Origin of the sequence: Rhodopseudomonas sp. WA056 (assembly GCF_010906995.1) — a bacterium.
Taxonomy (GTDB): domain Bacteria; phylum Pseudomonadota; class Alphaproteobacteria; order Rhizobiales; family Xanthobacteraceae; genus Rhodopseudomonas; species Rhodopseudomonas palustris_G.
Genome location: NZ_QPFS01000030.1, coordinates 1 through 41,042, shown reverse-complemented (window position 1 = coordinate 41,042; position 41,042 = coordinate 1). Strand labels below are relative to the sequence as shown.

General features: G+C 65.3%; 32 protein-coding genes and 1 pseudogene. 19 read left to right on the top strand and 14 right to left on the bottom strand.

The features are described 5' to 3' along the window. Positions 1 to 120: 120 nt before the first annotated feature. The 3 genes from DU475_RS08660 to DU475_RS08650 form a co-directional block, all read right to left on the bottom strand. Positions 121 to 1,974 (bottom strand): extracellular solute-binding protein, encoded by a 1,854-nt coding sequence (locus DU475_RS08660; protein ID WP_013501425.1) that lies wholly within the window; start codon positions 1,972 to 1,974, stop codon positions 121 to 123. A gap of 14 nt (positions 1,975 to 1,988) precedes the next feature. Next, positions 1,989 to 3,884 carry an extracellular solute-binding protein gene (locus DU475_RS08655; RefSeq protein WP_164631736.1) on the bottom strand — a complete coding sequence of 632 codons (1,896 nt, stop codon included), beginning with the start codon at positions 3,882 to 3,884 and terminating at the stop codon, positions 1,989 to 1,991. Positions 3,885 to 4,095: 211 nt separating this feature from the next. Beyond that, complete coding sequence (locus DU475_RS08650) at positions 4,096 to 4,650, bottom strand: c-type cytochrome (protein ID WP_013501423.1); 555 nt, start codon at positions 4,648 to 4,650, stop codon at positions 4,096 to 4,098. A 227-nt stretch (positions 4,651 to 4,877) separates the two neighbouring features. Here DU475_RS08650 and DU475_RS08645 point away from each other — a divergent pair, with 227 nt between their 5' ends. Together DU475_RS08645 and DU475_RS08640 are read left to right on the top strand one after the other, a co-directional pair. After that, the gene (locus DU475_RS08645) at positions 4,878 to 5,615 is read left to right on the top strand and encodes a 3-deoxy-manno-octulosonate cytidylyltransferase (RefSeq protein ID WP_164631735.1); all 738 of its coding nucleotides are present in this window, start codon (positions 4,878 to 4,880) and stop codon (positions 5,613 to 5,615) included. Positions 5,616 to 5,674: 59 nt separating this feature from the next. Next, on the top strand, positions 5,675 to 6,526 hold the full coding sequence (locus DU475_RS08640) for a prephenate dehydratase (RefSeq protein WP_164631733.1): 852 nt from the start codon (positions 5,675 to 5,677) through the stop codon (positions 6,524 to 6,526). Between the two features lie 113 nt (positions 6,527 to 6,639). Here DU475_RS08640 and DU475_RS08635 read toward each other — a convergent pair whose 3' ends face one another. Continuing rightward, a complete protein-coding gene (locus DU475_RS08635; protein ID WP_164631731.1) occupies positions 6,640 to 7,656 on the bottom strand; it encodes an LLM class flavin-dependent oxidoreductase in 1,017 nt (338 codons plus the stop codon). A gap of 409 nt (positions 7,657 to 8,065) precedes the next feature. Between DU475_RS08635 and metF the strand changes: the two genes are divergently transcribed. The 3 genes from metF (at position 8,066) to metH (ending at position 13,331) form a co-directional block, all read left to right on the top strand. Continuing rightward, positions 8,066 to 8,953 carry a methylenetetrahydrofolate reductase [NAD(P)H] gene (gene metF / locus DU475_RS08630; protein ID WP_013501419.1) on the top strand — a complete coding sequence of 296 codons (888 nt, stop codon included), beginning with the start codon at positions 8,066 to 8,068 and terminating at the stop codon, positions 8,951 to 8,953. Between the two features lie 83 nt (positions 8,954 to 9,036). Further along, positions 9,037 to 9,438, top strand: a complete 402-nt coding sequence (locus DU475_RS08625) for an endonuclease domain-containing protein (RefSeq protein WP_164631729.1) — start codon at positions 9,037 to 9,039, stop codon at positions 9,436 to 9,438. A gap of 11 nt (positions 9,439 to 9,449) precedes the next feature. After that, positions 9,450 to 13,331, top strand: a complete 3,882-nt coding sequence (gene metH, locus DU475_RS08620) for a methionine synthase (RefSeq protein WP_164631727.1) — start codon at positions 9,450 to 9,452, stop codon at positions 13,329 to 13,331. A gap of 865 nt (positions 13,332 to 14,196) precedes the next feature. On the opposite strand, the gene DU475_RS08615 is transcribed toward metH, so the two are convergent. From DU475_RS08615 to glpK, 4 genes are all read right to left on the bottom strand, one after another. Then, complete coding sequence (locus tag DU475_RS08615; RefSeq protein ID WP_142883188.1) at positions 14,197 to 14,829, bottom strand: glutathione S-transferase family protein; 633 nt, start codon at positions 14,827 to 14,829, stop codon at positions 14,197 to 14,199. A 141-nt stretch (positions 14,830 to 14,970) separates the two neighbouring features. Then, positions 14,971 to 15,234 (bottom strand): DUF2442 domain-containing protein, encoded by a 264-nt coding sequence (locus DU475_RS08610; protein ID WP_047310091.1) that lies wholly within the window; start codon positions 15,232 to 15,234, stop codon positions 14,971 to 14,973. Then, positions 15,215 to 15,451: a DUF4160 domain-containing protein gene (locus tag DU475_RS08605; RefSeq protein WP_047310092.1), complete on the bottom strand. Its 237-nt coding sequence runs from the start codon at positions 15,449 to 15,451 to the stop codon at positions 15,215 to 15,217. Before DU475_RS08605 ends, DU475_RS08610 begins: the two co-directional genes overlap by 20 nt. A gap of 17 nt (positions 15,452 to 15,468) precedes the next feature. Next, positions 15,469 to 16,971, bottom strand: coding sequence for a glycerol kinase GlpK (glpK, locus tag DU475_RS08600; protein ID WP_164631726.1), 1,503 nt, complete (start codon positions 16,969 to 16,971; stop codon positions 15,469 to 15,471). Positions 16,972 to 17,171: 200 nt separating this feature from the next. Between glpK and DU475_RS08595 the strand changes: the two genes are divergently transcribed. The 6 genes from DU475_RS08595 to DU475_RS08570 all read left to right on the top strand — a co-directional run bounded on the left by DU475_RS08595 (position 17,172) and on the right by DU475_RS08570 (position 23,733). After that, the gene (locus DU475_RS08595; protein ID WP_114361050.1) at positions 17,172 to 17,756 is read left to right on the top strand and encodes an ANTAR domain-containing response regulator; all 585 of its coding nucleotides are present in this window, start codon (positions 17,172 to 17,174) and stop codon (positions 17,754 to 17,756) included. Between the two features lie 145 nt (positions 17,757 to 17,901). Further along, entirely contained in the window at positions 17,902 to 19,062 is a 1,161-nt protein-coding gene (locus tag DU475_RS08590; protein ID WP_164631725.1) for a CmpA/NrtA family ABC transporter substrate-binding protein, read from the top strand. Between the two features lie 20 nt (positions 19,063 to 19,082). Continuing rightward, the gene (locus DU475_RS08585; protein ID WP_013501409.1) at positions 19,083 to 19,523 is read left to right on the top strand and encodes a globin domain-containing protein; all 441 of its coding nucleotides are present in this window, start codon (positions 19,083 to 19,085) and stop codon (positions 19,521 to 19,523) included. A gap of 356 nt (positions 19,524 to 19,879) precedes the next feature. Further along, entirely contained in the window at positions 19,880 to 20,302 is a 423-nt protein-coding gene (locus tag DU475_RS08580) for a globin family protein (protein WP_164631723.1), read from the top strand. 42 nt (positions 20,303 to 20,344) lie between these two features. Continuing rightward, a complete protein-coding gene (locus DU475_RS08575; protein WP_164631721.1) occupies positions 20,345 to 22,117 on the top strand; it encodes a NirA family protein in 1,773 nt (590 codons plus the stop codon). Further along, on the top strand, positions 22,114 to 23,733 hold the full coding sequence (locus DU475_RS08570) for a sulfite reductase subunit alpha (protein ID WP_164631720.1): 1,620 nt from the start codon (positions 22,114 to 22,116) through the stop codon (positions 23,731 to 23,733). Before DU475_RS08575 ends, DU475_RS08570 begins: the two co-directional genes overlap by 4 nt. Before the next feature lie 129 nt (positions 23,734 to 23,862). Here the strand turns inward: DU475_RS08570 and DU475_RS08565 are convergent, their stop codons facing one another. The 6 genes and pseudogenes from DU475_RS08565 to DU475_RS08540 form a co-directional block, all read right to left on the bottom strand. Beyond that, complete coding sequence (locus DU475_RS08565; protein ID WP_013501405.1) at positions 23,863 to 24,636, bottom strand: SDR family NAD(P)-dependent oxidoreductase; 774 nt, start codon at positions 24,634 to 24,636, stop codon at positions 23,863 to 23,865. Between the two features lie 133 nt (positions 24,637 to 24,769). After that, the gene (gene pimD / locus DU475_RS08560) at positions 24,770 to 25,912 is read right to left on the bottom strand and encodes a pimeloyl-CoA dehydrogenase small subunit (RefSeq protein WP_164631718.1); all 1,143 of its coding nucleotides are present in this window, start codon (positions 25,910 to 25,912) and stop codon (positions 24,770 to 24,772) included. Positions 25,913 to 25,971: 59 nt separating this feature from the next. Next, positions 25,972 to 27,123, bottom strand: a pseudogene (gene pimC / locus DU475_RS08555) (pimeloyl-CoA dehydrogenase large subunit); the annotation flags it as partial. A gap of 162 nt (positions 27,124 to 27,285) precedes the next feature. Next, on the bottom strand, positions 27,286 to 28,473 hold the full coding sequence (locus DU475_RS08550) for an acetyl-CoA C-acyltransferase (RefSeq protein ID WP_164631715.1): 1,188 nt from the start codon (positions 28,471 to 28,473) through the stop codon (positions 27,286 to 27,288). A 31-nt stretch (positions 28,474 to 28,504) separates the two neighbouring features. Continuing rightward, a complete protein-coding gene (pimA, locus tag DU475_RS08545) occupies positions 28,505 to 30,163 on the bottom strand; it encodes a dicarboxylate--CoA ligase PimA (protein ID WP_013501401.1) in 1,659 nt (552 codons plus the stop codon). A gap of 166 nt (positions 30,164 to 30,329) precedes the next feature. Then, positions 30,330 to 32,429: a 3-hydroxyacyl-CoA dehydrogenase NAD-binding domain-containing protein gene (locus tag DU475_RS08540; RefSeq protein ID WP_164631713.1), complete on the bottom strand. Its 2,100-nt coding sequence runs from the start codon at positions 32,427 to 32,429 to the stop codon at positions 30,330 to 30,332. A gap of 131 nt (positions 32,430 to 32,560) precedes the next feature. Between DU475_RS08540 and DU475_RS08535 the strand changes: the two genes are divergently transcribed. The 8 genes from DU475_RS08535 to DU475_RS08500 form a co-directional block, all read left to right on the top strand. Continuing rightward, entirely contained in the window at positions 32,561 to 33,427 is an 867-nt protein-coding gene (locus DU475_RS08535) for an IclR family transcriptional regulator (protein WP_164631712.1), read from the top strand. A 30-nt stretch (positions 33,428 to 33,457) separates the two neighbouring features. After that, entirely contained in the window at positions 33,458 to 34,258 is an 801-nt protein-coding gene (locus DU475_RS08530; RefSeq protein ID WP_013501398.1) for an ABC transporter ATP-binding protein, read from the top strand. After that, positions 34,255 to 34,968, top strand: coding sequence for an ABC transporter ATP-binding protein (locus DU475_RS08525; protein ID WP_013501397.1), 714 nt, complete (start codon positions 34,255 to 34,257; stop codon positions 34,966 to 34,968). Before DU475_RS08530 ends, DU475_RS08525 begins: the two co-directional genes overlap by 4 nt. 11 nt (positions 34,969 to 34,979) lie before the next feature. Then, complete coding sequence (locus DU475_RS08520) at positions 34,980 to 35,858, top strand: branched-chain amino acid ABC transporter permease (protein WP_013501396.1); 879 nt, start codon at positions 34,980 to 34,982, stop codon at positions 35,856 to 35,858. Between the two features lie 2 nt (positions 35,859 to 35,860). Then, positions 35,861 to 36,880, top strand: coding sequence for a branched-chain amino acid ABC transporter permease (locus DU475_RS08515; RefSeq protein ID WP_142883198.1), 1,020 nt, complete (start codon positions 35,861 to 35,863; stop codon positions 36,878 to 36,880). Positions 36,881 to 37,116: 236 nt separating this feature from the next. Next, positions 37,117 to 38,340 carry an ABC transporter substrate-binding protein gene (locus DU475_RS08510; RefSeq protein WP_164631738.1) on the top strand — a complete coding sequence of 408 codons (1,224 nt, stop codon included), beginning with the start codon at positions 37,117 to 37,119 and terminating at the stop codon, positions 38,338 to 38,340. A gap of 181 nt (positions 38,341 to 38,521) precedes the next feature. Next, the gene (locus tag DU475_RS08505) at positions 38,522 to 39,757 is read left to right on the top strand and encodes an ABC transporter substrate-binding protein (protein WP_013501393.1); all 1,236 of its coding nucleotides are present in this window, start codon (positions 38,522 to 38,524) and stop codon (positions 39,755 to 39,757) included. 349 nt (positions 39,758 to 40,106) lie between these two features. Beyond that, positions 40,107 to 41,042, top strand: a 936-nt coding sequence (locus DU475_RS08500; RefSeq protein ID WP_164631710.1) for an ABC transporter substrate-binding protein, incomplete at its 3' end; no start/stop codon positions are given.

The window sequence follows — 41,042 nt, the reverse complement described above, 5'->3', positions numbered from 1 at the left end:
TGAAGCGTAAGATGTGGATAAGAGCCAGGCGCGAACTGCACCACGACGAACGACACGAAGAGAATCCCGAGCAGCGTCGGAAACATCAGAAGGATGCGGCGGGTAATATAGGCGGCCATGCTATTTCCCTCGGCCAGCGGCCGCCGTATCGGTCGCCCACCACAATTCCGGCACGCCGACGCCGGCATATTTCGGCAGCTTGGACGGATGGCCGAACACATCCCAATACGCCAGCCGGTGCGAAGCAGAGTACCATTGCGGCACCCAATAGCGGCCGGCGCGGATCAACCGGTCGAGCGCCCGGGCGGCGACCACCAGCTTGGCACGGCTGTCGGCGGCGATCACAACGTCGATCATCGCGTCGATCGCCGGATCGGCGATGCCGGCGAGATTGTTGGAGCCCTTGGTCGCGGCTGCCTGCGACGAGAAGAAGTTGCGGAGGGCGTCGCCCGGCACGGTCGAAAAGCTGTAGCGCTCGATCGCCAGATCGAAATCGAAATCGTCACGTCTGGCTCGAAGCTGCACCGGATCGACCTGCCGCAAACTGGCATCGATCCCCAGCGTGCCGAGATTCTTGATGAACGGCATGTGGTGCGGCTGAAATGCCGGCTCGTCCAGGAGAAACTCGACACGGAACGGTTCGCCCGATGGTGTCAGCCGCTTGCCGCTCTTGATCTCGAATCCCGCCTCGTTGAGAAGCTGCGCCCCCCGGCGCAACAACGAACGGTCCTGACCGGAGCCGTCGGACGCCGGCGGCGAGAACGGGACAGCGAACACTTCGTCCGGCACCTTGCCGCGGAACGGTTCGAGCAGCGCCAGCTCCCCCTGCGAGGGTGGGCCCTCCGCCATCATGTCGGAGTTCTGGAACGGCGACACCGTGCGGGCATAGGCGCCGTACATGATCGTCTTGTTGGTCCACTCGAAATCGAACGCGCAGCCGAGCGCTTCGCGCACGCGTGGGTCCTTGAACTTGTCGCGGCGAGTGTTGATGAACCAACCCTGCGCGCCCGACGGGGTTTCGTCCGGCAGTATATCGCGCTTGACGCGGCCGTCACGGACCGCCGGGAAGTCGTAGCGGGTGTTCCAGATCCGCGAGGTGAACTCTTCGCGAAAGAGATAGCTCCGCCCGGTGAAGCCTTCGAAGGCGACGTCGCGATCGCGATAGAATTCGAACCGCACGGTGTCGAAATTGTAAGTCCCGATGTTGACCGGGAGCTTGGCGCCCCACCAATCAGGCACCCGATCGAATTCGATGTAACGGCCCGATTCCAGCCGGCCGACCTTGTAGGGCCCGCTGCCGAGCGGCACGTCCATGGTGGATTCATCGAACCGCTGCTTGGAATAGTAGGCTTCCGAGAACAACGGCAAGCCGGCGACGAACAGCGGCACGTCCCGTCCACGCTTCGGCTTGAAGGTCGCCACGAGCGTGGTGTCGTCCTCGGCCTTCGCTTCGATGAAGTCACGCAGTTGTTGCGTGATCACTGGATGGCCTTTGGCTTTGAGGATGTTGAGCGAGAACGCGGCATCGCGCGCGGTCAACCTACTGCCATCGTGAAACCGCGCTTCGGGTCGCATCGTGAAGCGATAGCTCAGACCGTCGGCGGAGATCGCCACCCTGGAGGCGGCGAGACCGTACATCGCGTCCGGCTCGTCACCGGCCCGCGCCATCAGGGTCGTGAAGGTCAGGCCCATGCCCTGGGCTCCGTCCCCCTTCAGGATATAGGCATTGAGCGAATTGAAGGTCAGAAACGACTGATTGAACGCGCGGACCGACGGGATGGTCGAGAACACACCGCCCTTCGGCGCATCGGGATTGACGTAGTCGAAATGGGGGAAATCCGCGGGGTACTTCAGATCCCCGAACGCCGACATGCCGTGAGCGAGAGTCTCGGCGGCGGCGGCGGCGCGAAACTGGGCCGCCGCAAGTGCGCCGACGCCAAGAGCGAGCACGTTGCGGCGATTGAGCGGCGCCATACCCGGAGCGATCCTCAAGAGCGCTTGCCAAGCTTGGCGGCCCTGTCGGCGTCGTACCACCACAGCGACGGCAATCCCGAGCGCGCATATTTAGGCAGCGGCGCGTGGCCGAAGCGGTCCCACCGCGCGTAGCGCATGAATCCGTAGGTGAATTGCGGCACGACGTAGAAGTTCCACAGCAGGACGCGGTCGAGCGCCCGCGTCGCCGCGACCAGCGAGGGACGATCCTTGGCGAAGATAACCTTGTCGATCAGCGCATCCACCGCCGGGTTCTTGATACCGATCGTGTTCTGCGAGCCCTGCTGATCCGCCGACTGCGATCCCCAATAGTCGCGCTGCTCGTTGCCGGGAGACAGCGACTGGCCCCACAGGTCGGTGATGATGTCGAAATCGAACGCACGAGTCCGGTTCTGATACTGCGCATCATCGACCACCCGGATCGAGACGGTGACGCCGAGCCGCTCCAGCGAAGGCCGGTAGAACAGCGCGATGCGCTCGGAGGACGGATCCCGTACCAGCATCTCGACCACGACCGGCTTGCCGGACGGATCGACCAGCTTGCGATTCTGGATGTCGAAGCCGGCCTCTTTCACCAGCCTGATGGCTTCGCGCAAATTGGCGCGAACCGCCTCCGGACTGCCGCCGACCGGGTTGGTGTAGGGTTGCGTGAACAGCTCGGCCGGCACCTTGTCGCGCACGGTTTCCAGCAGCGCCAGCTCCTGCCCCTCCGGCAGGCCGCTGGAGGCGAGCTCGGTGCCCTCGAAGAAGCTCGCGATCCGCGTATACTGGCCGTAGAAGAGCTGCTTGTTCATCTCCTCGAAATCGAACGCATAATTGAAGGCTCGCCGCACCCGGGCGTCCTTGAACATATCGCGGCGGGTGTTGAGCACGAAGGCCTGCATCCGCCCCGAATCGTTGATCGGAAACTCCTCCTTGACGACGCGCTTGTCGGTGATCGCCGGAAAATCGTAGGCAGTGGCCCACTGCTTGGCGGAGTTCTCCATGATCCAGTCGGCCTGGTCGGCCTTGAAGGCTTCGAGCGCCACGGTGTTGTCGCGGAAATACTCGAAGCGCAGTTCGTCGAAATTGTACTGGCCGATCCGCGCCGGCAGCTTCTCGCCCCAGTAGTCCTTGACTCGCTCCAGCGCGATCGAGCGGCCGGCGACGAAGTCCTTGATCCTGTAAGGCGCCGAGCCGAGCGGCGGCTCCAGCATGGTCGCCGAGACGTCGCGCTTGCGCCCCTGGGCGTCGGTGCCTTCCCACCAATGCTTCGGCAGGATCATCAATTCGCCGACGATGGTCGGCAGTTCGCGATTGCCCGGAGCATCGAATGTGAATCGGATGTCCCGCTCCCCGATCTTCTCCGCCTTGACGACGTGACGGTAGTACGAGGCGTAGCGCGGGCTGTATTTCTTCAGCGTCTCGAACGAAAATACCACGTCGTCGGCCGTCACCGGCTTGCCGTCGTGCCAGCGAGGCTCGGTGCGCAATCGGTAGACGACCCACGAAAAATCGTCGGGATGCGCGGCGGACTCGGCGAGCAGACCATAGACGGTGCCGACCTCGTCCAGCGACGAGGTCATCAGCGTCTCGTAGAGATACCCGACCGGGGCGGCGATGTTACCCTTCACGCCCGCGACCGCCAGATTGAAATTGTCGAAGGTGCCGAGCGCGATCTGCCGCGCCGCGCCTCCCTTGGGCGCGTTCGGATCGACATAGTCGAACCGGGCGAACCCAGCCGGATATTTCAGGTCGCCGAACAGCGACAGGCCGTGCCGCCACTTCGCCCCCTCCAGCGCAGCCTCGGCATGCGCCGCGCCGACCGCGAACAGGCCGGGGCTGAGGTTGAGAGCCGGGGTCGCAGCGACCAGCAGGCCGCCCTGGAGAAGATGTCGTCGGGTCAACGTCACGATACGGAAATCCCTGTTCGCTGCGGTGATCGGCCAGACCGGACCTGCCTGAGGATTCGTCCGATTATGGCGATTTTGGCGGAGGATAACACCCCGCACACGGCCGACTTGCGGCGAAAGGTCCCGGTTACCGATGTTTAATCCGCACCGGCGCGCAAACAAAACGGCCGGGCAGAACCCGGCCGCTCAAACGCCAACGTTGGGAAAATCGTTACTTCTCTGCCGTCGCCGGCAGCGGCTCGGGCTTGTCGGAATTCTTGTTGAGATAGGCGATCAGGTCCGCCCGCTCCTTGTCGTTCGGGATGCCGGCGAAGCTCATCGCGGTCCCGGGGATGTACCCCTTCGGGTTCGCGAGGAACTTGTTCAGTTCGTCGAACGTCCAGGCGCCGCCCTTGGCCTTCATGGCCGCCGAGAAATTGAAGCCGCCGCGACCTTCGCCGCGGTGGTCGCCGACGATCCCGTAAAGATTGGGGCCGACGCGGTTCGGACCGTCCTTCTCGAAGGTGTGGCAGGCCGCACACTTCCTCGCAGCTTTGGAGCCCTGGTCGACCGATGCGGTTTGCAGCAGCTTCTCGATCGGCTCGTCGGCCTTCGGTGCGGCATCCTTGCTGGGAGCAGGCTCCGCCTCCTTCACCGCGATTGCATAGCCCTGCTTCTCGGGTTTGGTCGGGGAAAAGATCGCCTGGGCGGCGAAGTTCGACAACAACAGGATCAGGCAGGTGCCGAAGATCGCCCCGACGATTTTGTTGAGTTCGAAAGTATCCATTTTCGCTCGCGTTTCAGAACCGGCCCGTGAGCGGGCATTGTTCATCGGAGGCATTCTCAACGCTACTTTAGTCGAGATGAGATATCGGTTTGCCCCCGCGCTGGCAACCCGTATAAACGCCTCATGCGCGCCGCATCGGGCAGCCTGATACCAGTTCCGGGCTGTCGTTGCGTTGCACCATTCGCGACATGCGATCCTCGCTTTCGCGGCAATGCGATTCCCCGACGATGACAGCTCCCGAGACCTTGGTCCTGATTCCTGCCCGGATGGCCGCGACGCGCCTGCCCGGCAAACCGCTGCTCGACATCGCCGGTTTGCCGATGGTGGTGCAGGTGCTGCGCCGTGCTCAGACGGCGGAAATCGGTCGGGTGGCGGTGGCCACCGACACCCCGGAGATCGCCGCTGCCGTGACCGCCCATGGTGGCGAGGTGGTGATGACCCGCGCAGATCATCCTTCCGGATCGGACCGCATCTTCGAGGCGCTGCAGACGCTGGATCCGGAGGGCCGGATCCAGACCGTGATCAACCTGCAGGGCGATTTCCCGACCATCCGGCCCGAGCAGATCGGGGCCGTGCTGTCGCCGCTCGCCGATCCCGCCGTCGACATCGCCACGCTGGCGGCCGAGATCCATACCGACGAAGAGGCCACCAATCCCAACGTGGTCAAGGTGGTCGGCTCGCCGCTGGCTGCGGACCGGTTGCGGGCGCTGTACTTTACCCGCGCCACCGCTCCCTGGGGCGACGGGCCGCGCTACCACCACATCGGCCTGTACGGCTACCGCCGCGCCGCCCTGGAGCGCTTCGTGGCGCTGCCCCCTTCTCCGCTGGAACGTCGCGAAAAGCTCGAACAGCTCCGTGCGCTGGAGGCCGGCATGCGGATCGACGTCGGCATCGTCGACAGCGTGCCGCGCGGGGTCGATACGCCGGCCGATCTCGAGACCGCGCGGCGCGTGCTGGTCGGCTGAGCCGCCCCTCTGGCGAAAACCGCTGCGGCTGCTAGAACGCTCGCCAGACACAGGACGCTATGACCCAGACCATGAAAATCGCATTCCAGGGCGAACCCGGCGCCAATTCTCACATCGCGATCAGCGACGCCTACCCGGCCGAGGCGATGCCTTGCGCCACTTTCGAGGACGCGCTGAGCGCGATCGCCTCGGGCGAAGCCGATCTCGGCATGATCCCGATCGAGAACTCGGTCGCCGGCCGCGTCGCCGACATCCATCACCTGCTGCCGACCTCGAAACTGTTCATCGTCGGCGAATGGTTTCTGCCGATCCGGCATCAGCTCGTGGCGGTGCGCGGCGCCAAGCTCGAAGACATCAAGACGGTCGAAAGCCACGTCCACGCGCTCGGCCAGTGCCGGCGGATCATCCGCAAATTCGGCCTGAAGCCGATCGTCGCCGGCGACACCGCGGGCTCGGCCCGCGTCGTCGCCCAGCGCGGCGACAAGAGCTGCGCGGCGATCGCCTCGCGGCTGGCGGCGCAGATCTACGGCCTCGACATCCTCGCCGAGGACATCGAAGACGAGACTCACAACACCACCCGCTTCGTGGTCCTGGCCCGCGAGCCGCGCTGGGCGCAGCAGGGCTCTGGCCAGCTCGTCACCACTTTCGTCTTCCGTGTCCGCAACCTGCCGGCAGCGCTGTACAAGGCGCTCGGCGGCTTCGCCACCAACGGCGTCAACATGACCAAGCTGGAAAGCTACATGGTCGACGGCAATTTCTTCGCCACGCAGTTCTACGCCGACGTCGAAGGCCACCCTGAGGATCGCAACCTCGCTTTCGCGCTCGACGAACTGAAGTTCTTCTCCCGCGAATTCCGCATCGTCGGCGTCTATCCAGGACACCCGTTCCGAGCGACGTTCAGCGAGCGCTGACTTAGGGTAGCGCCATTGCGAGAAGCGTAGCGACGAAGCAATCCAGCTCCGTGCACGGAGCCTCTGGATTACGTCGCTGCGCTCGCAATGACGAACTTTGCGACAGCACCGAACTATGCCGCCACGCGCGGCAGCTGGAAGGCGTCGGCCAGCAAGCTATAGCTCCGCTTGCGCGCTTCGTGGTCGTAGGTCGCGGTGATCACCATCAGCTCGTCGGCGCGGCTGGCGGTGATCAGCGGCTGCAACGCCTGCCGCACCGTCGCCGGACTGCCGACGAACAGACGCGAGCGATTGCGCGTGATCGAGGCACGGTCGGCTTCGGTGTACGAATAGGACAGCGCTTCCTCGACGCTCGGCAGCGGCACGTAGCGGCCGCGGTCGCGCAGCAGGCGGCTGAGATCCATCGAGCTCGCCAGCCGCTCCGCCTCTTCGTCGGTGTCGGCCACCACGGCGGCAACGGCGAGAATGCCGTGCGGCGTCGAGCGCCAGCGGGTCGGACGGAAGTTGCTGCGGTAGTGCGTCAGCGCCTCGACCGCGTCGTGCGAGGCGAAGTGATGCGCGAACGCGAAGCCCATGCCGACCTGGGCGGCGAGTTCGGAGCTGTAGTCGCTGGAACCCAGCAGCCAGATCGGCGGCAACGGTGTGTCGTCGGGCATCGCCACGACGCTGTTGTAGGGATGACGCGGCGGAAAGCCGCGCGTTTCCCACAGGGTCAGCTCCTGCAGCCGCTCCAGAAAATCGTCGCCCTCGCGGCCGTCGAGTCGGCGGCGGAGCGCGTGCATCGTTGCCTGATCGGTGCCCGGCGCGCGGCCGATGCCGAGATCGATCCGGCCGGGGAACAGCGCTTCCAGCATCTTGAATCGCTCGGCCACCATCAACGGTGCATGGTTGGGAAGCATCACGCCGCCGGAACCGACGCGGATGCGTTCGGTCACCGCCGCGATCTGTCCGATCATGATCTCGGGCGCCGGACTGGCGACCGATGGCAGATTGTGATGCTCGGCCAGCCAGTAACGCACATAGCCCAGCGAATCCGCGTGGCGCGCCAAGTCGATCGAGTTGCGTAGGGCGACCGCCGGTGGTGTGCCGGTGGTGACGACAGACAGGTCGAGGATCGAGAGCGGCAACATGTCCATAACCTAGTGCTCAACCGAGGCCTGCGCAAAGGTAATGGGCTAGGCAATTCGGTGATGCCTTGCCTCCTATTCTCGGAGTGGGCAGAACGACCGCAAGCTTGGAGGAGTCTGATGGACCCCGCTCTGCGCGGATCGCTGCACTGCACATAAACATCTGTCGTATCGCAGATTTTTAAGGCATGCGCGCCGCATATCCTGCCCACTATCACACAGCTCACGCCCCCATAGAGCGGACTAAATTGACTATTTTGGGCAACTTCCCAAGCCACCACCTCCCAAAGTGGGCTGGCCGCCGAAAGCAGTTCGGCCTAATTTAACGCGGTTCGTGGAGGTTCCTGATCGTTGAGCAGCCGCACGTGCCTGTGGACACCCGAACCGCCCTTTCAAACTGGATGACCATCAGATGAGCGACCTGCCGCAACAGCTTCCGGCAATTTCTTTCGAGTTCTTCCCGCCGAAGACCGAAGAGATGGAACGCAATTTGTGGCAGGCGATCAGCCGGCTGGCGCCGCTGCATCCGAGCTTCGTCTCGGTCACCTATGGGGCAGGCGGCTCCACCCGGGAGCGTACCCACGCCACCATCGCGCGCATTCTGAAAGAAACCGATCTGACCCCGGCGGCGCATCTAACCTGCGTCGACGCTCCGTGTGGCGATGTCGACGAGGTGGTGACGCGGTATCACGACATCGGCGTCCGACATATCGTGGCGCTGCGCGGCGATCCGACCACCGGCCTCGGCGGCACCTACACGCCGCATCCGCAGGGCTATCGCAGCTCGGCCGACCTCGTCGCCTCGATCAAGCGCCGCTATCCGGACATCGACGTCACGGTGTCGGCCTATCCGGAGAAGCATCCGGAGAGCACCGGCTTCGATGCCGACCTCGATATCCTGAAAGCCAAGGTCGATGCCGGCGCGACGCGCGCCATCACTCAGTTCTTCTTCGATAACGACCTGTACTTCCGCTACCTCGACCGCGTCCGCGCCCGCGGCATCGATATCCCGATCGTGCCGGGCATCCTGCCGGTGCAGAACTTCAAGCAGGCCGCCGGCTTTGCGGCCCGCGCGGGCGCCAGCGTACCGGACTGGCTGGCCAAGCAATTCGAAGGGCTCGACGACGATCCCGACACCCGCAAGCTGGTGGCTGCCACCGTCGCGGCCGGCCAGGTGCACAAGCTCGCCAAGCACGGCGTCAACAACTTCCACTTCTACACCATGAACCGCGCGGACCTGGTGTTCGCCATCAGCCATCTGCTGGGCTTCCGGCCGCAGGCGGCAAGGCAAGCCGCGTGAGTTTGCAACTGAACTCTCCAAGCGCACCGCCCGCCCCCTCTCCCCTTTGGGGAGAGGGTTGGGGTGAGGGGGCACAGGCGCCAATGATCGTCCGCACCACGCGTACACCGATCGCCAGACGCCTGCGGGCTCAGCCGACGCAGGCTGAAACGTTGCTGTGGCGGCGTCTGCGCAATCGCCAGCTCGATGGCTGGAAATTCAAACGCCAATTCCCGATCGACCGATTTGTCGTCGACTTCTGCTGCACCGAAGCGCGGCTCGTCGTCGAACTCGACGGCGGACAACATGGACAACAGACCGAGCAAGATGCGGCGCGGACGGAAGTACTCTCCGCGATGGGCTATCTGGTCATTCGGTTCTGGAACAACGACGTGCTGTCGAACATCGACGGCGTACTCGAAACGAATGCTCGAACGATCAGACCGCATGCGTTCGATCCCCCTCACCCCAGCCCTCTCCCCGACGGGGAGAGGGAGCCGCGCTGAGTAATTTGCAAATGTCGATTTCCAAAAGCCCGATCGCCGATCGTCTTCGTGCCCTCGCCGCGCAGCGCATCCTTGTGCTCGACGGCGCGATGGGGACGATGATTCAGCAGTTGCAGCTCGACGAAGCTGCGTTCCGAGGCGAGCGGTTCAAGGATTTCCACCGCGACCTGCGCGGCAACAACGACCTCTTGATCCTGACCCAGCCGCAGGCGATCGAGGACATCCATGCGCAGTATTTGCGCGCCGGTGCCGACATCGTCGCGACCAACACCTTCTCCTCGACCTCGATCGCCCAGGCCGACTACGACATGTCGGACCTTGCCTACGAGATGAGCCGCGACGGCGCCCGCCTCGCCCGCAATGCCGCCGTCAAGGTCGAAGCCGAGGATGGCAAGCCGCGCTTCGTCGCCGGCGCGATCGGCCCGACCAACCGCACCGCCTCGATCTCGCCGGACGTCGCCAATCCCGGCTATCGCGCGGTAACGTTCGATGATCTGCGCATCGCCTATGCCGAGCAGATCAACGGCCTGCTCGACGGCGGCGCCGATATCCTGCTGCTCGAGACCATCTTCGACACGCTCAACGCCAAGGCGGCGTTGTACGCCATCGCCGAGATCACCGAAGCCCGCGGCATCGACGTGCCGGTGATGATCTCCGGCACCATCACCGACAAATCCGGCCGCCTGCTGTCGGGCCAGATGCCCGAGGCGTTCTGGAATTCGGTGCGGCACGCGGCGCCGCTGACCATCGGCTTCAACTGCGCGCTCGGCGCCAAGGATCTGCGCGCCCACATCGCCGACATCGGCCGCGTCGCCGATACGCTGGTGTGCGCCTATCCCAATGCCGGCCTACCCAACGAATTCGGCCAATACGACGAGAGCCCGGAATACATGGCCTCGCTGGTCGGCGAGTTCGCCGAAGCCGGCCTCGTCAACATCGTCGGCGGCTGCTGCGGCACCACGCCGGCCCACATCAAGGCGATTGCGGACGCCGTCGCGCCGCACAAGCCGCGCGTGATCCCGACGATCGAACCGCGGCTGCGGCTGAGCGGGCTCGAGCCGTTCGACCTCACCAAGGATATCCCGTTCGTCAATGTCGGCGAGCGCACCAACGTCACCGGCTCGGCGAAATTCCGCAAACTGATCACCGCCGGCGACTACGCCGCCGCGCTGCAGGTGGCGCGCGATCAGGTCGAGAACGGCGCCCAGATCATCGACGTCAACATGGACGAAGGGCTTCTCGATTCTGAAGCCGCGATGGTCACCTTCCTCAACCTCGTCGCCGCCGAGCCGGACATCGCCAAGGTGCCGGTGATGGTGGACTCCTCGAAGTTCAACGTGATCGAGGCCGGGCTGAAGTGCCTGCAGGGCAAGCCGGTGGTGAACTCGATCTCGCTCAAAGAGGGCGAGGACAAGTTCATCCACGAGGCGGGCATCGCCAAGCGTCACGGCGCCGCCGTGGTGGTGATGGCGTTCGACGAGACCGGCCAGGCCGACACCTACGCGCGCAAGACCGAGATCTGCGCCCGTGCTTACGACATTCTCGTCAACCGCATCGGCTTCCCGCCGGAAGACATCATCTTCGATCCCAACATCTTCGCGATCGCCACCGGCCTGGAAGAGCATAACAACTACGGCGTCGATTTCATCGAGGCGACGCGCTGGATCCGTTCGAACCTGCCGCACGCGCACATCTCCGGCGGCGTGTCCAATCTCTCCTTCTCGTTCCGCGGCAACGAGCCGGTGCGCGAGGCGATGCACTCGGTGTTCCTGTATCACGCCATCAAGGCCGGCATGGACATGGGCATCGTCAATGCCGGGCAGATGATCGTCTACGACGACATCGACCCCGAGCTACGCCAGGTGTGCGAGGACGTCATCCTCAACCGCGATCCCGGCGCCTCCGAGCGGCTGCTGGCGCTCGCCGAGAAATATCGCGGCCAGGGCAAGCAGGTGAAGGAGCAGGACCTCGCCTGGCGGAGCTGGCCGGTCGAGCAGCGGCTCAGCCACGCGCTGGTGCACGGCATCACCGAATATATCGAGCTGGATACCGAGGAAGCGCGCGCGAAAGCGGAACGTCCTCTGCACGTGATCGAAGGCCCGCTGATGGCCGGCATGAACGTGGTCGGCGACCTGTTCGGCGACGGCAAGATGTTCCTGCCGCAAGTGGTGAAATCCGCCCGCGTGATGAAGCAGGCGGTCGCCTATCTGATGCCGTTCATGGAAGAGGAGAAGGCGCGCAATCTCGCCGCCGGCACCGATACCGGCGAACGTGCCACCGCCGGCAAGATCGTGCTCGCCACCGTCAAGGGCGACGTCCACGACATCGGCAAGAACATCGTCGGCATCGTGCTCCAGTGCAACAATTTCGAGGTGATAGACCTCGGCGTGATGGTGCCGGCCACCAAGATCATCGAGACCGCGAAGTCCGAGAACGCCGATATCATCGGCCTGTCCGGGCTGATCACGCCGTCGCTCGATGAGATGAGCTTCCTCGCCGGCGAGCTGCAGCGCAACGGCTTTGACGTTCCGCTGCTGATCGGCGGCGCGACGACGAGCCGCGTCCACACCGCGGTGAAGATCGACCCGGCCTATCCCGCCGGCAGCGTGGTGCACGTCAACGACGCTAGCCGTGCGGTCGGCGTCGCTTCTTCGCTGCTGTCGAAGGACAAGGGCGCCGCCTATGCGGCGGAGGTGCGTGCCGACTACGCCAAGATCTCGGCCGCGCATCACCGCGCCCAGGCCGACAAGAAGCGGCTGACGCTGGCCTCAGCCCGCGCCAACGCCACCAAGATCGACTGGGCCGCGACCAAGCCGGTGAAGCCGTCCTTCATCGGCACCCGGAGCTTCAGCAGCTATTCGCTGGCCGAGCTCGCCGACTACATCGACTGGACGCCATTCTTCCAGGCCTGGGAGCTCGCCGGACGCTTCCCCGCGATCCTCGAGGACAGCGTGGTCGGCGAAGCGGCGCGGTCGCTGTATGCCGATGCCCGCAAGATGCTGGACCGCATTGTCACCGAGAACTGGTTCACCGCCAAGGCGACGATCGGCTTCTGGCCGGCGAACGCGCAAGGCGACGACATCCTGGTCTATGCGAACGAGGCCCGCACCTCGCCGATCGCCACGCTGCACACGCTGCGCCAGCAGCTCGACAAGCGCGAAGGCCGCGCCAACGCCGCGCTCAGCGACTTCATCGCGCCGGTTGCGAGCGGCGTCGCCGACTATATCGGCGGCTTCGTCGTCACCGCCGGCATCGGCGAGGACGTGATCGCCGACAAGTTCAAGGCCGAGCGCGACGACTACTCGTCGATCATGGTCAAGGCGCTGGCCGATCGCCTCGCCGAAGCCTTCGCCGAGCGGATGCACGCCCGCGTCCGCCGCGAGTTCTGGGGCTATGCGCCGGACGAGACGCTGTCGGCCGACGATCTGATCCTGGAGAAGTATCAGGGCATCCGCCCCGCGCCCGGCTATCCGGCGCAGCCCGACCACACCGAGAAGGCGACGCTGTTCGAGCTGCTCGACGCCGAAGCCTCCGCCGGCGTGACGCTGACCGAGAGCTTTGCGATGTGGCCGGGCTCGTCGGTGTCGGGACTGTATTTCAGCCATCCGCAGAGCGCCTATTTCGGCGTCGGCAAGATCGAACGCGACCAGGTCGAAGACTACGCCGCCCGCAAGGGCTGGGACGTCGCCACCGCCGAACGCTGGCTGGCTCCGGTGCTGAACTACATTCCGGCGCGCAGCACGGTTGCCACCGACGAAACCGGCATGCCGCCACTGGCGCCGCAAGCCGATGCTGCGTTGTCGGCCGACGACGCCGCTCTGGCCTCGCATCCGCAGGGTTGCACCTGCGCGCTGCACCTCGCCTGGCGCAAGCAGAAAGTCGCGGCGAAATAACAGCGGGGCGGCCTTCTTGCAGGCGTGATCGCCTGCGCAAGCCGCCGTCACCGCATCAGCCGCCTCCGCCGTCGTCCCCCGCGCAGGCGGGGGACCCAGTATGGCAGAGAGCGCGTAGTGAGCCTCGAGCGATGCAGCGGGCGCTCTGGGATACTGGGTCGCCCGGCTCGTTGTATGGCCCGGGCGATGACGGTGGAAAGTCGGGCGAGCGCGTGCGTGATCGCGAGGCTTGTCGCGAGCTTCGGCTCGAACTGCGTTGTTCCGATTCAGCCTGTCAAACAGCCACGGCGTCGCGATCTCGCGGCTCGAACGAGCCCGAGCTATGCGCCCGTCGTCATCACGACGAGGGGCGGGGGCGCGCCGCGCGGCGCAAAGTTGGTGGTTGGTCGCGATGGCTTGCGAACCATCGCGCGACGCCGTCACGGCGCGCCCACCAGCGGCGATCTTTTGGCGTCGGGACCGTTCTTCCGGGCGCGGGGAGCACGGGGATTTCTCCCGCCTCGTTCCGTCCCGTCCAGCCTCGCGATGGGCAGCCGCTCATAGTAGCGGCGGACGGCGACCTTCTGCCTCCCGGACGATCGGCTTGCGAGGCCGCTCGCGCAGGACGCCGCGTCAGGCTCGGCGCCGCTGCACCATGCAGCTTCGCCAAACCCTCACCGGCCGGTCTCCCGGCCGACGATCTGTCCCGCTTCCAAGCGCCCTCGAGAAGCGCCCCTCACGGACAGGACGACACGGACTATAGTCCTTGTAGGAATATTGTCAATATGCGGCGCAACTTCGCATGGCCGAGGCTGATCCGACGATCAGCCTCATGGACCCCGCGCGCGATCAGGCAACCGGACGTGCTGTCGCCCTCCTCCCCCGCCTATGCCGGCGTCGGCGGGATCAGCGGCTGTACGATCTCGCGAAACGCCGGCAGGGCTTCGCAGCGCGCCGCATGGGCCGCGAGCGCGGGATGGCGCGCGGCATCGAACAGATGCGGATGCGCCTCGCCGGTGAAGCGCAGCACGCAGGCGACCGCGATATCGGCGTGGCCGATGGTGTCGCCGAACCAGAACGGCGTCGCGATCGCGGCGCGTTGCGCCTCCAGCACGTCGAGCACACTGCCGATCTGCGCCTCGCAGCGCGCGACCCAGACGTCGGATTGCTGCTGGCGCAGCACCCGCTCGTAGACCAGGCTGACCGCCTTGTCGCCAAGCCCGGTCGCCAGCGCGCAGACTTTCAGCACCTGCCGCCGCGCCGATCCGCTCTCCGCGATCATGGCCATGGCAGGCCCGACCAGTTCGTCGAGATAATCCAGGATCGCGGTGCTCTCGATCAGCGCCTCGCCATCGTCCAGCACCAGCGTCGGCACCCGGCGCAGCGGATTGTATGGCGCAATCTTGTCGGCATCGCCGAAGGTCGACCACGGCCGGTGCTCGAACGGCAACTCATACAGCCGCAGCGCGAGCGCGACGCGGCGCACGAAGGGGGAGTCGTATTGGCCGATCAGGATCATCGCGGGCACCGTGGGGTTAATACAGCATAATCGTCGTCCGGCTGCCGGTGCGGCTCAAGCGCGAAATAGCCGACGGTGCTCGGCGAGGACGTCATGACGTGGCGTGCTTGGGCAATGACGCGCCAGTCGTCCGCCCCTGCGCTAAGCTTGTGAAGCGCGTGTCGCAGATCGACCGCGTAGCATACCTGCAATGCCGAGGTCTTCGTCGAGCTCCGGCCAGTGAATGCCCATCGGCATCAACTCGAAATTGGTGCGCGCCGTCGCAGACGCGTGTAGCAGGCTGGGGTACCAATCGAGCGGCGTTGCGATCCGCCGGCCATCGGCGAGCGTCACGACGAGTTCGTCCGCGGTGAACTCCACCGCAACCGGTCTGATGTCACCGACATCAATTTCCAAAGTGCTCATGCCACTTGCCTTCCAGCAACTCACGATGCGCGCGGAGGTGACGAAGAATAGCGCCGATCTCGTGAGCGGGAAATCCCGCATTCACCGCAATCGAGAGATCGTGCAACCAGAACTTGGCTTCGCTGTTGCCGGCGCGGACATGCACGTGAGCAGGTTCCCCGGATTCATTCGAGTAGAAGAACGCCCGGTAGGGTCCCCAGCGCAACACGGTCGGCATCGCGACGAAGCTCCCACTTACTCCCCCTCGTCCGTCGCCAGCAGTCCCTTCACCGCCCTCGCCCAGCCCGCCAATTTGCGCTCGCGCGTCGCTGCGCTCATGGCGGGGCGGAAGCGGTGGTCGAGGCGCCAGTTGTCGGCGAATTTTTGTGGCTCGGGGAAGACGCCTGCACTGAGGCCGGCGAGGTAGGCGGCGCCGAGCGCGGTGGTTTCCTGGATCACCGGGCGGTCGACCGGGGCGTCGAGCAGATCGGCGAGGCGCTGCATGGTCCAGTCGGAGGCGGTCATGCCGCCATCGACGCGCAGCACGGTGGTGGCCGCGTCGGCGTCCGGCCAATCGGCGCGCATCGCCGCCCACAGGTCGAAGGTCTGGTAGCACACGCTCTCCAGCGCGGCGTGGGCGAGCTCGGCCGGGCCGGTGTTGCGCGTCAGGCCGAACAGCGCGCCGCGGACGCGCGGATTCCAATACGGCGCGCCCATGCCGACGAACGCCGGGACCAGATACACGCTCTGCGCTGAATCCGATTTGTCGGCGAGAGGCCCGGTCTCGGAGGCATGCTTGATCACGCCGAGGCCGTCGCGCAGCCACTGCACCGCGCTGCCGGCGACGAAGATCGAGCCTTCCAGCGCGTAGGTGCGCTTGCCGTCGAGCTGATAGGCGACGGTGGTGAGCAGCTTGTTGTTCGACTTCACCGGTGTCGCACCGGTGTTGAGCAGCGCGAAGCAGCCGGTGCCGTAGGTCGACTTGATCATGCCCGGGGTAAAGCAAGCCTGGCCGATGGTCGCCGCCTGCTGGTCGCCGGCGATGCCGCGGATGGTGATCGAGCCGCCGAACAGTTCCGGCACGCTGTCGCCGAAATGCGCCGAGGAATCCTTGACCTCCGGCAGCATCGAGCGCGGCACGCCGAGCAGCTTGAGCAGCTCGTCGTCCCAGGCGCCGTCGTGGATGTTGAACAGCAGCGTGCGCGAGGCGTTGGTGGCGTCGGTGGCGTGCACCTTGCCGCCGGTCAGCCGCCACAGCAGATAGCAATCGACGGTGCCGAATTTCAGCTCGCCGCGCTCGGCGCGGGCCCGCGCGCCGGGCACGTTGTCGAGCAGCCAAGCGACCTTGGTGCCGGAGAAATACGGATCGATGATCAGCCCGGTCTTGGCGGTGATCATCGGCTCCAGCCCTTCGGCCTTCAGCCGGGTGCAGAACTCCGCGGTGCGGCGGTCCTGCCAGACGATGGCGCGGTGGATCGCCTGGCCGGAGACGGCATCCCACACCACCACGGTCTCGCGCTGGTTGGTGATGCCGATCGCGGCGATATCGGCGGCGGCGGCGCCGGCCTTGTCCATTGCGGCGCGGCAGGTGGCGATGGTCGTCGCCCAGATGTCCTCGGGCTCGTGCTCGACCCAGCCGGAGGCCGGGAAGTGCTGCGGGAATTCCTGCTGCGCGGAAGCCGCGATCGAGATGTCGGCGCGAAACAGAATCGCCCGCGACGAGGTGGTGCCCTGATCGATGGCCATGACGAAAGGCATCAGCGTTCTTCCCCGGAAGATGGATGACGACAGCGGTTTTGCCCCACCCCACCCGATCGCGGTTTCGCCGTCAATATCGCCGGGGTCCGGCGTCCGGTTTGAACCTCGGGCGGCCCGCGCCGCACAATCAATCTGCTTCAATTGCCGACCGGGATATGGTTTGTGCTGCTATCCACCTTCCGCAGGTACCGCCGCCCGTGATGGACCACTCGCTCAGCATCGTCATCGTCGATGAGAACCCGGTTCGCGCCGCGATTCTCACCGAGGGCCTGCGCGAGGCCGGAATGACAGACATCACCCATCTCGAAGGCACCACCAACCTGTTGGCCAGGATCTACCAGATCGATCCGGACGTGATCCTGATCGACCTCGAGAACCCCAGCCGCGACATGCTGGAGCAGATGTTCCAGGTCAGCCGGATCGTGAAGCGGCCGATCGCGATGTTCGTCGACCAGAGCGACACCGCCTCGATCCAGGCCTCGGTCGATGCCGGCGTCTCCGCCTACATCGTCGACGGGCTGAAGAAGGAGCGGATGAAGCACATCCTCGATCTGTGCATCTCGCGCTTCAACGCCTTCGCCAAGCTGGAAACCGAGCTGAGCAACGCCCGCTCGGCGCTGGAGGACCGCAAGGTGATCGACCGCGCCAAGGGCATCCTGATGAAGGCCAAGGGCCTGACCGAGGAGCAGGCCTATGTGCTGCTGCGCTCCACCGCGATGAACGAGAAGAAGAAGATCGCCGAGATCGCCCAGTCGGTGATCACGGCTTCGGAGATGCTGAAATGATGCGTCGCGCCATCAACACCATCCTCTCCGCGCGTCATGGCCGGGCTCGTCCCGGCCATCCACGCCTTTCTCGCGTTGCCGTCAGCAAGGCGTGGATGCCCGGCACAAGGCCGGGCATGACGAGTGGAAAGCTGGAGCGCCTGAAATGAGCGAGCGGCTGCGCATCGGATTCATCCCGCTGGTCGACGCTGCTGCGCTGATCATCGCCGCCGACAAAGGCTTCTGCGCCGCCGAAGGGCTCGACGTCGAGCTGGTCCGCGAAATCTCCTGGGCCAACGTTCGCGACAAGTTCAATATCGGGATGTTCGACGCCGCGCATCTGCTCGCCCCGTTGGCGGTCGCCTCCAGCCTCGGCATCGGCCACGTCAAGGTGCCGGTGATTTCCGGCTTCGGCCTCGGCGTCAACGGCAACGCCATCACGGTGTCGCCGGACCTGCACGCCGCAATCGTCGCGATGGCCGACGGCGACGTTGCCGATCCGGTGGTGTCGGCGAAGGCTCTGGCGCGGGTCGTCGCCGAGCGCCGCGCCAAGGGCCAGGAGCCGCTGACCTTCGGCATGACCTTCCCGTTCTCCAGCCACAACTACGATCTGCGGTTCTGGATGGGCACCGGCGGCGTCGATCCGGACGAGGATGTGCGGCTGGTGGTGCTGCCGCCGCCGTTCATGGTCGAGAGTCTGGCCAGCAAGCATCTCGACGGCTTCTGCGTCGGCGCGCCATGGAATTCGGTGGCGATCGATCTCGGCATCGGCACCATCCTGCATTTCACCAGCGAGCTGTTCCAGCGCGCCGCCGAGAAGATGCTGACGGTGCGGGCGAACTGGGCCGCGCAACACCCCGAGGTGCTGCAAGCCTTGATCCGCGCCCATGCCCGCGCCGCCGACTACATCGAGGACGTCGCCAACCGCGACGAGGTCTGCGGCCTGCTCACCGCGCCGGGCCGGATCGAGGTGACGCCGGAGCTGATCCGCCGCACGCTGGACGGGCGACTCAAGGTCGCGGCGGACGGCACGATCTGCGCGACCGACCGCTATCTGCTGGTCGGGCGCGAGGCCGCGGCGCGGCCCGATCCGGTGCAGGGTGCCTGGAACTACGCCCAGATGGTGCGCTGGGGACAGGCGCCGCTGTCGGCCGATCTGCTCGCCGCCGCCAAGGCGGTGTTCCGGCCGGACCTGTATGACGCAGCGGTCGGCACGGCTCCTGCATCGCCGAAGGCGCCCGCCGACGGCATCGGCGAGTGCACCGGCGCGCCGTTCGATCCGGACGACATCGCCGGCTATTTGGCGCGGATGACGATCCGGCGCTAAGTCCCGCACGAGACCAAGTCATGAGCCCGCTCGCGACCTTCAGTCCTGCCGACATCCACCGGGTGCGGACCTCGTTCGATCTGATGTGGCCGCGCTCGACCGAGATGGCCGATCAGTTCTACGCCCGGCTGTTCGAGATCGCGCCGGACAGCCGGACGCTGTTCCGTAGCGACATGACCCGGATGAAGGACAAGTTCATCCAGACACTGGCGGTGCTGGTCGGCAGCCTCGACAATCTCACCGGGCTGTACGCGGTCGCCGGCAAACTCGCGGTCGATCACGTCCGCTATGGCGTCCGCCCCGATCACTACGCGCCGGTCGGCGAAGCACTGTTGTGGAGTCTCGGCCGACAGCTCGCCGGGTTCTGGGACGACGACGTCGAGCAATCGTGGCGCAAGGTCTATGCGGTGATCTCGGCGCGGATGATCGGCGCCGCTTATCCGAACCACCGCCCTGCCTGAGAGCTGCTGCGCTGCACATTTCATCGCCACGCTGCTCAGCCGGGCAGCGCAGGACGGCGGCTTCGAGCAGACTCCCGCATCCCCACGCGAGCCGCTAAGCACCTGACAACCCGGCCAAATCCCTCTCCTGCCAGCAATTGGCACGAAATTCGCTGAGCTATCGTTGCGGGATGCCGGTGGGGCGTCCTGGCGTCATCGAAACTCCGACAGCAACGCCGCTGTCCTGGCCTCGCTCCGCGAGCAACCAGGCAGCGGCTTTTTTTCGTCGGTTCGAGGCGCCCCGTGCAAAGGGGATTGGTCGATGCAGCGCTTCGTGTACGGATGTCGGCGAAACCACATCGCAAGCAAGGATCGTGATGACGCCGCAAGCGATCGCATTGGTGCAACAGAGCTTCGCGCGGCTGACGCCGATCTCGGACGAGACCGCGACGCTGTTCTACGAGCGGCTGTTCGCGACCGCGCCGGAGCTGCGGGCGCTGTTTCACGGCGACATGCGCCGGCAGGGCAAGAAGCTGATGAGCACGCTGAACGTGGTGGTGACCGGCCTGACCGCCCTCGACACCATCCTGCCGGCCACGGGGCGGCTGGCACGGCTGCACGTCGCCTACGGCGTCAGCGCTGCGCACTACACGCCGTTCGGCGCAGCACTGCTGTGGACGCTGGAGCGCGAGCTCGGCGCCGACTGGACGCCGGAGCTGGCGGCTGCCTGGCGCGACGCCTATGCGATGCTGTCCGAGACCATGCTGGCGGCAGCTTACGGCGACACCACGCCGAGCTGATCCGCGCCCTGCCCCTCCCCGTGCGGACCGCGTGAGGCGGCGATGGGCAGCGAATTCTCGATCGATCAGAAGCGCTATCTCGAAGGCTTCGCCACCGGTGTCACCGCAGCGCGCGCCGCGCGCGGCAGCCTGCCGGCCGGCGGAGCCGCACCGCCGAGCGGCCCGGACGCGATTCACCTCCAGGCGCAAGACCGTGTCACCGCGTCGGGCAAGAAGCTCAACGATCCGGAGAAGTGGAAGCGCGAGCAGCACCCATTCGATGCCTACGCCCGGCTGAGGCAGCAGGCGAAGGACAACGCCGCGCCGAAGCCGGCGGACAATTTCCGCTGGCGCTACTACGGGCTGTTTTACGTCGCACCGGCGCAGACCTCCTATATGTGCCGCCTGCGTATTCCCAATGGCATCCTGACATCGTGGCAGATGGCCGGGCTTGCCGATCTGGCCGACACGCTCGCGGGCGGCTACGCGCATGTCACGACGCGCGCCAATTTGCAGATGCGCGAGATCGCGCCGAAGAATGCCGTAAAGCTGCTGCAGGGCATCGAAAGCCTCGGGCTGTGGGCGCGCGGCTCCGGTGCCGACAACATCCGCAACGTCACCGGCTCGGCGACCGCCGGCATCGATCCGCAAGAACTGATCGATACGCGGCCCTACGCCCGCGACTGGCACTTCCACATTCTCAACGAACGCGCGCTGTTCGGGCTGCCGCGCAAGTTCAACGTCGCGTTCGACGGCGGCGGACTGATCCCGACGCTGGAGGACACCAACGACATCGCATTCCAGGCGGTGCAGATCGCGGACGGTCACGGCGTCGCGCCCGGCGTGTGGTTTCGCCTCGCGCTCGGCGGCATCACCGGCCACAAGGACTTCGCCCGCGACACCGGCGTCATCGTCGCGCCGGACGAGGCGACCGAGGTCGCGGATGCGATTGTGCGGGTGTTCATCGAGCACGGCGACCGCACCGACCGCAACAAGGCGCGGCTGAAATACGTGCTCGATGCGTTCGGCTTCGACAAGTACTTGGAGCTGGTCGAGGAGACACTCGGCCGCACGCTGATCCGCGTGCCGGCCGAAGCTGCGGCACCGCGCCCGGCGCAGGATCGCGCGGCGCATCTCGGCGTGCATCCGCAACAGCAGAAAGGGCTGAACTGGATCGGCGTCCGGCTCGCGACCGGCCATCTCACCTCGGCACAGATGCGCGGGCTCGCCGAGGTCGCGCGCAATTTTGGCGACGGCGATCTGCGGCTGACAGTGTGGCAGAACCTGTTGATCTCCGGCGTAGCGGATGCACGCGTGGCGGACGCCACCGCGGCGATCGAGGCGCTGGGCCTCGCGATCAGCGCCTCGCCGCTCCGCGCCGGCCTCGTCGCCTGCACCGGCGCCAGCGGCTGCCGCTTCGCGGCCGCGCATACCAAGGAAACCGCGGAAGCAATCGCGCAGCATTGCGAGCCGCGCGTCGCGCTCGACACCCCGATCAACATTCACCTCACCGGCTGTCATAACTCCTGCGCGCAGCATTTCATCAGCGATATCGGCCTGATCGGCGCCAAGGTGCCGATCTCCGATGACGAGAGCGTCGAAGGCTTTCATATCCATGTCGGCGGCGGCTTTGGCCCAGACGCGGCGATCGGCACCGAGGTGCTGCGCGACGTCAAGCAGGACGATGCACCACGCGTGATCGAGCGGATGCTGCAGACGTACCTCGCGCAGCGCACCTCGCCATCCGAAACCTTCCTCGCCTTCGCCCGCCGCCACGATGCGGCGGCGCTACAGCAACTGTTCGCAGCCGAACCATCACCGGAGACCGTGGCATGAGCCAGAACCTGCCGCCGCCGATCCCGCTCCTGGTGCCGGAGACCGCGCCGTTCTCCGAGGAGCAACGCGCCTGGCTCAACGGCTTCTTCGCCGGCCTGGTGTCGCTCGATGGGCAAGGCGTCACCGCGCTGTCGCCCGATCAGGCCGCAGCATTGCTCGCCGGCGGCCCGGCGCCAGCGGCCGAAGACGACGACGGCGGCGCGCCGTGGCACGATCAGAGCCTGCCGATTGGCGAACGGATGCAGCTTGCGGAGGACAAGCCGCTACGCTGGAAGCTGATGGCCGCAATGGCGCAGCAGGATTGCGGCCAATGCGGCTACGACTGCCGCAACTACTCGGGCGCGATCTTCGACGGCAAGGAGACGCGGCTGAACCTGTGCGCCCCCGGCGGCAAGGACACCGCGCGGATGGTGAAGGCGCTGGCCGAACAGATCGGCGCGGCGCCGACGCTGGACAACGCCCCGTCCCTCGCCGCCGATGCCGCCCCAGTTGCGGCGCTGCCGCCGCGCGGCACCTCGCGAGACAATCCGGCAACTGCGACAGTGCTGTCACGGCGCCGGCTCAACGAGCCGGGCTCGGAGAAGGAAACCTGGCACGTCGAGTTCGAACTGGAGGATTGCCTGAGCTACGAGGCCGGTGATTCTGTCGGGCTGTTTCCGACCAACGATCCGGCGCTGGTCGACGCCGTGCTGCACGCGCTCGGTGCGCCGGCGGAGTTTCCGATTGCGCAATCGACGCTGCGGCAGACGCTGCTCGACAGCGTGTCGCTGTCGCCCGCGCCCGACACGCTGTTTCAGTTGATCAGCTACATCACCGGCGGCGACAAGCGGAAGAAGGCGCGCGCGCTCGCCAGCGGCGAAGATCCCGACGGCGACGCCGCAACGCTCGACGTGCTCGCCGCGCTGGAGAAATTCCCCGGCCTCCGCCCCGATCCCGAAGCCTTCATCGAAGCGCTCGATCCGCTGCAGCCGCGGTTGTACTCGATTTCGTCGTCGCCGAAGACCACGCCCGGCCGGCTGTCGCTGACGGTCGATTGCGTGCGCTACAAAATCGGCAAGCGGCAGCGGCTCGGCGTCTGCTCCACCGGCCTTGCCGAACGGGTGCTGCCGGGCGACACGCTCCGTGCCTACATACAGAAAGCGCATAATTTCGCGCTGCCGCCCGATTCCAGCCGGCCGATCATCATGATCGGCCCCGGCACCGGCGTCGCGCCGTTCCGTGCATTCCTGCACGAGCGCCAGGCGATCGAGGCGCCGGGCAAGAACTGGCTGTTCTTCGGCCATCAGCGCTCCGCGTCGGACTTCTTCTACGAGGACGAACTGAAGGCGATGAAGAATGCCGGCCTGCTGACGCGGCTGACGCTGGCTTGGTCGCGCGACAGCGGCGAGAAGATCTACGTCCAGGACCGGATGCGCGAAGTCGGCCGCGACCTGTGGAACTGGCTCACCGAAGGCGCCAGCCTCTACGTCTGCGGCGACGCCAAGCGCATGGCCAAGGACGTCGAACGCGCACTGGTCGACATCGTCGCCCAGCACGGCGCCCGTTCAGCGGCGGAGGCGACGGCGTTCGTGTCCGAACTCAAGAAGCAGGGACGCTATCAGCAGGATGTGTACTAAGTACCCTGCCCCTCACCGGTCATTCCGGGGCGCGGGCAGCGCGAACCCGGAATCCCGAGGTTGTTTCCAACGAAGAGAGATTCCGGGTTCGCTCACTTCGTGAGCGCCCCGGAATGACGATGGAACGGCCTACACCGACGCGGTCGTGACCCCGCCGTCGATCACGATGGTCTGGCCGGTCATGAAGGTCGAAGCGTCCGAGCCCAGATAGGCGACGGCTCCGGCGATTTCGTGCGGTTCGCCGATCCGGCGCAGCGGGGTGCCGGCGGTGCGGCGCTTCAGATTGGCCTCGTCCTCCCACAGCGCACGGGCGAAGTCGGTCTTGACCAGGCCCGGCGCGATCGCGTTGACGCGGACGCCCTTCGGACCCCATTCGCCGGCGAGGCTGCGGCACAGCGCGAAATCGGCCGCCTTGGAGATGCCGTAGGCGCCGATCACCGTGGAGCCGCGCAGGCCGCCGATCGACGAGATGATCACCACCGAGCCGTTGCCGCGCTCGGCCATCTGCGGAATCGCGCGGGCGCACAGCCAGATATTGCTCTTGACGTTCGACGCCATGATCTTGTCGAACGCCTCGTCGGCGATATCGAGCAGCGGGCCGTAATACGGGTTCACCGCGGCGTTGCAGACCAGGATGTCGACCTTGCCGTATTTGGCGGTCGCGCCGTCGATCAGCCCGTCGACTTCCGCTTTCCGCGAGATGTTGCAGGCGATGACGTGCGCGTCGCCGCCGTCCTTGCGGATGCCCTCGGCGACCTCTTCACATGCATCGGCCTTGCGGCTGGATACGACCACCTTGGCGCCGAGCTTGGCGAGCAGCTCCGCAGACGCCCGCCCGATGCCGCGCGACGATCCGGTGATGACGGCGACCTTGCCGGACAGATCGAACGGATTGACGGTCATGGCGAGGCTCCCTGAGTATTTTGTTGTCGTCATTCCGGGGCGCGAGCGGAAGCTCGCGAACCCGGAATGACGGAGGTGAGAGATTCCGGGTTCGCTCACTGTCGTGAGCGTCCCGGAATGACTTGTGCAGAGATCAGATCAGCCCACCACCCGCGCTGACGCGGGCGAGGTTGTAATCGGTATCGCCGAAGGTCTGCTCGATCATGGTCAGCCGCTTGAAGTAGTGGCCGATCTTGGCTTCCATGGTCATGCCGATGCCGCCATGGAGCTGGATCGACTGCTGGCCGACGAACTTGCCGGACTTGCCGATCTGAACCTTCGCGGCCGCGATCGCGCCGGCGCGTTCCTTGGCGTCCTCGAACTCGGCCGCCATGGTGGCGAACATCGCCATCGAGCGGGCCTGCTCGGTGGCAACGAACATGTCGGCAGCGCGATGCTGCAGCACCTGGAAGCTGCCGATCGGCACGCCGAACTGTTTGCGGGTCTTGATGTACTCGACCGTGGTGGTGAGCGATTCATCCATCAGGCCGACCGCTTCGGCGCACAGCGCAGTGCGGGCGTCGTCGACCACCGCCTCGACCAGCTCCAGCGCGTTCTCCGGATCGCCGATCGCCGCATCGGCGCCGACCTGGACGCCGGTAAAGGTGATGTCGGCGGCGTGAAGCCCGTCCTGGGTCGGATAACCCTTGCGGGTGATGCCCTTGGCGTCGGCCGGCACCAGGAACACGCCGACGCCGGCGCGGTCACGCTGGCCGCCCTTGGTGCGGGCGGTGACGATCAGCGTGTCGGCGGCTTCGCCGTTCAGCACCACGAACTTTTCGCCATCGATCACCCAGCCGTCGCCATTCTTCTTGGCGGTGGTGGAGACGTCGCCGAGATCCCAGCGCGAGTTCTTTTCGAGTTGGGCGAACGCGAAGGTCTTGCTGCCGTCGATGATGCCGGGCAGATGCGCCGCCTTCTGCGCGGCCGAGCCGGCACGACGCAGGAAGCCGCCGCCGATCACCACGGTCGGCAGATAGGGTTCGAGCACCAGCGCGTGGCCGAGCGCTTCCATGACGATCATGGTCTCGACCGCGCCGGCGCCGAAGCCGCCATCTTCTTCCGAGAACGGCAGGCCGAGTAGGCCCTGCTCGGCGAACTTGCCCCACACCGCGCGGCTCCAGCCGCCGGTCTCCTTGGCGTACTTCTTGCGGCTGTCGAAATCGTAAGAGCCCTTCAGCAGTCCTTCGACGCTTTCCTTGAGGAGGCGCTGCTCCTCCGACAAATCAAAATCCATCGTGATGCTTCCTTAAGAAATCCGGTTGCCTCGCTCCCTCTCCCCGCTTGCGGGGAGAGGATCTCGTTGGAGCCGCCGTAGATCGAGACCTTGCGGTTGTTGAAGTAGCCGGGGGCGATCTGGGCGGTCCAATCCATCGTCTCGTTCGAGTCGTCGTCGCCGTGGACGTCGTAGGGCGCGGCGAATGGGCCGATCACTTCCATCAGCAGCTCGGTTGTCGCCTGCTGGATCTCGGAGCCCTTGATCTTCAGCACCGACGAAGCCGGGTTCGGCTTGCCCTTGCCGTGCTTGCCTTCATCGGCGACGACGCGGAGCTGGGTGAGCTCGAGCGCCTTCAGCTCGATCTCCACCGCGGAGAGCCGGTCGCGGAACTTGGGATCCTCGATCACCGGCTTGCCGCCGGACTCAACCTGGGCGGCGAGCTGCTTGATGCGGCGGATTCGCTCCTTCGACATGCCGACGCGGGCGATGCCGGTGCGCTCGTTGCCTAGCAGGAACTTGGCGTAGTCCCAGCCCTTGTTCTCCTGGCCGACCAGATTCTCCAGCGGCACCTCGACGTCGTCGAAGAACACTTCGTTGACTTCGTGGCTGCCGTCGATGGTCTGGATCGGACGGACGGTGATGCCCTTGGTCTTCATGTCGACCAGGATGAAGGAGATGCCTTCCTGCTTCTTGGCGGCCGGATCGGTGCGGCACAGGCAGAAGATCCAGTCGGCGTGCTGCGCCAGCGTGGTCCAGGTCTTCTGGCCGTTGATAATCCACTTGTCGCCCTTCTTCTCGGCCTTGGTCTTGAGCGACGCGAGGTCGGAGCCCGAGCCCGGCTCGGAGAAGCCCTGGCACCACCAGTCGTCGACATTGGCGATCCGCGGCAGGAAGCGCTTCTTCTGCTCCTCGCTGCCGAAGGTGTAGATCACTGGGCCGACCATCGAGACGCCGAAGGCGAGCGGCTGCGGCGCGGGCGCGGCCTGCAGCTCCTCATTGAAGATGTAGTGCTGCACGCTGCTCCAGCCGGTGCCGCCGTATTCCTTCGGCCAGTGCGTCACCGCCCAGCCCTTCTTGTTGAGGATGCGGTACCACTCAACCATTTCTTCCTTGGTGTTGTGGCGGCCTTCGATCAGTTTCTGCCGCGTCTTGGCCGGCACGTTGTCCTTGAAGAACTGCCGCACCTCGTCGCGGAACGCGATCTCTTCCTTGCTGAAATTCAGATCCATCGGATCCTCCTTGGGTCGAATTCGTCTACGAAACTATCATTCGTCATTCCGGGGCGCGCGAAGCGCGAACCCGGAATCTCGAGCTGTTGAGTGGTGCCGCAGCAACATCGGGATTCCGGGTTCGCGAGCTGCGCTCCCGCCCCGGAATGAATCCCGTGAGGCTTACTGCACGATCTCGAACAGGCCGGCGGAGCCCATGCCGCCGCCGACGCACATCGTGACCACTGCATACTTCACCTTGCGGCGGCGGCCTTCAATCAGCGCGTGGCCGGCGAGGCGCGCGCCCGACATGCCGTAGGGATGGCCGACCGAGATCGCGCCACCGTTGACGTTCAGCTTCTCCGGATCGATGCCGAGCTTGTCGCGGCAATACAACACCTGCACTGCGAAGGCTTCGTTCAGCTCCCACAGGCCGATGTCGTCGACGCTGAGCCCGTGACGTTTCAGCAGGCGCGGCACCGCGAAGACCGGGCCGATGCCCATCTCGTCCGGCTCGCAGCCGTAGGAGACCATGCCGCGGAAGATGCCGAGCGGCTTGAGGCCCTTCGCAGCCGCGGTCTTGTCGCTCATGATCACCGTGGCCGAGGCGCCGTCGGAGAGCTGGCTGGCGTTGCCGGCCGTGATGGTGAAGCCTTCGCCGCGCACGGCCTTCAGGCCGGCGAGGCCTTCGGCGGAGGTATCCGGCCGCGGACCTTCGTCCTGGGACAGGGTGATGTCCTTGAACGACACCGCTCCGGTGGCCTTGTCGACCACGCCCATCTTGGTCGAGATCGGCGCGATTTCGTCGTTGAACTTGCCGCCCTGCTGCGCCGCCGCGGTGCGGCGCTGGCTTTCCAGCGAATACTCGTCCTGGCGCTCGCGCGAGATGCCGTAACGCTTCGCCACGGTTTCGGCGGTGTCGAGCATCGCCATGTAGACGTCACCCTTCATCGCTTCGAGCGCCGGATCGACGGCGTGGAAGCTGTTCATCTTGTCGTTCTGCACCAGCGAGATCGACTCGCCGCCGCCGCCGACCGCGATCTCGACGCCGTCGAAGATCACCGAACGGGCGGCGAGCGCGATCGCCTGCAGGCCGGAGGCGCACTGGCGGTCGATGGTGGTACCGGCGGTGGTCACCGGCAGGCCGGCGCGCAGCAGCGCCTTGCGGGCGATGTTGCCGCCGGTGGCGCCCTGCTGCAGCGCCGCACCCATCACCACATCCTCGACCTCCTTCGGGTCGATGCCGGCGCGCTTCACCGCGTGCTCGATGGCGTGGCCGAGCAGCGTGGCGCCCTCGGTTGCGTTGAGAGCGCCGCGATACGCCTTGCCGATCGGCGTGCGCGCGGTTGAAACGATAACGGCCTCGTTCATATGCAGGCTCCTGCGGGGTTGCTGTTACGAATTACTTGGTCTGTGTCTTGGTGGTGGTCTGCTGGCTGCGCAGTTCATGGCGGGACAGTTTGCCCACCGTGGTGCGCGGCAGTTCGTCGAGAAACTCCACGGCGGTCGGCAGCTCATGCTTGCCGAGCTTGCCGGTGAGGAAGGCACGAAGCTCGTCGATGCTGAACGGCTGCGCCCCGTCGCGCAGCTTGACGAAGGCTTTCGCAGCCTCGCCGCGGTAATCGTCCGGTATGCCGATCACGATCACCTCCTGCACCGCCGGGTGTTCGTAGATCGCCTGCTCGATCATCTGCGGATAGACGTTGAAGCCGCCGGAGATGATCATGTCCTTCTTGCGATCGACCAGGAAGAAATAGCCATCCTGGTCCATGTAACCGATGTCGCCCGTGAGAAACCAGTCGCCGACGAAACTGTGGGCGGCCTCTTCAGGGCGATTCCAATAACCCTTGGTGACGTTCGGCCCGCGCACCCGGATCTCGCCGACCTCGCCGGGTTTCAGCACCTTCGAGGTGTCGTCGAGCGCCACGACGTCGAGTTCGATCCCCGGCAGCATCAGCCCGATCGACCCCGGCTTGTCCGGACCTTCCGGCGGATGGCCGGTGCCGGGCGAACAGGTCTCGGTCATGCCCCAGCCGCTCTTGAGCGACAGCCCGGTCTTGCGCTGGAACAGCCGCGCGACTTCGACCGGCAGCGGCGCACCGCCGGAGCCGGCAGTGACGAGCGACGACAGATCGCGCTTCTCCAGCGACGGATCGTTGGCGAGCGCGATCCACATCGTCGGCACGCCGGGGAACGAGGTGGCGCGCTTCTCCTCGATGTCGCGGAAGATCGAGGCGACGTCGAAGCGCTGATGCAGCGAGATCAGATCGCCCTGGCGCAGGCAGCGAAACAGGATCACGGTGAGCGCGTAGATGTGGAACAGCGGCAGCACGCAGATCACGCGCTCGATCACGCCCTCGCGCCGGCTCGGCGCCCACCAGATGCTGAAGATCGCTTCGGCCGCGGTGAGATTGCCGTGGGTCAGCATCGCACCCTTGGGCAGGCCGGTGGTGCCGCCGGTGTATTGCAGCAGCGCGATGTCGTCGGGCGTGACGGTCGGCCACGCCATCGGCTTCAGGGCGTCCTTGACGAAGTCGGCGTAGGTGGTGACCCGCGGATCGTCCGGCAGTGGAGCCAGCGGCGTGCCGGACTCGCCCCACGCCGCATCGGCGCAAACGATCAGGCGATCGAGCAGCCCCTTCTCCAGGAACTTCTGCGCCATCGGCAGCAGCGCCGCGGAATTGGTGGTGATCAGCACCCGTGCGCCGGAATCGGTGAGCTTGTGCGACAGCGCCCGCTCGCCGTCGAGCGGAGACAGATGCACCACGCGGGCGCCGGCCTTCAGCGCGCCGAAGAAATTGATCGGATGGTCCGGCGTGTTGCCGAGAAACAGCGCGACCGAGGAGTTGCGGTCGTAGCCGGCGGCGAGCAGCGCGGACGCGGCGGTCTCGGCCATCGCTTCGAGCTTGGTGTAGGTGATCTGCCGGTCGCGGAATTCCAGCGCCGGGCGCGAGCCATAGTCCTTCGCCGCCTGCGCCAGCAGATCGACCAGCGTGCCGCGCAGAATCGGCACGTCCCAGCGGATTCCAGGGGGATAGAACTGTTCGCCGGGTTTGGACATGCCACCAACCATTGCTGAATGAACTAAGGATTGTTCCGAAGCGAGGCGAGCGTACCTCCCCTCCCCCTTGCGGGGAGGGGTAGGGGGTGGGGGGTCCACGACGACAGCCTATCCCTCGTGTCGCCCTCACCCCGGCCCTCTCCCGCAAGCGGGAGAGGGAGAACGATCACGCCGCAGCCTTGGACGGCTGGCCGATCGACGCGAAGGTCTTGCCTTCGTCGGCGAGCTTCTTCAGCAGCGGGGCCGGCTCCAGCGACGGATCGTTGGTGGCCTTGGCGTAAGCCGACAGCCGCTCGGCGATATGCTTGAGGCCGACCGAGTCGGCGTAGTGCATCGGGCCGCCGCGATAGATCGGCCAGCCGTAGCCGTACAGCCAGACCACGTCGATGTCGCTCGGACGCGCAGCGATCTTCTCTTCGAGAATGCGGGCGCCCTCGTTGATCATCGGGTAAACCATCCGCTCGAGGATCTCCTCGTCGGTGATGTCGCGTCGCTTGAGGCCGAGCTTGGCCAGCGTGTCGTTGATCAGCGTCTCGACTTCCGGATCGGGCATCGGGGCGCGCGAACCGGCTTCGTACTTGTAGTAGCCCTTGCCGGTCTTCTGGCCGAAGCGGCCGGCTTCGCACAGCGCGTCCGCGATCTCCGACTTGATGCCGCGGTCCTTGCGCGACCGCCAGCCGATGTCGAGGCCGGCGAGATCGCCCATCGCAAACGGGCCCATCGGCATGCCGAACTTGGTGACGACGGCATCGACCTGCTGCGGCAGCGCGCCTTCGAACAGCAGCTTCTCGGACTGCTTGGAGCGGGCCGCCAACATGCGATTGCCGACGAAGCCGTCGCAGACGCCGACCACGACCGGCACCTTGGCGATCTTCTTGGCGATCGACACCGCGGTGAGCAACGCGTCCGGCGCGGTCTTGGCGCCGCGCACGATCTCGCACAGCTTCATCACGTTGGCCGGCGAGAAGAAGTGCATGCCGAGCACGTCCTGCGGACGCTTGGTGACCGCGGCGATGTCGTCGATCGACAGATACGAGGTATTCGACGCCAGCACCGCGCCCGGCTTGGCGTGGGCGTCGATCGCGGTGAACACTTCCTTCTTCACCGCCATGGTTTCGAACACCGCCTCGATGATCAGGTCGGCATCCTTGACGTTCTCGAGGCCGACCACCCCGGTGATCAGCGCCATGCGCTTGGCCGGCGCGTCCGGCGGCAGGCCGCCGCGTGCTGCGGTGGCTTCCCAGTTCTTCTGCATGATGCCGAGGCCGCGCTTGAGCTGCTCCTCGCCGGTCTCGATCAGCGTCACCGGAATGCCGGCATTGGCGAACGACATCGCGATGCCGCCGCCCATCGTGCCGGCGCCGATGATCGCCACGCGCGACACCGGGCGCGGCTTGGTGCCGTCCGGCACGCCGTCGACCTTGGCGGCTTCACGCTCGGCGAAGAACGCGTAGCGCTGCGCCTTCGACTGATCGGACACGACGAGCTTCATGAAGCCCTCGCGCTCCTTCTTCAGCCCCTCTTCGAACGGCAGATCGATCGCGGCGCCGATCGCGTCGGCGCAGGCGAACGGCGCTTCGAGGCCGCGCGCCTTCTTGGTCATCGCCGCAACCGCATTGGTGAAGATCGAGCGATCGGCCTTGGCAGCAGCGAGCTTGGAATCATCGTCGCGCAGCCGGCGGGTCGGGCGCTTCTCGGCCACCACCTTCTTGGCGAACGCGACCGCGCCCGCGACCAGATTCTCGACGATCTCTTCGACCAGACCATGCTTGAGCGCTTCAGCAGCGCCGATCGGGCTGCCGCCGACGATCATCTGCACGGCGAGCTCAGGACCGACCGCGCGCGGCAGGCGCTGGGTGCCGCCGGCACCAGGCAACAGGCCGAGCTTGACCTCGGGAAGACCGAGCTTGGCCTCCTTCACGGCGACGCGGAAATGGCAGCCGAGCGCGACTTCGAGACCGCCGCCGAGCGCGGTGCCGTGGATCGCCGCAATCGTCGGCTTCGGCGAATTCTCCAGCGCGGCGATGACGTCGTTGAGCGCCGGCGGCTGCGGCGGCTTGCCGAATTCGGTGATGTCGGCGCCGGCGATGAAGGTGCGGCCCGCGCACACCAGCACGATCGCCTGCACGGCGGGATCGGCAACGGCGGCGTTGACGTTTTCCAGAATGCCGCGGCGAACAGCCGCACTGAGCGCATTGACCGGCGGACTGTCGACCGTGACGATCGCGACCTGATCCTGCGTTGCGCGTGTGACGACTTCGCTCATGCCGTTCTCCTTGGGTTTGCGTTTCTTGGTTGATTTCGCACTGCGAAAATTAATTCCACATCTTGACATCGAGGGTTATTTTGAAGAGCGTCGATTGTCAACGACGTCCATAAATCAAAAGCCGTGCAGGGATGAAACGTCCAGCCAAGAAAACCGCCACCGACCGCAGTTTCGTCGTCGCTCTGGCGCGCGGACTGGAGGTGCTGCGCGCGTTCGGCCCTAACGACGGATTGCTCGGCAATCAGGAACTGGCGGCGCGCACCAAATTGCCCAAGCCGACGATCTCGCGGCTGACCTACACGCTGACCAAACTCGGCTATCTCACGCAGGTGCCCCGGTTCGATAAGTATCAACTCGCACCGGCCGCGATGTCGCTCGGCTATGCGGCCGTCGCCAATCTCGGGCTACGACATCTGTCGCAGCCGTTCCGCGACGAATTGATGCAGCAGACCGGCGGTGCCGTGGCGGTCGGCGCGCGTGATCGCCTCAGCATGATCTATGTCGGCCAGGCGCGATCGAGCCTCACCGTGGGCGTGCAACTGGACGTCGGTTCGCGGATTCCGATCGCCACCACGGCGATGGGACGCGCGTATTTGTGTGCACTGCCGAATGAAGAACGCGCGATTCTGATGAGGGAAATGCGCGAGCACTACGGCAGCCGGTGGCCGCGCATCAAAGAAGGGATCGAGCGCTCGGAAGAAATGGTGGAAAAGCGCGGCTTTGCGATTTCGGTCGGCGAATGGCAAGACGACGTCCATGCAGCAGGCGTTGCGATGACTTTGAACGACGGCACCGGGACCTACGCGTTCAACTGCGGCGCACCGGCATTCCGTTTCACGGAAGAGCGACTGATCAACGATATTGGACCTCGCCTCGTGGCGATGGTAAGGAAAATCGAAGCGGCGCTCGGGGGAGTAGCTGCGCCGCAACCAAGAAAATCCGATAACAAAAGAACAAAAGGAGGGAAAGTTGCGCGTGTCGTCGAGGGGATCAGGTAGCAGGTCGCTACCTCGGCCGGGCCGCTGCAAATGATGCAGGCTCAGGTTTCGTCTTCCGCGTCGCCGCTTCTCGCGGTGCGCGACGTCAGCGTCGTGTTCGGTGGCATCGTCGCCCTGAACGGCATTTCATTCAACATGCACAAGGGACAGATCCTCGGTCTGATCGGCCCGAACGGCGCCGGCAAGACCACGCTGTTCAACTGCCTGTCCCGGCTGTATCAGCCGAGCAAGGGCGACATCCTGCTGGAAGGCGAGAGCATTCTCACCCGCCCGCCGCATCGCATCGCCGAAGTCGGCATCGGCCGCACCTTCCAGAACGTCGCGCTGTTTCCCAACATGTCGGTGATCGACAACGTGCGCGTCGGCGCGCATTGCCGCACCAACAGCGACATCGTTTCGGATTCGCTGCGGATGCCGTGGATCCGCAGCTCCGAGAAGGTGCTCAACAAGCGCGTCGACGACATCCTCGGCTATCTCGAACTGCGCAGCGTCGCCCACACCACCGTGTCGGGCCTGCCGTTCGGCACCCAGAAGCGCGTCGAGCTGGCGCGCGCGCTCGCCGCCGAGCCGAAGATCCTGCTGCTCGACGAACCCGCCGGCGGCCTCAATCATGAGGAAGTCTACATCCTCGGCGACCTGGTCCGCCGCATCCGCGACGATCGCGGCATCACCGTGCTGCTGGTCGAGCACCACATGGGCATGGTGATGTCGACCGCCGACTACGTGGTCGCGCTCAATTTCGGCCGCAAGCTCGCCGAGGGGACGCCGACGCAGGTGCAGAACGACCCGGATGTGATCAAAGCCTATCTGGGGAGCAAGGACGAACAATGACCGCGATGCTCAACGTTCGCGACCTGCGCGCCTATTACGGCCAGGTCCAGGCGCTGCACGGGCTCGAATTCGACCTGCACGAAGGCAGCCTCACCACCCTGCTCGGCGCCAACGGTGCCGGCAAGACCACCACGCTGCGGGCGATCTGCAACATGGTGCGCTCGACCGGCGCGATCGAGTTCGAGGGCAAGGCCATCAACAAGAGCTCGACGGAGTCCATCGTCAAGCTCGGGATCGCCCACGTCCCGCAGGGACGCGGCACCTTCACCACCATGACGGTGGAGGAGAATCTTCAGCTCGGCGCCATCAGCCGCAAGGACACCAAGGCGATCGCCTCGGACATCGAGCGGATGTACGCGCACTTCCCGGTGCTGAAGCAGCGCCACACCCAGCAGGCCGGCACGCTGTCCGGCGGCGAGCAGCAGATGCTCGCGGTCGCCCGCGCGCTGATGCTGCGGCCGCGGCTGATGCTGCTGGACGAACCCTCGTTCGGCCTCGCGCCGCTGATCGTGCGGGATCTGTTCAAGATCCTCGGCAAGATCAACCGCGAGGACAAGGTCACCATCCTGGTGGTCGAACAGAACGCCCAGCTCGCGCTCGAACTCGCCGACAAGGCGTATGTGATCGAGACCGGCCGGATCGTGATGTCCGGCAGTGCGGAGGAGATCGCCAGCAACGAAGACGTCCGCAAATCTTATCTGGGCTACTGAGGAGACCCGCCATGGATCTGTTTCTGAACCAAATCCTGGCTGGCATCGCCACCGGGGCGATCTACGCCTGCATGGCGCTCGCCGTCGTGATGATCTACCAGGCGATCGACCACCTCAACTTCGCCCAGGGCGAAATGGCGATGTTCTCCACCTTCGTCGCCTGGCAGTTGATGCAATGGGGCGTGCCGTATTGGGGCGCGTTCGTGCTGACGCTGGCGTTCTCGTTCGCAGGCGGCATCGTGATCGAGCGCGCGCTGTTCAAGCCGCTCGGCAACGCGCCGGTGCTGACGCACGTCGCCGGCTTCATCGCGCTGTTCGCGATCATCAACTCGGTCGCAGGCCTGACCTGGGACTTCACCATCAAGCAGTTCCCCTCGCCGTTCGGCTCCTCGCCGTTCCTCGGCAGCCAGTTGATCTCGACCCACCAGGCCGGGATGATCGGCGTGACGATCGTGCTGCTGATCCTGCTGTTTCTGTTCTTCCAGTACACCCGGATCGGTCTGGCGATGCGGGCGGCTGCGGCACAGCCGGAATCCGCGCGGCTCGTCGGCGTCAACACTTCGTGGATGATCGCGCTCGGCTGGGGCATGGCGGCCGCGATCGGTTCGATCGCCGGCATGCTGATCGCTCCGGTGGTGTTCCTGGAGCCCAACATGATGGGCGGCGTTCTGATCTACGGCTTCGCGGCTGCGGTGCTCGGCGGCTTGTCCAGCCCGTTCGGCGCGGTGGTCGGCGGCTTCCTGGTCGGCGTGTTCGAGAATCTCGCCGGCACCTACATTCCGGGTGTCGGTAACGAACTCAAGCTGCCGATCGCGCTTGCACTGATCGTCACCGTTCTCGTCGTGAAACCCACTGGCCTGTTCGGCCGCACCATCGTCAAGCGAGTCTGAACATGAGCGCACTGCAGGAAATCGTCAACGATACACAGCCGGTCGAGACCACGCCGAAGAAGTACATGGCGCTCGGCACCACCGCTTCGGTCGTGGTTGTGCTGTTGCTGTGTCTCGCCCCGCTGTTCGCCAAGAACTTCATCATCTTCCAGATGACGATGGTGCTGATCTACGCCATCGCCGTCCTGGCACTCAACATCCTGACCGGCGGTTCCGGCCAGTTCTCGCTGGGCCAGAGCGCGTTTTACGCGGTCGGCGCCTACACTTCGGCCATCCTGATGGAGAACTTCGGCGTCAACTACGCGTTGACGCTGCCGATCTCCGGAGCGATCTGCTTCATCTGCGGCTATCTGTTCGGCCTGCCCGCGCTGCGGCTGTCCGGCATCTATCTGGCGCTCGCGACCTTCGCGCTCGCCACCGCGATGCCGCAGCTCCTGAAGCTGCACTATTTCGAGCATTGGACAGGCGGCGTGCAGGGTCTGGTGATCACCAAGCCCGACGCGCCGTTCGGCCTGCCGATGTCGCAGGATATGTGGCTGTACTACTTCGTGCTGGTGGTCTCGATGGTGATCTATGTCGCCTCGGTCAACCTGCTGAAGTCGCGCTCGGGCCGGGCCATGATGGCGATCCGCGACAACGAAATCGCCGCTTCGGCGATGGGCGTGGACGTGGCGCGCTACAAGACCCTGGCGTTCGGCATCTCTGCCGGCATCACCGGCGTCGCCGGCGGCCTCGGCGCCATCGCGGTGCAGTTCGTCGCGCCGGACAGCTACACCATCCAGCTCGCAATCGCGCTGTTCCTCGGCATGGTGGTCGGCGGCGTCGGCTGGCTGCCCGGTTCGATCGTCGGCGCGGCGTTCATCGTGTTCGTGCCGAACATCGCCGAGGAGTTCTCCAAGGGTCTGTCGGGCGCGGTGTTCGGCGTGATCCTGGTGCTGATCATCTTCCTGCTGCCGCACGGCTCGCGGCAGATCGCCTACACGGTGCAGAATTGGGTGCACAAACTCGGCCGGCGGGCATAACCCGCCCGCACCGCCCACTCCCGGCCCCTCGCGACCCGATCGCGAGGGGCCTTTTCTTTGCCTCTCCTTTGGCCGTTCTCGCCGGCCGCGAGCGTCGGCCCGCCTCTGCGTCGCCGGCGGGGCTGTTGCCCGATCGGAGGGTGTCACGCCGGCCGGCGCGGGCGTATGCAGGGCAGTATCGAGGCGCACGCACGCCGCGCGCCGCCCACGACCCCGATCGAGCGATGTCCCACAATATGCCCTGCCGCTGGCGCCGACGCGCGTTGCTGGCCTTGTCCGCCGCTACCCTCGCCCTCGCCTCACCGGCACTGGCCGGCGGTAGCGCCGCCGGCACCGACAACGCCGTCATTCGAATTGGCAATCTGATGCCGTATTCCGGGCCGGCTTCGGCCTATTCGATCGTCGGCCGGATCGAACAGGCGTATTTCAGGATGATCAACGATCAGGGCGGCATCAACGGCCGCCAGATCGCATTCATCTCCTATGACGACGGCTACAACCCGGCCAAGGCGGTCGAACAGGTCCGCAAGCTGGTCGAGCGCGACGAGGTCCTGCTGGTGTTCAGCGCGATGGGCACACCGTCGAACGCCGCGATCCAGAAATATCTCAACGCCAAACAGGTGCCGCAATTGTTCGCCGCCACAGGCGCCACCCGGTTCGGCGATCCCAAGGCGTTTCCCTGGACGATGGGCTGGCAGCCACCCTACCAGACCGAGGGGCGGGTCTACGCCAAGTACATTCTCGCGACCCGCCCGCAGGGCCGGATCGCGGTGCTGTACCAAAACGACGACCTCGGCCGCGACATGCTCAGAGGCCTCAAGGACGGGCTCGGCGATCGGGCAGCATCGATGATCGCGCTGGAGGAGAGCTACGAAGTCACAGAACCGTCCGCGGACAATCACATTGCCCGGATGAAGGCGTCCGGTGCCGACGTGTTCGTCTCGATCACCACGCCGAAATTCGCCGCCCAGAGTATCCGGGCCGCCGCCACGCTGGACTGGCATCCGCTGTATGTGCAGACCCTGGTGTCGGCCTCGATCGCCGCGGTGCTCCGCCCCGCCGGGCTCGACGCGTCGCAGGGGCTGGTGTCGGCCGCCTACAACAAGGACGCCGCCGATCCGCAATGGCGAGACGACGCAGGCATGAGAAGGTTCCATGCCTTCCTCGACGCCTACGCGCCGGACGTCGACCGCGGCGACAACTCGGTGGTGTACGGCTACGGCGCAGCGCAATGCCTGGTCGAAGTGCTGCGCCGCGCCGGCGACGATCTCAGCCGCGCCAACATCATGAAGCAGGCCGCCCGCCTCGAAGGCTACGCGCCCGACACGCTGCTCCCCGGCATCACCGTCAACACCGCAGCGGACGACTTCCATCCGATCGAGCAACTGCGGATGATGCGGTTTTCCGGCGATCATTGGGAACTTTTCGGTCCGGTGATTGGCGGCGAACTACGCAACTAAGCGGCGCGTCGGCACAGGCTTCGGACATCGACGGCATCGTCGGGGCCGCAGGATAGGGCCACTTGCCGCAGCGCGGCTGCAACCGCCGCCTTTTGGTTGCTGCGCCCGCGAGAAACGTGTTCAATCGGCTCCGGACCTCGAAGTCCACAAGAAGAATCGAAAATCCCAAGGAGCCTTCTTAATGCCCACCTTCCGTTCGCGCGCGCTCGCCGCCTCGGCAGCCGTCGCCGTCAGTTTCGCCGCATTCACCGGCACTGCCCTCGCACAGAAGAAGTACGACACCGGGGCGTCCGACACCGAGATCAAGATCGGCAATATCATCCCCTATTCGGGCCCGGCATCGGCCTACGGCACCATCGGCAAGACCGAGGAAGCCTACTTCCGGATGGTCAACGACAAGGGCGGCATCAACGGCCGCAAGATCAACTTCATCAGCTACGACGACGCCTACTCGCCGCCGAAGGCCGTCGAGCAGGTCCGCAAGCTGGTCGAAAGCGATGAAGTTCTGGCGGTGTTCAATCCGCTCGGCACGCCGTCCAACACCGCTATTCAAAAATATCTCAACGCCAAGAAGGTACCGCAACTATTCGTCGCCACCGGCGCCACCAAGTGGAACGATCCGAAGGGCTTCCCGTGGACGATCGGCTGGCAGCCCTCCTACCAGAGCGAAGCGCAGATCTACGCCAAATACATCATGAAGGAGAAGCCCGACGCCAAGGTGGCGATTCTCTATCAGAACGACGATTTCGGCAAAGACTACCTGAAGGGCACCAAGGACGGGTTCGGCGCCAAGGGCGCGTCGATGATCATCGCCGAGGAAGCCTACGAGATTTCGGCCCCGACGATCGACAGCCATATCGTCAAGCTGCGGTCGCTCAATCCCGACGTGCTGCTGATCTACACCACCCCGAAATTCGGCGCGCAGACCATCCGCAAGACCGCCGAACTCGGCTGGAAGCCGATGCAGATCCTCACCAACGTCTCCGCCTCGGTCGGCAGCGTGATGCAGCCGGCCGGCTTCGACAACGCCCAGGGTGTGCTGTCGGCCAACTACGCCAAGGATCCGACCGATCCGCAATGGGACAACGATCCGAGGTTCAAGAACTGGCACGCCTTCGTCGACAAATACATGCCGGGCGCCAACAAGGCGGACGGCAACCTGGTGTACGGCTACGGCGCCGCTCAGACTCTGCACAAGGTGCTGGAAATGTGCGGCGACAACCTGACCCGCGAAAACCTGATGAAGCAGGCCGCCAGCCTGAAGGACTTCGAGACGGACACGCTGCTGCCCGGCATCAAGATCAACACGTCGGCGACCGATTTCGCTCCGATCAGCCAACTTCAGATGATGCGTTTCAAGGGCGACAAATGGGAACTGTTCGGCGACATCATCTCGGCCGACGCCGCAACGAACTGATCGCGCGGTCGCGGACGGCCTCCGTCCGAACCAGCCCCCCGGCAAGCGATTGCCGGGGGCTTTTGTTTGCCCGGCCGGCGAATCGGCCGGGCGGAGTTCGCGCATCCGCACCACAACCGCCGCGGGCGGTTGCAGCGCATCAAGACCAGACACGACAGCGCCACCGGTAGTTCTACCGGGGTGATTAGTTCGGAATCAGTTACTTCGCACTGCAGCAATTCGATTGCGACTATTCTGTCGCCGGCTGCTGCTTGCTGGCGACGCGGAGAAGGTGTTGAATGTCGACAAAGGGCCGGCAAGAGCCCGCAATCGACACAACAATCATACATCCAAGAAAAGGGAGTTCGAAATGCCATCACTCCGTTCGCACGCGGCTGCGCTATCCGCGGCACTCCTCGTCAGCTTCGCAGCCTCGAGCGGCGCGCTCGCGCAGAAGAAATACGATCCCGGCGTGAGCGATACCGAGATCAAGATCGGCAACATCATGCCCTACAGCGGACCGGCCTCCGCCTACGGCGTGATCGGCCGCACCGAAGCCGCCTATTTCAAGATGATCAACGACAAGGGCGGCATCAACGGGCGCAAGATCAACTTCATCAGCTACGACGACGCCTATTCGCCACCGAAGACGGTGGAGCAGGCCCGCAAACTGGTCGAGAGCGATGAAGTTCTGCTGATCTTCAATTCGCTCGGCACACCGCCGAATTCGGCGATCCACAAATACATGAACAGCAAGAAGGTGCCGCAACTGTTCGTCGCCACCGGCGCGACCAAATGGAACGATCCGAAGAACTTCCCGTGGACGATGGGCTGGCAGCCTAACTACCAGAGCGAAACCCAGATCTACGCCAAGTACATCCTCAAGGAGATGCCGAACGCGAAAATCGCGGTGCTGTATCAGAACGACGACTACGGCAAGGACTATCTGAAGGGCCTCGAGGACGGACTCGGCGCCAAGGGCGCGTCGATGATCGTCATCAAGGAAGCCTACGAGATCTCGACGCCGACGATCGACAGCCACATCGTCAAGCTGAAGTCGATCGGCGCGGACGTCTTCATCAACATCACCACGCCGAAATTCGCCGCCCAGGCGATCAAGAAGATGGGGGAGATCGGCTGGAAGCCGACCCACTTCCTCAACAACGTGTCGGCCTCGGTCGGCAGCGTGATCAAGCCGGCGGGTTATGAAAACGCCCAGGGCGTCATCTCGGCGGCGTATCTGAAGGACGTCTCCGACGAGCAGTGGAAGGACGACGCCGGTATGAAGGAGTTCCTCGCCTTCCGG

Excerpts from the sequence above, each read along its gene's own strand:
- DU475_RS08660 (WP_013501425.1), bottom strand. The coding sequence starts at position 1,974 with ATGGCGCCGCTCAATCGCCGCAACGTGCTCGCTCTTGGCGTCGGCGCA.
- DU475_RS08650 (WP_013501423.1), bottom strand. The coding sequence starts at position 4,650 with ATGGATACTTTCGAACTCAACAAAATCGTCGGGGCGATCTTCGGCACC.
- DU475_RS08645 (WP_164631735.1), top strand. The coding sequence starts at position 4,878 with ATGACAGCTCCCGAGACCTTGGTCCTGATTCCTGCCCGGATGGCCGCG.
- DU475_RS08640 (WP_164631733.1), top strand. The coding sequence starts at position 5,675 with ATGACCCAGACCATGAAAATCGCATTCCAGGGCGAACCCGGCGCCAAT.
- DU475_RS08635 (WP_164631731.1), bottom strand. The coding sequence starts at position 7,656 with ATGTTGCCGCTCTCGATCCTCGACCTGTCTGTCGTCACCACCGGCACA.
- metF (WP_013501419.1), top strand. The coding sequence starts at position 8,066 with ATGAGCGACCTGCCGCAACAGCTTCCGGCAATTTCTTTCGAGTTCTTC.
- DU475_RS08625 (WP_164631729.1), top strand. The coding sequence starts at position 9,037 with ATGATCGTCCGCACCACGCGTACACCGATCGCCAGACGCCTGCGGGCT.
- metH (WP_164631727.1), top strand. The coding sequence starts at position 9,450 with ATGTCGATTTCCAAAAGCCCGATCGCCGATCGTCTTCGTGCCCTCGCC.
- DU475_RS08615 (WP_142883188.1), bottom strand. The coding sequence starts at position 14,829 with ATGATCCTGATCGGCCAATACGACTCCCCCTTCGTGCGCCGCGTCGCG.
- DU475_RS08610 (WP_047310091.1), bottom strand. The coding sequence starts at position 15,234 with ATGAGCACTTTGGAAATTGATGTCGGTGACATCAGACCGGTTGCGGTG.
- DU475_RS08605 (WP_047310092.1), bottom strand. The coding sequence starts at position 15,451 with ATGCCGACCGTGTTGCGCTGGGGACCCTACCGGGCGTTCTTCTACTCG.
- glpK (WP_164631726.1), bottom strand. The coding sequence starts at position 16,971 with ATGCCTTTCGTCATGGCCATCGATCAGGGCACCACCTCGTCGCGGGCG.
- DU475_RS08595 (WP_114361050.1), top strand. The coding sequence starts at position 17,172 with ATGGACCACTCGCTCAGCATCGTCATCGTCGATGAGAACCCGGTTCGC.
- DU475_RS08590 (WP_164631725.1), top strand. The coding sequence starts at position 17,902 with ATGAGCGAGCGGCTGCGCATCGGATTCATCCCGCTGGTCGACGCTGCT.
- DU475_RS08585 (WP_013501409.1), top strand. The coding sequence starts at position 19,083 with ATGAGCCCGCTCGCGACCTTCAGTCCTGCCGACATCCACCGGGTGCGG.
- DU475_RS08580 (WP_164631723.1), top strand. The coding sequence starts at position 19,880 with ATGACGCCGCAAGCGATCGCATTGGTGCAACAGAGCTTCGCGCGGCTG.
- DU475_RS08575 (WP_164631721.1), top strand. The coding sequence starts at position 20,345 with ATGGGCAGCGAATTCTCGATCGATCAGAAGCGCTATCTCGAAGGCTTC.
- DU475_RS08570 (WP_164631720.1), top strand. The coding sequence starts at position 22,114 with ATGAGCCAGAACCTGCCGCCGCCGATCCCGCTCCTGGTGCCGGAGACC.
- DU475_RS08565 (WP_013501405.1), bottom strand. The coding sequence starts at position 24,636 with ATGACCGTCAATCCGTTCGATCTGTCCGGCAAGGTCGCCGTCATCACC.
- pimD (WP_164631718.1), bottom strand. The coding sequence starts at position 25,912 with ATGGATTTTGATTTGTCGGAGGAGCAGCGCCTCCTCAAGGAAAGCGTC.
- DU475_RS08550 (WP_164631715.1), bottom strand. The coding sequence starts at position 28,473 with ATGAACGAGGCCGTTATCGTTTCAACCGCGCGCACGCCGATCGGCAAG.
- pimA (WP_013501401.1), bottom strand. The coding sequence starts at position 30,163 with ATGTCCAAACCCGGCGAACAGTTCTATCCCCCTGGAATCCGCTGGGAC.
- DU475_RS08540 (WP_164631713.1), bottom strand. The coding sequence starts at position 32,429 with ATGAGCGAAGTCGTCACACGCGCAACGCAGGATCAGGTCGCGATCGTC.
- DU475_RS08535 (WP_164631712.1), top strand. The coding sequence starts at position 32,561 with ATGAAACGTCCAGCCAAGAAAACCGCCACCGACCGCAGTTTCGTCGTC.
- DU475_RS08530 (WP_013501398.1), top strand. The coding sequence starts at position 33,458 with ATGATGCAGGCTCAGGTTTCGTCTTCCGCGTCGCCGCTTCTCGCGGTG.
- DU475_RS08525 (WP_013501397.1), top strand. The coding sequence starts at position 34,255 with ATGACCGCGATGCTCAACGTTCGCGACCTGCGCGCCTATTACGGCCAG.
- DU475_RS08520 (WP_013501396.1), top strand. The coding sequence starts at position 34,980 with ATGGATCTGTTTCTGAACCAAATCCTGGCTGGCATCGCCACCGGGGCG.
- DU475_RS08515 (WP_142883198.1), top strand. The coding sequence starts at position 35,861 with ATGAGCGCACTGCAGGAAATCGTCAACGATACACAGCCGGTCGAGACC.
- DU475_RS08510 (WP_164631738.1), top strand. The coding sequence starts at position 37,117 with ATGCCCTGCCGCTGGCGCCGACGCGCGTTGCTGGCCTTGTCCGCCGCT.
- DU475_RS08505 (WP_013501393.1), top strand. The coding sequence starts at position 38,522 with ATGCCCACCTTCCGTTCGCGCGCGCTCGCCGCCTCGGCAGCCGTCGCC.